Genomic DNA, 56,814 nt, shown 5'->3' on the forward strand with positions numbered 1-56,814 from the left:
AGGATCAAGGACGCTTGGTAGAGGCCGCGGCCGAACACTGCGACGTTCTCGCCATCCGCCGCCGCGTCCTCGGCGACAACCACCCCCACACCCTGATCAGCTTGGAAAATGTCGCTTCAGTCCTGCAGGCCCTGAGGCTCTCAGTCGAAGAACTCCGCGGCGACGACAGTGACCGCAACGCTCCAGAGTGCCGCGGTTGAGCACCATCCTCCGCGGAGAGGCATCCCCGACGGTGAGGTATCTCAGAATCTCTGTCTGGAATGTGGGTCCACGTTCGGGCTGAGCGTGCGCTGACACGAGTGCTCACAACCGGCTTGAACCAGGATGGACGATTCTGGTGCCCCGTCCCTCAGGAAAGCCATCGTCACCCCGGTTCAACCCGCAGTCCGGGGTCCTCGGCTGCTTTGCCACGACTCCGCCTCAGTACGGGTCCGCCCGCCTCACACCCGGGGGTGTGGGGCGGGCGCCGTCATGCCGAAATATGGGGATCCTCCCACCAAACCAGTACCTGGATGTTCATATCGGGCAATCTTGGTTAGGGATAGTGCGCATATCCGCTGGGCTTGACGCCCCCGTCCGGGGTACCGGGCGGTCGACTCCTGCCGCAACCGTGAGGAGTTGCCCATGATGCCAACGCGCACCCGCCAGTGGCTGTCCAACCGGATGAGTTCCCACCTCGAGTGGCCTGCCTCCCGCGTTGCCGACCTTAAAGGAGACACCACGGTCAGCGTCGTCTTGCCCGCTAAAGACGAACAGGAGACGGTGGGAACGATCGTCACCACCATCCGGGAATCCCTCGTGGAACAGATTCCGGTCGTCGACGAGATCGTCGTGATCGACTCGCGGTCAACCGACGAGACCGCGAAGGTGGCGGCGCGCGCAGGGGCCACGGTCTACGCCCAGGACGACATCCTGTCCGACCTGCCCGGACTGTGGGGCAAAGGCGAAGCACTATGGAAGTCGCTGGCTGTCACCAACGGGGACATTGTGGTCTTCGTCGACTCTGACATCCGCAACTTCGGGACGCATTTCGTCACCGGCCTGGTTGGCCCGCTGCTCGCCGACCCGTCCCTGGCCTACGTCAAAGGCTGCTACAGTCGCCCGCTCCGCCAAGCCAACTCGTACAGTCCCTTCGACGGGGGACGGGTCACGGAACTGCTGGCCCGTCCACTGCTCAACATGTGCTGGCCGGAACTGTCCGGATTCATCCAGCCTTTGGCCGGAGAGTACGCCGGGCGGCGCGACGTCCTCGAGTCAGTCCCGTTCGTCTGCGGCTACGGCGTCGAGTTCGCGCTGCTTGTGGACTTGGCTGAGCTGGTGGGGGTCGACCGGATGGCCCAAACCGACCTGGGCAGCCGGGAGCACTCCCACCAGTCCACCGCAGCCCTGGGCCGTATGGCGGGGCAGATCCTCGACACCGCGTGGTCGCGAATGCACCGGCAGGGCATCGTCGTGCCCAAGCATCCGTTTTCGCGGGGAATCACCCAGTTCGTGCAGACCGATTCCGGCTACGAGTCACTGGACTGGGACGTCCAAGTCAGTGAGCGCCCGCCGATGCGCCACGTGCTGGAGGAACGCGGGGTGCCCCGCCCGCGGCAGCCGTGAGCAGTTCCGCTCACCGGAACCAGTCGCTGCCCTGGGTGAAACGGCGCACCAGGTAGTCCCGCAGGGACACCACCACGAGCCTGCGCTCGTCGGTTTCGTGGTCCCAGGAGATGATGCCCGGCCCATAGCCCGTATGGACATAGGCGAACTGGGGCCCCATGTCGCTGTCCCCGAAGAACATCAGGTTGTCGAACGGCGCATACAGCTCCCGGTAGTCCGGTTCGGAACGCATGGCGAGGTTGTCTTCGATGATGCGTTCGGCTGACCACACCACGGCGTCGCCGTACTCGTTCCACACCCCGTTGGTCTCCCTCAGCAGCTCCACCAGTTCCCAAGGAACAGGCATGCCGAGTGCCTCCTCGATCCGCCAGAACAGCGCTTCCTTGGCCGGTTCGAGGAACTCCACCTCGGGGTACAGCTCACCGATCAGTAAACGCCACACGAGTGCATCATCACAGTTGTGCCCCGGTCAGCGGAAATCGGCGGGCGGATTCCCGGGGAGATCCCCGGAAACACGCCAGTTCACCCCGGGCGTAGCAGGCAGGGCTGCTATCCGTGGTGCCCGGAGCGGGGAAGGAGGTCATGTCAGCACGGGTTCGGCCACGCTGTCCACCGGCGGCCGCTCCGTGATAGCGGTCTCGCGCGGATACGGCACATAGGAGCCGTCCGCTGCTTCGTCGCGCACATACTGCACGAGCGTGGTGGCAACCTCGCCGGTCTCCACCACCCGCCCCGAACGCAGCAAGCGGCTGCGCGCGGTGTGGTGGATCTGCGCGGCCATCACCCCCAGGTCCGGGGTGCTCTGGTGGGTGTGCTCCCGCACCCCCAGGTCCACTTGGGCGAGCGCGTCCAGCCCTGCGGTTTCCAGCAGGTCGATGAGCAGCCCTAGCTCCACCCCGTAGTGGGAGACGAACGGGAGGCGGCGCAGCACGTCAGCCCGCCCGGCATACTCTCCCGCCAGCGGTTGGACGAACCCGGCGAGCTGCGGCCAGTACTGGTTGAGCAGCGGGCGGGCCACGAGCTCCGTGACCCGTCCCCCGTCGTAGGCGCTGCCTGGCGCGCCGGTGAGCGGCCGGTCATAGCAGGCTTTGACGTAGACCACGTCCGGGTCGGTGAGGAGCGGGCCGAGCAGCCCAGTCACGTAGTCGGGGGTGAAGCTCACCAGGTCAGCGTCGATAAAGACGAGAAGGTCCCCGTTCACCACGAACAGCGACTTCCACAGCGCCTCCCCTTTCCCTTCCCCGGGGGCCAGGTCGGGGCGGATCTCGTCTTGGTGGTAGACGGTAGCCCCTGCCTGGGCTGCGACCTCAGCGGTGTTGTCGGTGCTCCGCGAGTCGATCACCACGATCTCGTCCACGAGGGGGGTCTGCTCGCACAGGGCGGTGCGGATGCTGGACACGATCGTGCCGACCGTTGCGCTCTCGTTGCGTGCCGGGAGGACCACACTGATCCGCTGGCCTTGCTTGTTGCCGGCAAGGACGTCAGCGTCCCAATCCCGCATATGGCTGGTACGCCGCTCGAACCATGCCTCTACCTCTGGCAGCACGGTGCCTCCCCTGAGTCCACTCGGTTGATGCGACGTCCCCAGAATCCCGGCGGCTTCCTCGCGCCTGATGGTTCGGAGCCTGCGGCGGTACGGCCGCCGCCCAGGGCGGGACGACGCGCTGGTGCTCTACGAGTCACCGTGCCACGCGGTGCTGTTCCCCACGCAGGTGGGGTCGGTAGTCCTGGGCGCACGTCCCGGCACGACCGGGCACGGCCGTCCGCGGGTCTGCCGTCCGGATGTCCGGGGCAGGCCGGACGCCGGGTGGTCCAAGGAGCGCTCCGGGATACCTCGGTACAGGCGGGGCCGAAGACAGCAGGACGCCGGAGACGCTGGATACCGTGATGCGCGCGGTGCGGGCCGTGCGTCAGCCTGCCGCAGGCACCGGCTGGGACACGGCCCACACCGCCAACGTCTCCCGGCTCTGGTGCTCACCAGTGCTCTGCCCACTGCACCGGGCTGCGGGGTCCACCCGCCGGGCCCGCCCGCACGACCTGCCACAGCGGGTTACTGGTGTCCTTCCTCCTGGGACGACGGCGCATACAACGCTTCGATCTCCTCAGCGAACGCTCGCAGCACCGCGTCCCGGCGCAGCCGCCCGGAAGGCAGCAGCAGCCCGCTCGCCGGGGTGAACTCTTCCGGAAGCACATGGAAGGCGCGGATCGTCAACTCCGGCGGCATGCCCTGGTTGATCTCCTCCACCACCCGGCGGATCTCCTCTCCCACCTCCGGGGTCAAGGCGACCTGCTCCAACGGGGTGGTCAACGGCATGTTGTTCACCAGCCGCCAGTACTCCAGCTGGTCCCGTTTCAACGTGATCAGCGCGGTCGCATAAGGGCGGCCTTCGCCTAGCACGATCGCCTGGCTGATCAGCGGATGCTCCAACAGGCGCGCCTCCAGGACCGCGTAATCGGCGGCCACGACCTTGCCGACCGCGGGCGGCTCCTCCACCACGCTGCGGGAGGGAGTGTCTCCCTTCCGGCCCCACAGGGTCAGCCATCCCCGGTCGTCCAACTCCCCGCGCCAGCCCGTGGCCAGCCAGCCGTCTTGCGCTGCCTGGCCGCCGTCGTAGATCGCGTTGTGGTATCCGGTGAACACTCCTGGGCCGCGGACCAGGATCTCGTTGTCCTCAGCGATCTTCAGTTCCGTGCCCTCCAGCGGGGGGCCCACGGTGCCGGGACGGCATTCTCCCGGGACGGTCAGGGTGGCGAGCCCTCCGGCCTCCACCAGGCCGAAGCCTTCCAGCACAGAGATCCCCAGGCCCGAGTAGTAGTAGGCCACCTGTTCTTCCATCCCGCCCTGCGGGCAGACCACGGCGCGCAGTCGGCCGCCGAAAGCGTCCCGGACTCGGGCGAACGCCCAGTCGTATAGGGCCCGCGACACCCGCTGCCAGGGGCGCCGTTTCTTCCGGCCCAGGTCGACGGCCAACCGGGTAGCGGCTTCGAACCCTTGGGCGCCGTCCCAGCCGCCTTGCTGCTGGGCCCGCGAGCGTTCCACTTCGTAGACGCGGGTCAGGAATTCAGCGTCTGCCACGAGCAGGGTCGGCGCAAACGCCCGGACCTGGTGGGCGAAGACCTCGCCGGGTCGGGGGAAAGCGATCCGCACCCCGGCCAACGTCCCTGCCACGACTGCCAGGCAGGTGGCGAATCCTTGGAGTTGCGGGCCGAGCAGCGCTACAGCATCGGCGGGCCGCAGCTCCCGCAGCACCGGGGAGAGCCGTTCCATGAGGGCCGTGGCCGCGCCCAGCAGGTTGCGGTGGGACAGCACCGCGCCCCGCACCCGCCGCCGCGTGGTCGGCGTGTAGTAGATCAGTGCCGGGTCTTGAGCGTTGCCTTCTTCGACGCGGAACCGCACTGCGGTGCCGTCCATGTAGGCGCCAGGCTTGGCGATCGCGTCCAGCCCGCCCTCGTCCAACGCCCACACCCGTCCCAGGTCCACAATCTCGTGCTGCAGCGACGCCGCCACTCGCGCCTGCCGCTGGTTGCGCAGGACTGCGACCGCGGGACGGCTGTCCCGCAGCGCCCACTGCAGCAGCCCTGGCGAGCACCGGGACGGTACCCACGCCACCACTCCGCCTGCGGCCCACACCGCAAAAGTCAGCAGTGTCCGCTCGTAGCCGTCGGGGGCCGCAACAAGTACCCGGTCGCCACGTACGACGCCCGCGGCGATGAGTCCTTTCGCCAGTTTGGTGACCGAGGTCAGGAACTCGGTGGCGCCCACGTCTCGCCACCCATCCGCGTCAGGACATTGCAGGACCGCGTTGTCGCCGTCACGCTCGGCGCACAGGTACACCAACTCGCCCAGCACGTTCACGCGTGGCAGCGGTGAATCTGAGGTCCGTGACTGGCGCATGACCTTCCCACTCCCTCACAGCAAGGCCGGAGGACCTCCCCCCGTTGTCCCCGGTCATCCGAACGTGCCCTACTGTGCACTGAATCGTTACTTTCCGGCAAGCTCACGGTCTGTCAACAGCTCGCAGGGGTGGGCCGCGGCCGCAGCGAAGCGGGGCGCGCCGGTATTCGACCCGCATCCCCCGCACTACCGGGGAGTAATCAGAAGAAAACACAAGGTAAAAGTCGGACCACTCCGCTGCCTGCCTCGCGCGGAGCCGAAGCGCGGGCAGCATCCGCCCCCGAAACACCGGAAGGGCCGGCACTGCACTACAGTGCCGGCCCTGAGCCACCACCGTGGAAAGCCCGCGCCATTCTCCTGGTCAAACAGCAAACACGGGTGGGGCCGGGCCGCTACCCGCCCAGTTTCAGTGTTTTTGGTCACAATTGGCGCGGCGGTAAGGGTGTTCGCGGCCGCCACAGAATGCCTCCGTCACGGGAACGGGCAGCAGGAAAGCTGCGGGGTGGTGCCGGGATGCCGCCCCCTCGGAGCCAGGGCCGGGCCCTAACCGCGGGCGTGCAGCCGCCCGCGGGCAGCCTCCCCTATTGGACCCGGCCGCACAGACTCGCGGGGCGCTCGCAGCACAACGCCCGGCACAGAACCGCTTCCAGGATGCGGGGAAGAAGAAAACGCCCGCTCAGGCTACGGCGCGCCGTTCCAGCGCGGCGCTGAGCGCGAAAATCCCCAGGGCCAGCGCTCCCGTCACAGCCATCACCCAGACCATGCTCGCCAGGGACGCCTCGCCCCCGGCAGCGATTCCCGCCACCGCGGCCAGGATGCCGCCGAACACGAACCGGGCCGACCCCGCGAGAGCCGACGCGGTCCCCGCCACAGACGGCGGCTGCGACGACAGAGCCAGCGTGGTCGCGTTGGGGAACACCAGGCCCATACCGGCCATCATGACGGCCAGCGCCGCCGAGATCGTGACCAGCCCGGCTGTCCCCGTCACCTCCATGACCACCATGGCGGCCACTGCGCCCAGCCCTAGGACGAGTCCGCCCATGAGCCGTCGGACCATACTCACCCGGCCGATGAGCAGGCTGTTCACCTGGGTTCCTGTCACCATTCCCACCGCGTTGACCGAGAACAGCATGCCGAACATCTGCGGTGACGCGCCCAGCTCGTTCTGTGCCACGAACGAGAAGCAGGAGATGTAGGTGAACATCATCCCGAAGTTGAGGCCGAGCGCCAGCATGGGTCCGACGAACCTCGGATCCCGCAGTAGGCGCCCCACGGTGGCCAGCAGCGGCCGTATCCGCATGTGCTGGCGGTCGTGTCGCGGCAGGGTTTCGGGGAGGAAGAACAGCACGGCGAGGAACCCCACCCCGTTCATCAGGGCGAGGAGGGCGAAACTCAACGGCCACGGACCGACCAGCAGCAGCTGTCCGCCCAGCAGGGGGCCCAGGATCGGCGCCATCCCCGAGACGAGCATCAGCCGGGAGAAGAACCGGGCTGCTTCGTCTCCTTCGTACAAGTCGCGCACGACCGCGTGGGAGACGACGGCGCCCGCCGCTCCGGCCACTCCTTGCACAAACCGGATGGCGATGAACATCTCCACTGAGGTGACGAACATGCACAGCAGTGACGTCACCATGAACAGCGCGGTGCCGACGAGGAGCGGGGTGCGCCGTCCCCACGCGTCACTCATCGGTCCCACGGCGAGCTGTCCCAGGGCGAGGCCCAGCATGGACGAGGTCAAGGTCAACTGGACGCGGGCCTCGGTGGTGGCCAGGTCCTCGGCGATGGCCGGGAACGCGGGAAGGTACAGGTCGGTGGCGAGCGGACCGGCGGAGACCAGGACGCCCAGCACGACGGCGAGGAAGGCGGTGGACCGCCGTCTCGGTACGGGCGCGCTCGGCTCGGAGTCACTCTCCGGGCAGGGCGGAGGGTTTTCTTGGGAATTTCGGGATGGGGTTACTGGGGGGCAGGCTTCGCTGCGAGTCACTACACTCCTTCAGCGCGCAACAGTCCCACGGCAAGGGACACGGAGGGGTACCAACCGCTCTCAACACTCGACGGGGAGTAAAAAATCCACACCATCTCATCCGATGATGTGATCTTTATTACTCGAGGTGGTCTCCCCGTGGCATGCCCGCCCTGGACCGGCCTGCGGACCTGGGCTTCCGGTCACTGCTGGCGATCCAGGACGTCGGCTGCCCGGGCTTGCCGCAGCCCGGGCGCTCCCCCGACAAGCGGCCCCGCGGTGGACCGGACGGTGCGCTCAGCAGCAGTCGCAATCACAGCAGTTGCAGTCGCAGTCACACGACGTGCACCACGCGTCACGAGGCTCGCCCGTCCACGGCCCCGGGTAGGGGTCGCGGCAGCATATCTGGCCGGTACAGGTCATGAACAGCGCGACCGCGCAGCCCTCGAACCCGCCGCGACGTCGCGGCGGGTTACTGGCCTTGGGCGTAGTGCAGCACCAGGAGCCCTGGTCAGGAACCTTGCGGGACCGCGGGGACGAACGGTCAGCATGGTCACCGCCCGGATGGTCCACCGGCTGCGGGCCCCCAGGGTCCCGGTGGTGTCCCCCGCCGTAACCTGCTTGAGCAAAAACGCGTCGCACCGCACGCTCCAGCTCGTGCACGAGCAGAGCGTGGACGAGGCGGTCGTCGGTGAACTCGGCGTCGGCGAGAGCAAGCCGCACGCCCAGGACAGCATCGTCGCACAGCTCCCGTACCCGGGCGAGGTCCGTTTCGGTGGCGACGATCGGATTCCAGGTGCCGGAAGCACGGTCGGCTTCCAGGTCCTCCACCGCGTCCAACAGGTGGGCGATCCGGCCGAACAGCCGTCCTGCTTCACGCAGCGGAGCCTCATTGCCGGGCCGCCCGGCCAGGTGCGCGGTGGAGGCGAACACGTCCCCGGTCGCCTCCTCGGTGGGTGCGGTCACCTCCAGAAGGTCGCTTCCCGGCCCGACGCGCTCCTCTACCTCGCGCTGCCGGTCCAGCACGGTCAGCAGGAGCCCGCTGTCGAATCCCAGCCGCCGTCCAGTGTCGTGGGCGTCAGCCGCCCAGTGCCGGGACAGCCTGCTGGCTGCGCCGCGCACCAGCGCTTTCCCGTACACGCCGTCTCTGTCAGCGACGTGGTCCGCCACGGTGGTTGCGGCGAGGAGCAGGGAAACCGACGCTGCCAGGCGTGCTCCCGCGCCGACAGCAACCGGAGCGCGGCGCATGCCCCGCAGCGGGCACGGTCCGGCCAGGCGCGTCTGCCGGCCCGTGTCGGTCTGAGCGGCAACCAGGGCAGAGACCACCAGTCCGTCGTAGTTGGTGGCGAGCCGCGCTGCCTGGCCGTAGTCGTCACGCAGCGCTAGGCACAGTCCGCACAGGTGGGACAGCCACTGGGTGGCCAGATCGTGCGGCAGGGAATGCCGGCATGGTCTCAGGATTCCGAACACGTGCACCGTCGCTTTCGACCTGTCGAAAGTGGTTCGTCCTTACTGATTCGGTTCGGTGGTTTCTGGTTCCGGGCAGGTAAGGAACAATCCCCGCTACCTTTATGTCGTAGATCAGCAGGAGTTCCGAGGTGCGGCCCCTCCGGCGCGGTGAACCAGGTGGAGGCCCGGTAAGCCCGGCGGGTATCCTCCACGCGGCGCCGTGCGCGTATGCCGTTGCACCGCACCGACGGCACGGAGGGAGGGACGGCGTTTCACACGTCCGCATCTGACCGAGGGGAACGCCACCGATGACCTTGTGGACCGCGCGAGCTGCACACCGGGCCTGGCTGGACGCCGAGGCGCGCCGCCTGGTGGACTTTGCCGCTGCTGCCGACCACCCCGAGCACGGTTTCGCCTGGCTTGACGGGAGCGGCGCACCGCTCCCCGAGCAGGGAGTGCACACCTGGATCACCTGCCGGGTCACCCACGTGGCCGCACTCGCCCACCTGGAAGGGATTCCCGGGGCGAGCGCACTCGCCGACCACGGGCTGCGGGCCCTGGCGGGGCCGCTGCGCGACCCGGAGCACGACGGCTGGTTCACCGCCCTGGACTCCCGCGGCACGGTCGCCGACTCGCGCAAAGAGGCCTACCAGCACGCGTTCGTGCTCCTCGCAGCGGCAAGCGCTACCGTGGCCGGACGGCCCGGCGCGCGGGAACTCCTCGACGCCGCCGCGGCAGTGATCGAACAGCGGTTCTGGGAGGAAGAGACAGGCCGCTGCCGGGAGAGCTGGGATGCCGCGTGGCACGCCGACGAGCCCTACCGGGGCGCTAACAGCAACATGCACCTGGTAGAAGCGTTCCTCGCGGTGTTCGACGCCACCGGGGACCGGGTGTGGGCGGAGCGTGCGCTGCGGATCGCCCACTTCTTCGTCCACGAGGTGGCCGCGCCCCGCGACTGGCGGCTCCCCGAGCATTTCACCCCCGACTGGCAGGTCGTGGCCGACTACAACACCGACGACCGCGCCCACCCGTTCCGCCCCTACGGGGTCACCGTCGGCCACGTCCTGGAATGGGCCCGGCTCCTGGTGCACGTGGAGGCGGCGCTGCCTGACCCGCCGTCGTGGCTGCTCGCCGACGCGGAGGCGATGTTCGCCGCCGCCGTGGCACGCGGCTGGTCGGTGGACGGAACGGAAGGCTTCGTCTACACCCTCGACTACGACGACACTCCGGTGGTGCGCTCCCGGATGCACTGGGTGGTGGCCGAGGCGATCTCCGCTGCGGCGGTACTGGGGCAGCGTACTGGCGACGAGCGCTACGAGCACTGGTACCGGACGTGGTGGGACCATGCCGCCACGTATTTCGTGGACACCGTGCAGGGCAGTTGGCACCACGAGCTCGACCCGACGCTCGCTCCCCCGCCCGGCGGCACGTGGAGCGGCAAACCTGACGTTTACCACGCCTACCAGGCGACCCGGCTGCCGCTGCTGCCGCTGGCGCCCAGCCTGGCGGGGGCGCTCGCCACGGTGGGCTGACCGCCAGGGGAAGAGCCGCGCGCCCGGCCGGGGCAGGCCGGGAATGGTACGAGGTGGGCGGACCGCACCTGCCCGGGTCTGTGGTCCGCCGCCCGGGCAGGGCAGCGGGCTCGGCCCGCGTCCGCACCCGGTCCGAGTCCGCTTCCTTGTCCCGGGCTTTCTGTGCTTCTCCGCGGCCCTCAGGTGGGAGAGAATGAGGGCGGTCCGGCCTGTCCGGGCCTGGAGTGGACGATTCTGAGCCGGAGAAGGGCCCGAGCATGTCACGCGCGCCGCAGGAAGACCCCCGTCAGGACACGCCCGCGATCAGCGCTCCGACCCGGTCGGCCGCGGGTATCCCGGCGGTCATCAACAGCCTGCGGGTGGTCAGCCGCCAGTCCGGTGCCGCGCGCGGCCTGGCAACCTTGCGTGACGTCAACCAGAAGACAGGCTTCGACTGCCCGGGATGCGCCTGGCCGGAGGGGGAGCGCCGCCACCTCGCGGAGTTCTGCGAAAACGGCGCCAAAGCGGTGGCGGAAGAAGCGACACGCCGCGCAGTGACCCCCGAGTTCTTCGCCCGCTACTCGGTGGCGGAACTGGCCACCCGCTCCGGCTACTGGCTGGGCCAGCAGGGACGGCTCACCCACCCGGTCTTCCTGGACAAGGGCGCCACCCACTACGTGCCGGTGTCCTGGGAGCGCGCTTTCTCCCTGATCGCTGAGGAGCTAGCCGCACTGGACTCCCCGGACGAGGCCGTGTTCTACACCTCGGGCCGGACCAGTAACGAAGCAGCGTTCCTCTACCAGCTTTTCGCCCGCAAGTTCGGCACCAACAACCTGCCGGACTGTTCCAACATGTGCCACGAGTCCTCCGGGGTGGCGCTCACCGAGACGCTCGGCGTCGGCAAAGGCAGCGTGCTGCTGGAGGACCTCTACCAGGCGGATCTGATCATTGTGGCCGGGCAGAACCCGGGCACCAACCACCCGCGGATGCTCAGCGCCTTGGAGAAGGCCAAACGCGGCGGCACCCGCATCATCACGGTCAACCCCCTGCCCGAAGTGGGGCTGATGCGGTTCAAGAACCCGCAGAAGGCGCGCGGCATTGTCGGGGGCGGCACCCGGCTCACCGACCTGTTCCTGCAGATCCGCCTGGGCGGGGACTTGGCGCTCTTCCGCGCCTGGAACCGGATGCTTGTCGAAGCGGACCGGGACAACTCCGGCTCAGTGCTGGATCGGGAGTTCATTGCCGAGCACACCCACGGCTTCGACGCTTTTGTCGACGAACTGTGCGCCGACAGCGACGAGAAGTTCTGGGCCGACGTCGACACCGCCACGGGCCTGCCGCGGGAGCAGATCACCGAAGCACTGGAGATGATCCAGGCCAGCAAGCGGATCGTCGTGTGCTGGGCGATGGGGCTGACCCAGCACAAGCATTCGGTGCCCACGATCCGCGAGGTCGTCAACTTCCTGCTGCTGCGCGGCAACGTGGGCCGCCCCGGAGCAGGCGTGTGCCCGGTCCGCGGGCACAGCAACGTGCAAGGCGACCGCACTGTCGGCATCGTGGAGAAGCCGAAAGAGGAGTTTCTCGACGCGCTCGGCGCAGAATTCGGGTTCGAGCCGCCGCGCCACCACGGCTATGACACGGTGCGAGCAATTCGTGCCATGCGGGACGGCAAGGTGGGGGTGTTCTTCGCGATGGGCGGCAACTTCGTGTCCGCCTCCCCCGACACGCTTGTCACCGAGGACGCGATGCGGCGGTGCCGGCTGACCGTGCACGTGTCCACCAAGCTTAACCGTTCCCACGTGGTCACCGGGGCTCGGGCGCTCATCCTCCCCGCCCTAGCCCGCACCGACCGCGACCTGTCGGGCGGCAAGGAGCAGTTTGTCACGGTGGAAAACTCGATGGGGATGGTGCACTCGTCCCGCGGGTCGGTGCGGCCGCTCTCTGACCAGATGCGGTCGGAAGTGTCGATCGTGGCGGGCCTGGCCCGGCGGGTGTTCGGCCCGGACGACCCGGTGCCGTGGGAGGACTTCGCCCGCGACTACGACCTGATCCGCGACCGGATCGAGCGGGTCATCCCCGGTTTTGCGAACTACAACGAGCGGGCGCGCCGCCCCGGCGGGTTCCTGCTGCCGCATGCGCCGCGCGACAGCCGCCGCTTCCCCACCGCCACGGGGAAAGCCAACTTCACGGTCAACCGGATGACTCCGCTGACTGTGCCGGAAGGACGTCTGCTGCTGCAGACCCTGCGCTCGCACGACCAGTACAACACGACGGTCTACGGGCTCGACGACCGATACCGGGGGGTACGCGGCGGCCGACGGGTGGTCCTCGTCAACCCGGAGGATGCGCAGCGGCTCGGCCTGGCTGACGGCTCGTACACCGACATTGTCAGCGAATGGCCGGACGGTGTGGAGCGGCGGGCCGCCCACTACCTGGTCGTGTACTATCCGACGGCTCCGGGCTGTGCCGCCGCCTACTATCCGGAGACCAACGTGCTTGTGCCGTTGGACTCGACCGCGGAAGGGTCGAACACGCCCACGTCGAAGTCGATCGTGGTGCGGTTCGAACCGGACAGCGGTCCGGTGGAGACTGGTTGAGCGCTTCCGCGTCCAGGTTTTCTCCCTGCTCTCCGGTTGGGAAAGCGGTCCCTGGGTAACCGCGAAAGCAGACGCCGGACAACGCCACGGTTGGCCGGTCCCGGCCACGATGCGTCTTTGCGGCGCTTCTGGTGCATCACACCTAGAGAGGCGCCAACGGGGCGTCACACCCAGCAGGAAGGACAATGATGTCCACGACCGCTTCGCAGCCCGTTCGGCTCAACGCCCTGGAAATCGGCATCATCGCGCTCGTCAGCGACTCCCACGCCCTTGCCCGGTGCGGTCGCCCTATGGCTCTGTCTGTGGCCGGGCACGATCACCACATCGTGTCCGTGCAGCCTGTGGACGCGCCCTTGTGGACGCCGCTGATCAGCCGGGACGCGGCGCTGGCTGCACTTCCGGGGCGTGATGCCTCCGCAGACGAGGTGTTGGCCGCCGTGGCGGCATTGGCTAGGCGAATCGCCCCGCCCGGGCATCTGGTGGATGTGGGGGCGCGCGGGGTGTTTGTGGACGCCGCCGCCAAGACGCGCATCCCCGCACCCGTGGTCATCACGCCGCAGGAAGAGTGGGGTGCGGTCCGCGCCGTCGTGTCCCGCTGGGCCGCGTGAGCGGTCTGCGTCGACGGCCTCGCCAAACATTCACGGTGAAGATGCCCTGAACTGGGAAGTTCCCCTGGCAGCGGCGTGCTCGGCGACCAGCGTCAGCGAGGTGAGGCATGGACAGCGACAGCACTTTCCAGGGAACCTCCTACGATCCGGTTCCCGGTGGGAGCATGGCCTCTGCCACGGTTGACGTGCACGGCACTGTGGTGGCGTGGAGCTTGGGGGCCCAGTGGCTGTTTGGCTACCTCCCTTCAGAGGCGGTGGGTCGTCCGATCACCGAAGTGTTCGGGCTCGGCGGTCCCGCACCGATCGACTTCGCGTCGTATCCCGCGGCGTGGGTCGGCGAGGTGAACGCGCATGCCCGGGACGGTACTCCGCTGCCGTTGCAGTTGTATGCGCACCCGCTGCACGGCCCGCAAGGGATTGTCCACTGGTATCTGACCATCTTGGACCGGTCTGCGTCTCAGGAGAACCAGCCGCCGGTGGAGGACCCGGATCTGGCACACCTGCGCGAGTGGACGCTGGCCCAATCGCCGCTGCCAGTGGCGATCTTCAACCACAAGGGGCAGCTCGCCGAGATGAACGATTCGATGGCCCGCCTCTCCGGGATTCCCGTGCAAGAAGCCTTGGGGAAGCGGCTACGGGAGCTCACCCCGCTGCCGATCTTCACCGAATTCGACGACCTTGTGGCACGGACCCTGCGGGAAGGGAAGCTGATCCGCCACGAGGTGCGCAGCCAGTTGCGCGAGGACTCCCCGGAACGTGCCTGGACGCTGTTCTTTGCGCCGCTGAAGGACCCTGCCGGGCACAACCGGGGCGCCGCCTGCACGGTGTTCGACACCTCTGAGCAGTACTGGGCGCGCCGCCGCTTGGCCGTGCTGAACGACGCCAGCATGCGGATCGGCACCACGTTGGATATGACCCGTACCGCAGAAGAGACCGCGGAGGTGCTGGTCCCCCAGTTCGCCGACTCGGCTTTCGTGCTGCTGCTGGAGTCGGTCTTCAAGGGCGCGGAACCGACGTTCGCTCCGCTCCACGACCCGGTTTCCCTGCGGTGCCTGGTCCGCCGCTCCACTTTGCGGGAACCCCTCCATATCGAGGGGATCCCTGAACCGGGCAAGGTGGCGCGCTTCCCGTTGAACTCGCCGCTGGGCCGGTGCCTGTCGGAGCAGCGCTCGGTACGGTTCCGGGTGGACTCCGCGGAGCTCGAGGAATGGCTGGAACGGTACCCCGCCTACCGGGAGATCATCCAGGCGGCCGGGGTGCGGTCGTTCATGATGCTGCCGCTGCTGGTTGGTGGCCGCCCGTTCGGTCTCATCCTGCTCACCCGGCGCCACGGCTTGGCGCCGTTCAGCAAGGACGACCTGCTGTTGGCGCAGGACATTGCCACCCGGGCCGCGGCGCGGATCGACAACGCCCGCCGCTATTCGCGGGAGCGCAGCGCTGCGCTGACTCTCCAGCGGAGCCTGCTGCCGCAGCGGCTGCCGCACAATTCCGCGGTGGAGGTCGCCACCCGCTACATGCCTGCCGGTTTCCGGTTCGGGGTGGGCGGCGACTGGTATGACGTGATCTCGCTGTCGGGGGCGCGGGTGGCGCTCGTGGTGGGGGACGTCACCGGGCACGGGCTGCACGCTTCCGCCACCATGGGGCAGTTGCGCACGGCGGTGCGCGCCCTCTCGGATGTGGACTTGGTGCCGGAAGAGCTCCTCACCTACCTGGACGATCTGGTGATCCGACTCAACACGGAGGAGGCGACCTACTCTTCCGCCGAGGAAAGCCCTCGGCCGGACACCATGCCCGAGATCGGCGCGACCTGCCTGTATGCGATCTACGATCCGGTGTCGCGACGCTGCTCTATGGCGCGGGCCGGGCATCCTCCGCCTGCCGTGGTCCACCCGGACGGGTCGGTCGAGTTCGTGGCCATGCCCGCGGGGCCTCCGCTGGGGGTGGGCGGGGTGCCGTTCGAGTCGGTGGAATTCGAGGTGTCACCCAGCAGTCTGCTGGTGCTCTACACCGACGGCCTGGTGGAGTCGCGGACCACGGGCATGGACCAGGGGTTGGAGCAGTTGCGCGCGGTCTTGTCGCAGTCTTCCTCGTCGCTGGAGGGAGTCTGCGATTCGGTGGTGCGCACCCTGCTGCCGGCTGGTGCGATCGACGATGCAGCGCTGCTGGTGGCCCGCACCCGCGCCTTGGATTCCCGCAAGGTGGCCACGTGGGACCTGCCTGCGGACCCCGCAGTGGTGGGGGAGGTCCGCGCGTGGACGACACGGCAGTTGGCCGCGTGGGGGTTGGAGGAGTTGGCGTTCACCACCGAACTGGTGGTCAGCGAACTGGTGACCAACGCGATCCGCTATGCCAGCGCCCCCATCCAGTTGCGGCTGATCCAGGATGGGACGCTGATCTGCGAGGTCTCCGATGCCAGCAACACTGCGCCGCATCTGCGGCGGGCGCGGACCTTTGACGAGGGGGGACGCGGCCTGTTCCTGGTGGCGCAGCTCAGTCGCCGCTGGGGGACGCGACACCGCACCAACGGCAAGACGATCTGGGCGGAGCAGGCCCTGCCGTAAAGCGGTCCGAGCAGCTGAGCGGCTTCCGGTTCAGGCGAGGGCGCGCCGGGCAGCGTCCCGGAGGGTAGCGGCCATCGCGGCGACGGGCTCGGGCAGGCGCGGCCGGTAGACGAGGAAGATGGTGCGGGCCAGGTCGGTCCCGGAGAGCTGGTGGGCGTGCCACTGGTGTTCGGGGTGGGTCCGGAGGATGGTGGCGGGGACGAGGCCGATACCCACGCCGGCACGGATCAGCGCGAGGGTGACCTCGTAGTCGCGGGTCTCGTAGGCGACGGTCACTTCCACGCCGGCTTCGGCAGCCGCGGTCTCCAAGGCGATTCGGTTGTGGATGCCGGGTGCACCGCAGATCCACTCTTCATCGGCGAGGTCGGCCAGGGTGATCCGGGGCTTGTCGATGGCTGGGTGCCCGTCAGGCAGGACGAGCATCAGGGGGTCGGTTAGGAGGCGTTCCCGGCGGAGGCCGGTGGCGGACGGCAGCTCGGTCCCGGGATAGCAGTGGGTGATGAGCAGGTCGAGGTCGCCGGAGGTGACGAGCCCGTAGCCGTCAGGGGGTTCCACGTCGCTGAGGGCGAGCCGCACGTGGGGGTGGGCGCGGCGGAATTCCGCGAGGGCGCTCGGCAGGAGGGTGGTGCCTGCGCTGGCGAAGGCGCCCAGGCTGAGGGTGGACGGGTGCTGGCCGAGGGTGGCGCGCACGGCCCGTTCCGCTTCGCGGAGTTCCCCGAGGACGCGTTCCCCGTGGTCGAGCAGGACCCGCCCGGCCTCGGTGAGCCGCACCCCGTTGCGGCCGCGTTCGAGGAGTGCGCAGCCAAGTTCCCGTTCGAGTTTGGCGAGCTGTTGGGAGAGCGCGGGCGGGGTGAAGGACAGGCGTTCCGCGGCCGCGGTAATGGACCCCGCGCGTGCCACTTCCACGAGGACTCGCAGTCGGTTCGCGTCGAGCACCACACCCCCATGCGGCAAGAGATTCTTAATCTTCTTTAGAAAGAGTAACTTTAACTTAATTCCTCTGGTGGGCAGAGTGGAACCATGACGTCACGCATCACTGTGTCCCGTCAGGTCCCCACGACCTTCGACGTGCACCTCGCTGTCCAACGCACCGCTCCCTATCTGCGTCGCACCCCGCTCCTGCGCACTCGTCTGCGGGGCCGCCCCCTGCTGCTGAAGCTGGAGCATTTGCAGCTCACCGGTGCGTTTAAACTACGCGGCGCCTTGAATGCGCTACTCACCGGGGACAGGGGTGAACGGGTGGTTACCGCCTCGGGTGGCAACCACGGCCTCGGAGTGGCCACCGCCGCGCACCTGCTCGGCGGTACGGCCACCGTGTACGTACCCGAGACCGTTCCCGCGGTCAAGGAGCGGCGGTTGCGGGACGCCGGTGCCGACGTGGTTCGGGCCGGCACCGAGTACGCGGCAGCGGAAGCCGCAGCCCGCGCCTACGCGGACACCGAAGGGCTCCGCTACATCCACGCCTACAACGACCCGGACGTGGTCGCAGGCCAAGGCACGCTCGGCCACGAGATCGTCGCCGACGCACCCGACTGCGATGCAGTCGCCGTGGCCGTAGGCGGCGGCGGTCTCGCCGCAGGCGTGAGCCTGGGCATCGGCGACGAACGGCTCACCGTCGCGGTAGAGCCGCGCGGCTGCGCCAGCCTGCACGCCGCATTCGCCGCCGGCGAGCCCGTGGACACCCCGGTCGATTCAGTAGCGGCCTCGGCCTTGGGCGCCTCCCGGGTGGGCGACATCCCGTTCGCGGTACTGCGCGACCGCAACGTGACCTCCACCCTCGTCTCGGACCCCGAGATCCTTGCCGCCCGCGACCTGCTGTGGGAGGAATTCCGGATCGCGGTGGAGCCCGCCGCGGCTACTCCCATGGCTGCCTGGCTGGCCGGGCACGTCCCCGGCGAACTGCCGTGCGTGGTGATCTGCGGCGCCAACGCCGACTGGCGTCCCCTGGACTGACCGGTGACGCGGCCACCGGTCAGGGGATAGGCCGCGACCCCGGTGCCGCCCCGCGGGAGAACAAACGGCGCAGCGACAGCCTCCCCTGCTCCGGGGCATAGGCGCGCAGCAGCAGCCCCACCAGCGGGAAGAGCACGACCAGCCCAGCCAACGTCAACATCCGCGCCCCCGCGGCCGCCCGGCGCTGCCCGTGCAGCGCGTAGGTGCGGTCCCAGGTGCGCAGATAGCGGTAGAGGTCGCGGAGCGGCCCCCCGATGCGGCGGGCGGAGACCGGGGCGCGCAGCCGGTCGCTGTAGCGCACCGTACGTCCCAACCGGTGCAGGTGGATCGCCAAGTCCAGGTCTTCGAAAATGTCCGGCCCGGGACAGGCGTGGTCGCGGAGCTCCCGCCAGCATTCCTTGGTCACCGCCATGTTGGACCCCCACAGCATGGGGTGGCCGGAGAGCACCCGGTTGACCCGGTGGCACAGCAGCCGCTGGGCGGCCAGCCCGGTGCGGCGCAGCGGCGCATCGTAGAACCAGGACGGTCCGGTCGCGGCCGCCACGTCCGGATCAGCGAACGCTTCCGCGAGCCGCTGCGACCAGTCCGGTTCCACCACGGTGTCGGCGTCGATCCGCCCCAGAATGTCTCCGGTGGCTTCGTCGAATCCGCGATTGCGCGCTGGGATCAGCCCTTGGACGGTTTCACGGATGACCCGGACCCCGTACTCGCGGTACTTCTCGGCGATCTCCGCGGTGCGGTCAGTGGAGTTGTTGTCGACGACGAGGATCTCGTCCACCGGCACGATCTGGTTCACTAACGCATTCAGACAGCGTTCGATCACCGCCTCCTCGTTGTAGGCGGGCACGACCACCGAGATCTTCATCGTCTCCCCACCGTCCAGGCCTGGGTCAGTTGACTAAGACCGGCCGGCGGGACGGGCCGCGTCACCCAACCGGCTCCGCGTCCCACCGGCCGCTGCACCGCACTGCGCGGATCATCCTGTTGCTTCGACTGCCGGAGTGACCGCACCCGATTCTCCATCGGACGCATCCGCACACTAGTGAAACCGCGGGTGATGTCTCCATTCACCGCTAGCCCCACAGCATTCCGGACAGGCCCGCACCGAGGAAAGCCCGGGACGCGGGCGCGCCGGGCGGCGCGGCGGTCAGCAGCGGGGGACGAGCGCCGTGTAGCGGCCGCTCTCGTCCCGTTCGAGGTCGAGCAGTGCCACCACCGCAGAGCGGTCGATCGGGCCGTAGACGTGCCGGAACACCACCCCGTCTTCGAATCCGGGCGGTGCGGGGACGACCCGCTCGTCACGGACTTCCACCCCTTCGGCGAGTCCAGCCTCGTCGATGACGAGGGCGATCACCGGGCTGGGCGGATTGCGGAAGAAGGCGTTGGCGACCCGCAGTGTCATCTCTTCGTCGGCCACGCCGTGGATGAATCCATCCCGCTGCAGTGACGCGGGAGCATACGGGCGATCAGGGTTGGCCCGCCATCTCTCAATCGGTGCCACGTGGTAGATCACTGAACATTTCTACCGCGATTTTCGCCTTCTTCGTCACGTTCTTCCGCGGATCACGCGTTCTCCGACTTGAAATCCCAGGACAAGTTGAGTGAGAAGTTTGTCTCCCTAGAGGCAGGGTCGGGCTTCTGCTAGAAAATTGTCTATTTTCTGTTTGTTTGCAGCGGAGATTCCCCACCGCTTCTCCGCGGATGTTCCCAAAAACGCACGGGGCGCCCCGGCAGGCCAAGCGTGCTGCCGGGGCGCCCCGTGCGGGTGGCGAACGTCAACCGCTCTTATGAGGAGCGGGGCAGGAGTTCCGCCATCCACGCTTCGACGTCCGCGGAAGTGCGCGGCAGGGCCGCGGACAGGTTGCGGTTACCCTCCGGGGTGACGAGGATGTCGTCTTCGATGCGCACCCCGATCCCGCGCAGTTCCTCGGGCACGGTCAGGTCGTCGGGCTGGAAGTACAGGCCCGGCTCCACGGTGAGCACCATGCCGGGCTGCAGGATGCCGTCCACATAGGCTTCGGTGCGCGCCACCGCGCAGTCGTGCACGTCCAAGCCGAGCATGTGCCCAGTGCCGTGCAGGGTGTAGCGGCGCTGCAGGCCGAGTTCCAGCACGCGTTCCACGGACCCTTCCAGCAGCCCCCATTCGATGAGCCCTTCGGCGAGGACCCGCTGCGCGGTGTCGTGGTAGGCGCGGAACGGACGGCCGGGACGCACTTCGGCGATACCCGCCTCTTGGGCGGCGTAGACCAGGTCGTAGACGCGGCGCTGCACGTCGGTGAACCGGCCGCTGACCGGAAGAGTCCGGGTGACGTCCGCGGTGTAGAGCGTGGTGGTCTCCACACCCGCGTCGAGCAGCAGCAGGTCACCGGGGCGCACCGGTCCGTCGTTGCGCACCCAGTGCAGCGTGGTGGCGTTCGGCCCGGACGCAGCGATCGTGCCGTAGCCGACATCGTTGCCTTCCACGCGGGCCCGCAGGAAGAAGGTGCCTTCAACGTAGCGTTCCGAGGTGGCCTGGGCCTGCGGCAGCGCCCGGACGACGTCTTCGAAGCCGCGGACCGTGGAGTCGACGGCCCGCTGGAGCTGGGCGATCTCCCAGTCGTCTTTGACGAGACGCGTGTCGTGCAGGAAGATCGCGAGCTCTTCGTCGCGCTTCTTGTCCTCTTCCGCGGTAGTGCCTTCCGAGGAGCGGCGCAGCGTGACCACCGCTTCCAGGGTCGAATCGTGGCCCCGCAGGATCCGGGTGGGTGCCTCAGGGGCTTCGCGCAGCACCTCAGGCAGGGTGCGCACGTCGCGGGTGGGCAGCCCGTAGAGGGTGGCTGCCTCAGCGAGGCTGTTGCGGCGGCCCACCCACAGCTCCCCGTAGGCGTCGAGCCAGAATTCGCCGTTCTCCCGGCTGGAGCGGGGCCGCAGGTAGAGCACGACGTCGTGACCGCCGTCCTCCCGCGGCTCGAACACCAGGCAGCCGTCCTCGGACTGGTCACCGGTCAGGTACACGTAGTCGCTGGCCGCCCGGAAGGGATAGTCGGTGTCATTGGACCGGGTCTTCAGGTTTCCGGCGGGGATCACTAGCCGTTCACCGGGGAACCGGGCGCTCACCGTGGCGCGCCGCTTCGCGGTGTAGGCGGCTTGTTCGATGGGCTCCAGGTCGCGCCGTTCGGTATCAGCCCAGCCGGTGCGCATCCAGGCGGCAAGCTCAGGGGAGACGTCTTTATAAGGACCGTTCTTGCGCCCCTTGAACTGCGGTTGCGCGTCCTTCTTCGCGCCGCGGTCCTGCTGGGTTCCGGGGTACTGCTGCTCGGTCACGGCTGCCCTCCTCATCGCGTGTCCCACCCGGTCCAACCCCGTGAAGGGTGGTTCTGTTTCCCATGCTAGGAGGAGGCAGTCGTGAAAGGCCTTTCCGGTCATCGGGACGCAACGGAACGGTGAAAGTTTCATCTCACCAGGCCGCCAGCGGGGTATGCCCCGAAGAGAGGCGCGGCAGCCTTAAGCCGTCGCGGGCCCTGGAACACGCCCCGCACGCTCGGGGATCGACCTCCCCCGTCCAGGTGAAGGCTGCCGAGCCTCCCCCATCTGCGGCCCGGGTGCGAACAATCTGACCGTCGAACGCGGCCGCGCCCCGCCCTGTCGGGTGTCCCGACTGCGGCTGCCCCCAGCGGCGAGGAACGCCTGTCACTCGACAGCGGGGAACGCCAGATACCTCCGCTCGGGATGCTGAGCATCCCGCACCGCCGCACCAGGAGCAGGGAGAGGAGCTGCTTCGACGCAGCGGGGTTCCGGGCGGCTGCAGCTGCTCTTACGGAACACCGGTCCGTGATTCATTCGCTGCTTCTCAATCTTTCAGGATCATTGAGATGATTTCAGCGGCGTGCGCTGCATTCACTATCGCTCTCCGCAATATCCCCAAAAGCGGCGATCGACTGCTGCACGTCTTTGGGCCGTTCCAAGCAGAGCGTTTCCACGCACACGATGGTGGGGCCGAGAAGTCGGAAGAACCCCAGAGTAGTGAACGAGGCAGTCAGCGCGGTGTGGGCACCACAGCGAGAAAAATCTGCACATCAATGAGTGCATTTCGCCCTATGCGGTAGGTAACGCCGTTTCCATTCACCTCGCGGCCAACGAGGAGCAGACGCAGCAGGGCCGGCTCATCGAGGAAAGCCCGCGCCGGTGTCGAGGACGCGTGAGCGGCCCGGTCCGCTCACCGCAGTTGCGTAGCCCCTCCCCGCTCCCCGGCAGGGCATGCGGGGGTCAGCGCGAGGCGTTCGGGCCGTACCTCGCGTCGTGGTTCTTCGGGTCCCGCGGATCGGCGATGTTGCCGAGGATCACCGCAACCGGCGGGATTGCCGCGGCCACCACGCACATCACGATCCCCCAGTCCGCTCCGGCCAGGGCGCCCACCGGAGCGGCCAAGGCAAACAAGAGCAGGCAGACCGTCATCAGCACGACATAGCGTTGCTTACGGCGCGGCTGGGTCTGCCAGCGCCGCCGCAAGGCACCCCGGTGCTTGGGCTTGGGCACGGCTCGCAGCCCGTCCGCGGTCAGCCCTGCACCGGGCGCGGCGCCGACGCCAAGTGGGTGACGAACCAGTCGCGGGCCAGCTCCGCCACTGTCTCCAATGCGCCTGGCTCCTCGAACAGGTGGCCTGCCCCCGGGACGATGGTGAGCCGGTGTTCGCTGCGCAGCCGCACCTGGGCCTGCCGGTTCACGTCGAGGACGTGCACGTCGTTGCCGCCCACAATGAGCAGGGTGGCGGCACGTACCGACTCCAACGCCTCCCCAGCCAAATCCGGGCGGCCGCCGCGGGACACCACGGCCTGCACATCACTGTCCGGTGAGGCCGCCGCCACCAGTGCCGCCGCGGCCCCCGTACTCGCCCCGAAATAGCCGATCGGCAGGTGTGCGGTCTCCGGGCGCTCCCGGATCCACTCGGCTGCCACGGCGAGCCGCCCCGCCAACAGCTCGATGTCGAACACGTTCTCCCGGTCCTGAGCTTCGGCTTCGCTGAGCAGGTCGAACAGCAGCGTGCCCAAGCCGCCCCGCTGGAGTTCCGCGGCGACGTAGCGGTTGCGCGGCGAATGCCGTCCACTGCCGCTTCCGTGGGCGAACACCACCATGCCCACGGCCCGTTCCGGCACGGTCACATGCCCGGGAAGGCGGATCGGTCCGGCCTGGATCTCCACTTCTTCGTCCACCCTGCCCGGTGCGGGCGTCTGCTCCACCCGCGGACGGGCGGCCGCGCGCGCCAGCAGCTCGGTGACTTCCCTATCCGGTGTCTGGGTGAAGTCGGTGTACCACTGGCCGATCGCGGAGAAGATCTCCGGCACCAGGGGGCAGATCACCTCGTCGGCTTCCTCTTCCAAGCGCGCCACTGCGTCCGGCGCGCCCACTGGGATCGCCACCACGACGCGGCTCGCCCCCAGATGTCGAGCGACCTGGCAGGCGGCGCGCGCCGTGGAACCGGTGGCAACCCCGTCGTCGACGATCACGGCGGTTCGTCCCCGCAGCGGGATGCGCGGCCGGTCTCCGCGGAACTGGCGGATCCGGCGTTCCAGTTCCCGGCGTTCGCGTTCCTCTACCTCCGCGAAAGCTTGCTCGCTCACCCCGGCCATGGTCATGGCTCGCTGGTGAACGATGCGGGCCCCGTCCTCACCGATCGCACCCATGGCCCACTCGGGGTGGAACGGCACGCCGATCTTGCGGACCACGATCACATCCAGCGGGGCGGAGAGCGCGGTAGCGATCTCGAACGCTACGGGGACGCCGCCGCGCGGCAGGCCGAGCACGACGACGTCCTGGCCGGCGAGCCGCCGCGCCACCTCTCCGGCGAGCCGCCGTCCCGCATCTGTCCGGTTGATGTACGACATCTGGGTCCTCCCCGGCACAACTCCCGTGGGGCAGGCGCTACCCGCGAGGTCTCTTCTAATGCGGAAAGACCACCGTCCCTCCGGACATCACCTTGTTTCCACGGTTTTGCCCCTGTAAGGGGACTACTGCCCCGCTATCCCCATGAGGGGCATGACATTCGACCAGAAATCTGTTCATGATCTTGAATTGTGAACATGATCCTGTCTTTCATGTGCCTGTTGTCTCGACTCCAGGGCGGTGGTCAGTGACCCATCCGCTTTACCCTGTGGGCAACTCCGACACACCTCACGATCGCAACGCGGGTTCGTCCGAGGGCTGCCCGGTGTCGCTCGACGACCGCGAAGCGCTGCACCGTCTCGCGGTACCGGTCTACGGGGAACTCGATGCGGACCTGCCCGACGTACTGGAACGGCTGCGGAAGCAGTTCGGGCGGATCGCTCCTGTGGAGGTCGCGCCCGGAGTAGCCGCGTGGATCCTGCTGGGCTACGACGTCAACCGGCGGGTGCTGCAGGACTCTGCCGAGTTCGCCCGGGACCCGCGCCGGTGGCGGGAAGCTCGTGAAGGGCGCGCCACTCCGGAGAAGGTGCCGGGACCGTTCTGGTACTTCCGGAACGCGCTCGCCTCCGATGATCCCGACCACAGCCGCTACCGTCCGGTGATCGTGGACGCGCTCAGCGGGATCACCGCTGACGGCACACGGCTGGCGGTGCGGCGGATCGCCACTGAGCTGCTCGCTCCCGTGGCGCTCACCGGGAAAGCAGACCTGGTTGCCGACTTCGCGTTCCGGGTGCCGCTGCTGGTCCTCAACCGCTACTTCGGCCTGTCCGCAGAGGAAGGCCTCGAGCTGGTCGAGCTGATGCGGCAGGTGTGGGACGGCGGTGAGGAAGCGGAGAAAGCACGGCTGGGCCTCTTCGCCTACGCCCAGTCGGTGACCGCGCGCCGGCGCGAGAATCCGGGAAGCGACATCGTCTCCCGGATGGTCCGCCACCCCAACGCATTGGACGACGAAGAGATCGCGCACCAGCTCATCCTGCTTATTTCAGCGGCACACGACCCGCTGATGAACCTCATCGCCAACACCGCGCACACCCTCCTCACCGACGAGGAGGTCCGCTACGACCTGGCCGGCGCCCACCTGCGGGTCGAAGAGGTCGTGGACACGGTGCTGTGGCGGTCTCCGCCGATCACGCTGCTGCCGGGGCGCTACCCGGTGCGCGACACCCTGCTGGAAGGCGCGTACGTGCAGGAAGGCGACTGCTTGATCATCGGCTACGGTCCGGCACACGCCGACCCGGCGGTTGCCCCGTACATCGACCCGCTCAGCCCGTCCGGGATCCGCGGCCACCTGGCGTGGGGGACCGGGCCCCACGCGTGCCCGGCGCAGCGGATCTCCCGGCAGATCGCGGTCGACGCGGTGAGTGCGCTGCTGGACCTGTTGCCGGACGTGCGTCTCGCGGTTCCCCCCGAGTCGCTGGAGCGGCGCCGTTCCCTGTTCGCCCACGGACTCAAGGCGCTTCCTGTCACCTTCACCCCCGTCGACATCACCCCACCAACGGAGGCACCATGGCAGCAGTCCCAGAACCCATCGTCCTCGTCCCAGGAAAATCCCGCGAGCAAGCCCTCCAGCTCCGTGAAGCGGGGCCGCTTGCCCGAGTGGTGGTCGAAGGTCTGGAAGTTTGGGCGCTGACCCACGACCGGGAGCTGCGGGAAGCACTCATCGACCCCCGGTTCCGCCGCAACTGGCGTACCTGGCGTGCGCTCAACGAAGGCGAAGTGGCCACCGACCACCCGGTGGCGGCGATGGTGTACCTGGACAACATGCTCACCGTGGACGGTGAAGCCCACCGGAGGATGCGGAGCCCGGTGGCACAGGCGTTCACCCCGCGGCGGGTCGAACTGCTGCGTCCGCGGGTCACCGAGATCGTCAATGCCCTGCTGGACCAGCTTGCGGAGCGGGACGGTACTGTCGACTTCAAAACCGAGTTCGCCTATCCGCTGTCCATGCGCGTGTTCAGCGCGCTGTTCGGAATCCCCGAGCGCGACCACGGCCGCATGCAGCAGATGGTCAACACGGCGTTCTCCCCGTCCTCGCCGGAGGAAGTGCGTGCCATGCGGGAGGAGTTGGACGCCTTCCTCGACGAACTGATTGAGGACAAGCGCCGCTCCCCTGGCGAGGACCTCACCTCTGCCCTCGTCACAGCCACGGACGAGGAGCACAAGCTCAGCGACGCGGAGCTGCGCGACACCCTGTGGCTCCTGGTCACTGCCGGGTTTGAGACCACGTCCTCTGCGCTTGCCAATGCGGTGCAGACGCTGCTGACGCGCCCCGATCAGTTGGCGCACCTGCGGTCCGGATCGATCGCGTGGGAGGATGCGATCGAAGAGGTGTTGCGCCAGTCCAGCAGCGTGGCGACGCTGCCGTTCCTGTTCGCAGCCGAGGACGTACAGATCGGCGACCGCACGATCCGCGCCGGGGAACCGGTGCTGCTCGCCTACTTGGCGGCCAACCTCGACGTTGAGCGGTACGGCGAGGATGCGGCCGAGTTCGACGCCACCCAGTCGCGGCCCCGGCACTTGGCGTTCGGCCACGGACCGCACACCTGCCTGGGCGCGGCCCTGGCCCGCCTGGAGATGGAGGTGGCGCTGACGACGCTGTTCACCGAGTTCCCGGAGGTCAGCCTCGCTGAGGGGGAGACGCCCCGTCTGGAGTCGGTGTTCATCCACGCCCCTGCCGCGCTGCCGATCCGGCTGGGTCCCCGCCGGACTGCCGCATAGCAGCGGGATGTAACAAGTCACGTGCCGTCCACTGTGCGACTGCCGTCACGGCACTGGGCCGCGCGGTAGTCCCAGTGGACGGTCCGTACGTTATGGCGCGGGATCGCCGACCTGGTCCGGCTGCTTCTCCCACGGCCGGGGCAGCAGTCCGAGGAAGTGGCCGGGAATCCGCATACCGTCGCAGATCTGGAGGATCTTGTCGTAAGTGGTGACTGCTCCGTCACCCCGGGCCAGCCGTCCCACCCGCTCGGGTTTGATACCGCAGGAAGCGGCGATCTTGCTGTAGCTGATGCCCGCCCACTTCCGGGTGAGGTAGAAGAGCTTCCCAAAGTCCCTCTGGGCTAGCGCCTCCTGGACGTCGGGCCGTTGCAGAACGTGCTCGGGGAGTGCAGCCGGGGGAATGTAGTCGCTCATCGGTTGTCTCGCAGGCACCGCCAATCATCAGCCGCGTCGTCCACGGCGTTTACTCGCGGACGGTCTGGAATGCAAAAAATCCGACCTTTATTTCGCGATGATCATAGCGTCTGTCAGAAAGCTTCGTCTGGCAACCCTTTCTTATCCCAGATCCTGCTTCCTTTAGTCTGCCCGCCGCGCCAATGCGCATCGCGAGCCAGGTTAGGCGCTGGACCGGTGTCAAACCCGCGGGCGCGGGTCTGCGATCCTGGTTCTGCACCTCCGCGAGGCTGCGGTGCCGCCGCACCGATGGCTGGCAGCCCTCTCGGGTGTGTGAATCGGTGTGACCGGCTGGGCTGCCGGGGAGCTGCCCGCACAGCGGAACATCAAGGGCGGTGCCGCCGTTCGCGCTTAATGCACAGCGTTATCGCTGATCAGACACCCCCAAGGGGTGCCAATCCGAGGCTGTGCCTGTAAAGTTTTATTAACGTGCTCGCCGCCCGTCCCCCAAGTTCACACTAGGCGTCCGAGCACTTCCGCAGCACCACAATCCACCGCGCTCGACGTGCAGCTTGCTCCTTGGAGACTTCCATGACCACGGGCTCCATCGGCCTGTTTACTCCCCACCCACAGCGCCCCCGTTTGGGAAGTATCGCGCTTGCCTCTGGGGCGGCCTGGGTCCTGGCTGGCAACGACACCGGAACCATGGTGACGGCCTCGCCGCGTCTCTACCCGCACATGTGGAGCTGGGATTCGGCGTTCATCATGGTCGGCCTGGCCCAGTTGGATGTGGACCGCGCCTGCCGGGAAATGGAAACCCTGCTGAGCGGACAGTGGGAGGACGGCATGATCCCCCACATCGTGTTCAGCGACGAAGACGGCTACTTTCCCGGTCCCGACCGTTGGCAGACGGCGGTGGTGTGCGAGCACGCTCCCGCTCGCCCGCACACTTCCGGTATCTGCCAGCCTCCGGTCCACGCCATCGCGCTGCGCAAGATCGTCGATGCGGGACGGCGACGCTCCGGCGCGGACCGCCGCCGCGCCGAGGCGCTGCTGCGGTCCACCTGGCCCCGGCTGTTCGCGTGGCAGCGGTGGCTGGCCACCTACCGGGACCCGCTCGGCACCGGACTGATCGCGGTCACCCACGGCTGGGAGTCTGGGATGGACAACTCGCCCCGCTGGGACTCCCCCTACGCGGCGGTGCAGCCCGGGGACGACCTTCCCCCCTATGTGCGCCAGGACCTGGACAAGGTGTGCGAGGCGGACGAGCGTCCCACCGACGAAGAGTACGACCGCTACCTGTGGCTCATCGAAGAGATGCGCCGCGTCGGTTACCGGGCCGACGAGGTGGTGCGGATCGGCAGTTTCCTGGTGGGCGACGTGTTCTTGACCGCGCTGTTCGCGCTCTCCTGCGACGTCTTGGCCGACCTGGGGGAAGAATCCGGCCAGGACCCCGAGAAGATCGCCCAGTTGCGCCGGTGGGCTGCGCGTTCCCGGACGGCGGTGCTCGACACTCGCGACCCGGAGACCGGACTGGCCCGCGACTACGACATGCGCGCCCACAAGTGGATTGCTGCGCCCACCATCGCCGGATTCGCGCCGCTGCTGAGCGGCGGACTTGCACCGCAGGACCAGGCGGCGCTGCTCGCTACGCTGGAAGGCCCCGACTGGATGGGCCACCCGGACTTGGTCGCTGCAACCCCGCCCACGGTGTCCCCTTCCTCCCCCCAGTTCATGCCCAAACAGTACTGGCGAGGGCCGCAGTGGCCAGTGATTAGTTGGCTGTTCAGTTGGGCGATGCGCCGCAACGGCTTGCACGACACTGCGGCCCGCATCCGGGAAGAGACGCTGCGGCTCGTGTCGGACGGCACCTTCGCCGAGTACTACCACCCACTGACCGGTGCACCCCTGGGCAGCCGCAGCCAGTCATGGACTGCCGCGGTCGTGCTGGACTGGCTCTACGAAGACTAATCCGGCGGTTTCCGCTGCAGCATCGCCCCTTCTGCTCCCGCCCAAGGGTGCTCGGGTTTTTTCTTTCTCTTTCCCGTCATAACACGCCCGGTTTGGGATATATAGCGTTGAATGCAACGGTCAATCCGTTATTCGGGGCTGCTGCTACCCGTTTCTCCTTCGGGCGTGACTCCAAGATCACTAAGGGGTAAGATCACATCCCATTTCCGGGTAACTGTACTTTCTGTCCAGCCAGCAATTCCGGCGAGCATGCAAGGGGCGATAACGCTATGACTGGCGAAGCGCAGGACACCACCGGTACCGAGACGTGGCGAGACCGAGCAGCGAGCCTCGCCGCAGCGTTTGACAATATCGGCGACAACTACGACGAAGCCTTCCCCCATAAGGAAGGCCAGATTGAGTCCGTGCAACGGCTCTCCAGCCGGCTCCCCCAAGGAGCTCGTGTTCTTGACCTGGGCTGCGGTACCGGACTGCCCACCAGTCGCCAGCTCGTGGACGCGGGATTCCAGGTGGTCGGCACCGACATCTCCCCCACCATGGTGGAACTGGCCCGCCGCAACGTGCCCGAGGCGGAATTCCGGGTCGCCGACATCATGGACCTCTCCGAAGAGCAGGCCTACGACGCCGTGGTCGCGTTCTTCTCCCTGCTCGTGCTGCCGCGTAAACGCATTCCGGAAGCTTTGAAAGCCATCCACCGGGCTTTGGTGCCCGGCGGCTGGCTCTGCCTGTCCATGGTCGAAGCAGACCTCGACGACGTGCCCATCCAATTCCTCGGCCAGCAGGTGCGGGTGAGCTGCTACCCCCGTGACGAGCTGCGCACCGTCGTGCAAGACGCAGGTTTCTCCATCGAAGACGAAACCGCCTTCTCTTACGCCCCGGCCAGCACCCAGGCCTATCCCGAAGTTCAGCTTTTCCTCATCTGCAACCGCGTCGGCTGAGACATTCCTCCTGGTCGCAAAGTCGGGGAAACGGGGCAGAATCCCTGGTGGTGGGGTGCCGCTGTGTCGTTTCCCCGACACGCAATCCCCCACCGTCCCAGGCCTCGTTCATCGAACGCGGAGAACCCACACCCATGGATTCCAGATCCCGGAGGCACACCGCCTCCCCCACCACGTCCCGCACATTCGGAGTAGACGACCGCACCGCATCGTCTCCTGACGCTTCCCGACAATGCACCCTGCTCCGAGACCGCCTGGGGTTCCTCAACGACGCCACGATGGCGATCGGCGCCAGCCTCGACCCGGAGAAAACCGCGTGGGGCCTCGCGGACGCGCTGGTGCCGACCTTGGCGGACTTCGCCGTGGTGTACCTGGCTGACGCGCTGCGCCTGCCCCACGACCTGGACGCCAACCCGCCGGAACTGTTCTCCTCGTCGCGGCACCTGTGGCAGGCCGCGGTCACCCACGACAACCATCCGCGCTGGGAGGCCCTGACCGTTAAAGACGACACGTGGTCGCCTGAGCCCACCCACCCGGTATACCGGGCAATGGCCAGCGGAGACCCGGTCACCTTCAGCGTCGACGCGGACATTGCCGCTGTCCTCGACAGCAGCTCAAGGCACGACCTGGTGGGCTGCTCCCTGCTCGTCGTCCCGCTGAGCGTGCGCGGCCGGAAACTCGGGTCCGCCGTCGTCGCCCGGCACCCGGGCAGTCCCGGGTTCAGCGAGGTCGACATCCTCACCGTGCGCCAACTCGCCGCGCAGACCAGCCTCGGAGTCGACAACGGCTACCTGTACCGGGCCCGGTCCCGGGTCGGCGACTGGTTGCAGCGCAGCATGCTGCCGCAACTTCCGGAACGCCTGTCCAGCGTGGACATCGCCTACCGGTATGTCAGCAGCAGCCACACCGCCCAGGTCGGCGGCGACTGGTTCGATGCGATCCCGCTGCCTGGCAACCGGGTGGCGCTCGTCGTCGGCGACGTCATGGGCCACGGCGTACGGTCCGCTGCGGTCATGGGCCAGTTCCGGACCGCTATGCAGACTTTGGCAGCCATGGATCTGCCGCCCGACCACGTCCTGCGCCACCTCGACGACCTTGCCCACCAGCTCGGTGACAGCTACCTTGCCACCTGCCTGTACGCGGTCTACGACCCGGTCATCCACCGCTGCACTATCGCAAGCGCCGGGCATGTGCCACCGGTCCTGCTGCGCCAGGACGGCACCACGGAGATCCTGCGGACACCCACGGGAGCACCGATCGGCCTGGGCGGGGTCGCGTTCGAATCCTTCGAGTTCACGGTGGCCGACGGGGACGTGCTCGTGCTGTGCACCGACGGGCTGGTCGAAACCCGCACCCGCGACGTGGAATCCGGGTTGGAGGTGCTCCGCTCCCACCTCACCGACCCGCAGCGGCCCGTGGAAGAACAGTGCCGCACCCTCCTGCAGGCGTTGAGCACACCCGATCAGGAAGACGACGTGGCGCTGCTGGTGGCCCGCCTGCGCGGGATTCCCAGCGGCGATTTCGCACAGTGGATGCTGCAGCCGCGGCCCACCACTCCCGGGCTTGCCCGCCGCCTGCTACGCACCACCCTCGCCGAGTGGGGGTTGGAAGAAATGACGGACCTCGTGGAATTGCTCGCCACCGAAGTCATCACCAACGCGGTCCGCTACGCGTCCCGGCCGATCGACCTGCGACTGCTGCGCACCGACATCCTGCTGTGCGAGGTCACCGACGACGACCAGCACCGCCCCGTGCTGCGCCAGGCGTCCGCCACCGACGAGAATGGGCGGGGCCTGCAACTGGTCAGCCACCTGTCCCGGCGGTGGGGTGCCAGCGCGAAAACCACCGGGAAAGTCGTCTGGTTCGAACTGGACCTGCCTGAAGGCGCCCGGCGGGGCACCGCAGACTGATCACCGCTGCAGCCGGTAGTCCAATGCGGTATGGCGGCGCCCCGAGGACGCGTTCCGGATCGCCTGGGCGATAGCACGCCGCGACCCGACCAAAACCACGAGTTTCTTCGCGCGTGTCACCGCGGTGTACAGCAGGTTGCGTTGCAGCATCATCCACGCACTTGTCGTCACTGGCACCACCACGCACGGGTATTCACTGCCCTGGGAGCGGTGCACGGTCAACGCATAAGCGTGGGTGAGCTCGTCAAGCTCCGTGAACTCGTAGCCGACCTCTTCGTTTTCGTCGGTGAGGACGGTCAGCGTCTGGTCGTCCAGGTCGATCGCGGTCACCGTGCCGAGGGTGCCGTTGAACACGCCGTTGGCGCCCTTGTCGTAATTGTTGCGGATCTGCACGACCTTGTCGCCGACCCGGAAGACCCGGCTGCCAACCCGCCGTTCCGCCACGCCTGGACGGGCCGGGGTGAGTGCTTCTTGGAGCAGCATGTTCAAGTTCCCGGCCCCGGCGGGGCCCCGGTGCATCGGGGTGAGTACTTGGATGTCGCGGCGCGGGTCCAGCCCGAACCGGCGGGGGATACGGCGGGCGACCACGTCCACGGTCAGTTCCGCGGCCGCTTCGGTGTCCTCGCAGGGGAAGAGGTAGAAGTCCGTCATGCCCTCCAACAGGAGGGGCTTGCCGGTGTTGATGCGGTGCGCGTTGGTGACCACCCCGGACTGGGCGGCCTGTCGGAACACGTGGGTGAGGCGGACACTGGGCACCGGTGAACCGTCGGCGAGCAGGTCGCGGAGCACTTGGCCTGCACCGACTGAGGGAAGCTGGTCGACGTCGCCGACAAGGAGCAGGTGGGCGCCGGGCGGCACCGCTTTGACCAGCTTGTTGGCGAGCAGCAGGTCAAGCATGGACGCTTCGTCGACGACGAGCAGGTCGCAGTCAAGCGGGTTGTCGCGGTCGTACGCGGCCTCGCCGCCGGGTTTGAGCTCCAGCAGCCGGTGCACGGTCGACGCGTCATACCCGGTCAGTTCAGTGAGCCGTTTTGCGGCGCGTCCCGTAGGCGCGGCCAGCATGATCTTGGCGCGTTTGGCTGCGGCCAGTTTGATGATGGAGGCCACGGTAAAGGACTTGCCGCACCCCGGCCCGCCGGTGAGTACGGCGACCTTGTTGGTCAGCGCGAGTTTGACGGCTTTTTCCTGGGCGGGGGCCAGCTCGGCGCCGGTCTGGCTCCGCAGCCACGCCAAGGCCCGGTCCCAGTCCACGGTGGCGAAAGACGCCAGCCGGTCGTGTTCGGTGTGCAGCAGCGCGCGCACCTGGTTGGCGAGGGCGGTCTCCGCACGGTAGAAGGGGAGCAGGTAGATAGCGGTCACTGATTCGCCGTCCCGGTCAGGGACTTTTTCGCGGACCACTCTCTCCTCAGCGACCAGCTCCGCCAGACAGTCGATGACGAGCGCCGAATCCACCTGGAGGATTTTCACGGCCTCGTTGATCAAAGTGTCCTCAGGCAGATAGCAGTGCCCGTCGTTGGTGAACTCGGAAAGGGTGAACTGGATTCCGGCTTTGACCCGCTGCGGACTGTCGTGGGGAATACCGACGGCTTGGGCGATTGAGTCCGCGGTTTTGAACCCGATCCCCCACACATCCGCGGCGAGCGAGTAAGGCTCCTCCCGCACCACGCGAATAGCGTCGTCGCCGTACTGCTTGTAAATACGCACGGCCAGGGAGGTGGACACTTTCACGGTTTGCAGGAAGACCATCACCTCTTTGATGGCTTTCTGCTCCTCCCAGGCCTCGGTGATGATTTTCGTGCGTTTCGGGCCGAGTTTCGGCACTTCCAGGAGCCGCTCCGGGGAGTTTTCGATAACGTCGAGCGCTGCCGCCCCGAAATGGTTGACGATGTGTTCTGCCAAGCGGGGGCCTATCCCTTTGACGAGCCCGGACCCCAGATAGCGGCGGATCCCCTGGACGGTGGCGGGCAGGACCGTGGTGTAGTTCTCCACCTGGAACTGCCGCCCGTACTGGGGGTGGGAGGTCCACCGGCCTTCCATGCGCAGCGATTCGCCGGGATGGGCGCCGAGCAGGGCGCCGACGACGGTGACCAGGTCACTGCCGCGTCCCGTGTCGACGCGGGCCACGGTGTAGCCGGTCTCCTCGTTGACGTATGTGATGCGTTCCAGCACTCCTTCCAGCACCGCCGGGCGGAAGGGTTCACCGGACGCCATCGAGGTACCTCCCAAGTGGTCTGAGGGGACAGCGGGGTTACCGCTGACGGTACCTGACGGCGCCGACCGGCGGCGGGGAAGTTCCGCGTCGCTTCTGGACACCCCGGTGCCGCGGTTGCCTCGCGGCATGCTGCGGCCCGCGGCCGCCAAGCCCCACTCGCGTCGCGGAACGCTTCGAGCTGGTAGGCCCGCCCTGCTGGCAGGGCGCTCCGGTGCGGGGTGGCCGTCGTGCCGCGGGCCGGTTGGGCATGCCCGGGCCCGGCACAGCCGGGCAGTCAGACCGGGCGGTCCCCTTTGGGGCGGCCCGGCTGAGCAGGGTCCCCGTGTGGTGGCGGACTACTGGGCGGGCTCTGCCCTGCTTCACTGACCGGAGACCCGCCCCGTGGTGCTGGCGGAGCCTCCGGGGTGAACGTCTGGTCCCCGGTTGAGGGCTGCGCCCCTTCTTCCAGGCTTTTGAGCCGCTGCTGCATCACTTCCAGGACCGGAACCCGCCGGGCGTGCGCCTCCTCGTAGGCGATGAGGTCCCGCAACTGTTCCTGCGACAGTGCGCGGATGCGGTGCTGCAACGTCCCCAAAGGCAGGTGCTCGTAGTCCGGGATCACCAGATCGTCACGGCGGAGTTGTGGCATGGGATCTCCTCGTCGTCGGTGTGGCCCGGCAGGTCACACAGTGGTGAGCGCCACCTTGGTCCAGCCCGGTTTGTGCTGGCCGAAAGCTTCATAGGCGCGCAGCACGTCCCCGGTGATCGGTTCTTCCTGGGTGAGCACCGACGTGATGTCGAGCTGCTGGGAGGTGATCATGTCCAGCAGTTTCGGGATGTACTTGCGGTGGTGGCAGCTTCCCGCGTTCAGCGTCAAGTTCTTGTTCATGGCCAAGCCGATCGGGAAGATGCGGGCGTTCAACGGGTAGTTTCCGATGATCGCCAGCGTGCCGGCTTTAGCGACCGCTTCCACGGCCCACTGCAGCACTTGGGCCCGCTCGTCGCTGAGGATTTGTGCGGTCTCCCCGGGGCGGGCGCTCGGCACTGTGGCGGCGTGCTCCTTCTCCAAGCGGTGCACGTCGTCTTCCGCGGCCACCGCGGGGCCGCTCTCCGGACGCTGCGCGTCTACTCCGACCGCGTCAATGACCCGGTCCGGGCCGATTCCGCCGGTCAGTTCCACCAGGGCGGCCACGGGGTCTTCCACGTTGTAGTTGATCACTTCGGCGTGCAGGCCGCGTGCCTGTTCGAGGCGGCTCTCCACCCCGTCGACGGCCAGGACCCGGCCTGCGCCTTGCTGCCAAGCGCTGAGGATGGTGAAAAGTCCCACGGGGCCGCAGCCGAACACCGCCACCGTATCGCCGGGGGTGACTTCGGCGAGCCGGGCACCGAACCATCCGGTGGGGAACATGTCGGCCAGCAGAATGCCTTCCTCGTCACTGACCCGCTCCGGCAAACCGATCAAGCCCACGTTGGCGTAGGGCACGCGGACGCGTTCCGCCTGGGTGCCGTGGAAGGCGCCGTTGGCTTCCGGTCCGCCGAGGAACGCGGTCCCGGACCGACGCCCGGCAGGGTTGGCGTTGTCGCATTGGGAGAAGTAGCCGGCACGGCAGTAGCTGCACGCGCCGCAGCCGATCGTCGGGGAAATCACGACGCGGTCCCCGGGGCGGAAGTTACGCACCCCGGGGCCGACTTCGGTAACAACCCCCACCCCTTCATGGCCCATGATGGTGCCCGGCCGCATGCCCGGGATAGTGCCGCGCAGCAGGTGCAGGTCGGTGCCGCAGATTGCGCTGGTGGTGAGCTGAACGATCGCGTCCTGGGGATCTTGAATGGTCGGTTCGTCGACGTCCTCGACCCGGATGTCCCCTACTCCGTGCCATACCACGGCTCTCATGTCGTCTCCTCCTCGCATCAGTGCGGACCCCCGCGACGGCACAGCCCAGCGGCCGTGTGCGGTGTGCCGCCGCTGTCTCGCAGCTCCCCGGACGCGTGTGACATCTATCCAGGGGCACCGCTCTCAACCCCCGATTTGCGAGAAACCAGGGGCGACGCTGCGGCAGCCGGGGCATCCCCGGCAGCAGGCGGGAGGAAGAACACCCGCGGGATAGGCAGGCCGTTGACCTGCGAGGGCCGTGGACGCGATCGGGTTGCGCTAGGCAGCTGGGCTGTGAGGAGGACACTCGCGAGCCGGGATCCGCTACGGCGTCCGAGAAACGCGAGGTGAGAGCGGTCATCCTTTGCCGGATGCGCTCTGGCCGCCCCGGAGTGTGGAAGACCGTCTACCGATGCGCGGCCCCGTCTAGCCGAAGAACCCGAAGTACCACAGTGCGCAGTTCGTGCCCACAGCGGCGGCCAGGGCGAGCATCACCCCGGTCACCGACCCGGAGCGCAGGCAGCGGACCAGGTACTCCAGCGACACCACGTTGTTGAGCAGGAAGTACCCCAGGTAGAGCGCTTGGAAGAAACCGTCGATGGTGAGCAGTCCAGGGTAGTACCAGCCGTCACCGGTGTACAGCTCGGTGGTGGCGAACCACTCCCAGGCGATTGATGCGCCCCAGCCGAGGGGAATCTGGATGATCGGGATGATCAGCAGGGGGAGCAGTTTCACGAAGCTCCACAGGCTCGGCTGCTCGGCGTAGCGGGCGCGTTCGGCGCGCCGCCGGGCTCGGGCGAGCTCCTCCTCGTAGCGGCGCCGCTCTTCGTAGCGCTGCCGTTCTATTTCTTGGGCGCGGCGGCGCTGCTCTTCATAGCGTTGCCGTTCCCGTTCCTCGGCGCGGCGGCGCAACTCCTCCTGTTCCCGGCGTCGCCGTTCTGCTGCGGGCGAGTCCCGGTACAGGTCGGCGTAGGCGGCGTCGCGGGACGGCGGGGTGGGCGGGGTCGCAGGCGGCATTGCCGCGGTCGGCGGGGTCTGCCCGCCCGTGTTCTGTCCGTACACCGCGGTCGGCGGAGTCTGTCCCCCGGTGTTCTGCCCGTACACCGCGGTCGGCGGAGTCTGTCCCCCGGTGTTCTGCCCGTACACCGCGGTCGGCGGAGTCTGTCCCCCGGTGTTCTGTCCGTACACCGCGGTCGGCGGGGTCTGTCCCCCGGTGTTCTGTCCGTACACCGCCGTAGGCGGAGTCCCGCCTCCCGGCCCGGTTCCCGTGTTGAGCACCGACGTCGGCTGGTGGGGGTCGGCCCCCGGGGGAGTAGCGATCGCCCGCGTCGCCTGGTGATCCCCCAGCACTTCGGTAGCGGCATACCCCCCGCTCTGCGTCCCCAGCACGGCGGTCGCATCCCCCTCAGTGGCGGGTGCCCCGCTGAGCGCCGCGTTCATCCGGGCAACCTGGTCCTGGATGCCGCGCATGAAGACCGGAGGCAGCCACGACGAACCGACCGGCACGTCGCCGAGCGCGTCCAGCACGTCCCCCGGGCTGGGGCGATTCCGCTCGTCCTTGGCCAGACAGGCTGCAACCAGGCCGCGCAGGCTCTCCGGCACCCCCGACAGGTCCGGTTCGTGCTGCAAAACCCGCATCACCATGGTGGGCATCGCGCCCTCACCGAACGGGCCCACGCCGCTAGCCGCGTACACCAGTACCGCGCCGTAGGCGAACATGTCGCTCTTCGGGGTGAGCGGAGCGCCCTGGACCTGCTCGGGCGACATGAACCCGGGGGTTCCGATGATCGACTGGGTGGCAGCAGTGCCTTCAGTGGCCCGAGCGATACCGAAGTCGATCACCCGCGGCCCGTCCTCCGCCAACAGCACGTTGCCGGGTTTCAGGTCGCGGTGGATCAGTCCGACACGGTGGATCTCGGTGAGCGCTTCGGCCAAGCCGGCCGCCAGCACGCGCAAGCTCGGCTCCGGCAGCGGGCCGTGCTCCCGCACTGCCCGGTCCAACGGCAGCGACGGGACATAGGCGGTGACCAGCCAGGGCACCTCACCGTCAGGATCGGCGTCGATCACCGGGGCGGTGAACGCTCCGCTGACCCGGCGCGCAGCCGTGACCTCGCGAGCGAACCGCTCCCGGAACGACTGGTCGGCGGCCATATGCGGGTGGATCCGTTTCACAGCCACCGGTCGCCCTGCCGCAGAGCGACCGAAGTACACCTGACCCATACCCCCGGCACCCAGTCGCCCGATCAGCCTGTAGCGGCCGATCCGTTCCGGGTCGCCGTTCTCCAAGGGGCCCACATTGACCTCCGCTGTGCACCATGCCATCCCGACTTCTGCGATAGTAACGAAACCGGGAGCCTGCTCTGGGCGAGCCGAACGCGGCCCTCCCCGGCACCTGCCGGGCTGTTCCGCGTCCGGCTCGGTTCTCCTCGCGGTCTTACCGACTCGCGGTCTCAATATCGGTACACAGCCAACGGTAGTCGGCGTGGATCACCCGAAGCGCCAGCGCGTGGCGCCGCTCCCCGTAACGGACAACCCCGTTGATCTCGGTGACTCCCGGCTCGTAGGCCTCCATCCACACGTGGCGCAGCCGTGGCCGCTGCCGCATCGCGAAACAGCCGGCTTGCCCCTGCAAGCTCCGGTAGGCGTCCTCGGAAAGCCCCCACCGCAAGTGGTCAGGGTTGCGGTGGCCGGCGAGCACTTCGGCGACGAGCTGGGTGAAGTGCGGCCAGTCTTCCTCTGGCCGGATCCGGCGGCGGGCCGGGCACGGGGGGATGCGTCGAGTGTGGCGCACATAACGGTGGGCGTCCGCAGCGGTCGTCATAGCGCCTCCTTCGGAACGGCTGGATTTCCGGAATCCGTCACCCGTTCCAGAGTCGCTCCGCGGCCTTCTCGACCATCAGATCCGAGTTTTCCCGCGCACCTTTCCTGTTGGTCCGCATATCGACCAGTGCTTCACGATCTGCTGTTTTCTGTACCCCTCCTGTTATCCGGTGCTCGCCATACTGGTCGCGTGAGTGATGTGTACCTCGCCAGTCCCGTCCCCATCGGCCTCGCCCACCGGGGCGGCTGGCTTATTGATCAGCGCGGGCAGGTCCGTACCGATCTGGAGAACACCGCGGCCGCGTTCGAACACGCGGTGCGCTTGGGATACCGCTATCTGGAAACCGATGTGCGGGCGACTGCTGACGGGGTCCTCGTGGCTTTCCACGACCCCGTGCTGGACCGGGTCACGGATCGTTCCGGCGCGATCGCCACACTGCCCTACGCTGAAGTAGCCCGGGCGCGGGTCGGCGGCAGCGAACCGATCCCGCTGCTGGAAGACCTGCTGGGCTCACTGCCTGATGCCCGGTTCAACATCGACGTCAAAGCCGACTCGGCCGTCGAACCGCTGCGCCAGGCCCTGCGCCGCACCAACGCCTGGCACCGGGTGTGCGTGGGCTCCTTCAGCCAGGCGCGGCTCGAACGGGTGCGCCGCACCTTCGACCGGCGGGTAGCCCTGTCCAGCGGTCCGGTGGACGTGCTGCGGCTGCGGGCCGCCTCCCTCCTGCCGCTGCTGCTGCCGCTGGCCCGCCGCGACGTTTCCTGCGTGCAGATCCCCGTGCACTACCAGGGGTTTCCTCTGGTCACCCGGGACCTGGTCGCAGCCGCACACCGTCTCGGCATCCACGTCCACGTGTGGACCATCAACGATCCTTTTCTGATGGAACGCCTCCTGGACGCGGGAGTGGATGGCATTATCACTGACAACGTCACCGCCCTGCGGCGCATCCTCGTCGACCGCGGGCTGTGGCCCGCGACATCCACTTCCTGACTTCGGCGGCCTGGTGGCCGCTGGTGTTGTGACCCCATCCCCCACACGAGAGAAGCATCGCCGTGTCTACTTCCCTCCCGGCGTCCGTGCCCACCCCTTCCAGTTCCGACGCTGAAGCCAGGCTGCTCCGTAAAGAACGGCGGGCCTGGTACATGTACGACTGGGCGCAGTCGGTGTTCAACACCACTGTGATCACGGTCTTCCTCGGCCCTTACCTGACTGCGCTCGCCTCCGGGGCTGCCGGTCCTGACGGCAAGATCAGCGTGTTCGGCTGGATGATCACGCCCGCTTCCCTCTACCCCTATGCCACGTCCCTGTCCGTGCTGATCCAACTGGTGCTGCTGCCCGTGCTCGGCGCGGTGGTCGACACCAGCGGACGCAAACGGGAACTGCTGGGTGTGACCGCCTACCTCGGTGCGTTCGCCACCATGGGCCTGTACTTCGCGGCGGACGACCGCTACCTGCTCGGTGCAGCCCTGTTCGTCGTGGCCAATGTCGCGTTCGGGGCTTCTATCGTGGTCGCCAACTCGTTCCTGCCCGACATCGCCTCGGAAGAGGAGCGCGACACTGTCTCCTCCCGAGGCTGGGCGATGGGCTACCTGGGCGGGGCCCTGCTGCTCACCCTGAACCTGGCCCTCTTCCTCAGCCATGAGAGCTTCGGCTTGGAAGAAGGCCACGCGGTGCGGATCTGCATGATGTCGGCGGGCGTATGGTGGGCGATCTTCACCATCATTCCGGTGGCACGGCTCCGCAACCGGCGCGCCGGGTCGCTGGAGGTCCCGGCACAGCGGATCGCTGTGGGCCGCAGCTTCGCGCAACTGTGGCACACCATCACCAGTCTGCGCGCCTACCCCCGCACCCTGCTGTTCCTGGTCGCCTACATCATGTTCAACGACGGGATCCAGACCGTCATCGCCTTCTCGGCGACCTTCGCCGACCAGGCGTTGAAACTGGACCAGAGCGTGCAGATCGGCACCATTCTCATGGTGCAGTTCGTCGCATTCGGCGGAGCGCTGCTGCTCGGCGCGATCGCCCGACGGGTCGGCACGAAGAAGACCATCCTGGGCAGCCTCGTGGTGTGGACCGCGGTGGTCGCGGTGGCTCCCCTGCTGCAGGAAGGCGCGGCCGTGCAGTTCTTCGCGCTGGGCTTCTTCATTGCGATCGTGCTGGGCGGCACCCAGGCGCTGTCGCGGTCCCTGTTCTCCCTGCTCATTCCCAAGGGCAAGGAGGCGGAGTACTTCGGCCTCTATGAGATCAGCGACAAAGGCTCGGCGTTCCTGGGGGCGCTCGTGCTCGGTGTGGTGTTGGACACCACGGGAGGCGACTACCGGCTGGCGATCCTGTCGCTCATCGTGTTCTTCGCGCTCGGTTTCGTGCTGCTGCTGGCCGTCAACCTTCCCCAGGCGATCCGTGCCGTGGGGAACCGGGTCCCCGAAAAACTCTGAGCGGGTCTCAGCTGCGCGGCGCGTCTGCCGCGCCCGGGGAGGAAGGCGGGCCGTGGGCTCGCCTTCTCCCCTCGCCGCAGTCCGGACGCTTGTCCGGGGTGCCGTGCTCCCCGGTCTGGAGGCCGGGATTCAGCCTGCGCGGTAGGCGCACCACTTGGGTCGTTTCCTGTTTCGCCCGGTCCGGTCCGCTGGAGGCGGGGGCCTTCCCCGCCCGTCCAGCGGTGAGGAGGGTATGCGCGGCGTGGCTGAGCGCCGCCGAGCACCCGGCGGGCGAACCTGGGTGGCGGGTACGGAAGATCCGCCTAACGCGGACGCAGCCGGTCCGCTTTTCAGGACACCATGCTCAAGGGCTGCAATCCTGGTGTGCCTGGGCTGCACGCCCAGCAACCGGGTCCGGTCCAGCGGGCTCCCGGGTCCTGATGCTGCGTCTGCGCGTCCCGCTGCCCGGAACATCCCGCGCAAAGTTTCCCTAAAGCTCCTTTGAGCTGGGCAGATTCCGTGTCCGTGCCGCAAGGGCGGGCGTCCACAATGCGGAGGTCAGCGGTCCCGGCTGTGGGGCTGCTGTGAAGGCGGGGCATTGTCGCACGGTTGGGTACTCACCGTCCGGGGAATCTTGAGACCGACCACTGCGTTCATACCCATGAGACCGCAAGAGCGCCTGGAGGCACCCATACGATGGCCGAGCGAGCACTTCGCGGAACCCGACTTGGGGCGATTAGCTACGAAAACGACCGCAATACCGACCTGGCTCCGCGCCAGGAGGTCACCTACACCTGCCCTCGGGGCCATCGCTTCGCCGTCACTTTTGCCTCGGAAGCGGAAGTCCCGGTGACCTGGGAGTGCCGCTTCTGCGGTGAGAACGCTCTAGTGGTCAACGGCGAGAAGAAACCGGCAGAAGAGAAGAAGACCAAACCTGCACGGACCCACTGGGACATGCTGCTGGAGCGGCGCAGCCTGGAAGACCTGGAAGAGGTCTTGGCGGAGCGGCTGGAAGTACTCCGCGCTCGGCGCCGCGAAGAGCAGAAGCAGATGCGTTCTCTGTCTCAGGAGCGGCGAAGCGCCTGAGGGCAGACGAAGGGCGGTCCAGGAGCGTCCTGGACCGCCTTTTGTCATTTCCGCGGTGCTCAGTCAGCGGAAGTCGGCGTGGTGAACGGATCGTGGCTGCGGCCCACCAGTTCGGCGATCGACCCGAAGACGGCGGTGGGGCGGTAGGGGAAGCGCTCTGCGGTGGACGCGTCGGAGATCCCCGTCAAGACGAGGATGGTCTTCATTCCTGCTTCCAGTCCGGAGCGCACGTCGGTGTCCATTCGGTCACCGATCATCACCGTGTTCTCCGAGTGCGCTCCCAGGGTGCGCAGCGCCGAGCGCATCATCAGCGGGTTGGGCTTGCCCACGTAGTAGGGCGAGCGCCCGGTGGCCTTCTCGATGAGTGCGGCCACTGCCCCGGTCGCCGGAAGCGACCCTTCACGGCTGGGACCCTTCTCGTCCGGGTTGGTGGCGATGAACCGGGCACCGTTCTCCACCAGCCGGATGGCGCGGGTGATCGCTTCGAAGCTGTAGGTGCGGGTCTCCCCCAGCACCACGTAGTCGGGGTCGCTGTCGGTGAGGACGTATCCGGCGTTGTGCAACGCGGTGGTCAGTCCTGACTCCCCGATCACGTACGCGGAGCCGCCGGGCCGCTGCTCCTGCAGGAAGCGGGCCGTGGCCAGCGCCGAGGTCCAGATGGACTCCTCGGGGATGTCCAGTCCGCTGCGCAGCAGCCGCGCCCGCAAATCCCGAGGAGTGTAGATGGAATTGTTGGTCAACACCATGAAGCGGGTGCCGTTGGCGCGCAGTTCCGCGACGAACTGGTCAGCCCCGGGGACAAGGTGCTCTTCCCGGACGAGCACCCCGTCCATGTCCATCAGATAGTTGTAACCGGATTCTTGCATCACGTACCGATTGTCCCATTGGTGGCCTGTACGGTGGGCCGCGCGACGCGGTGGCGGCGTCCGGTGAACCGTGGCTGGTGCCGTTTGCAGCAGGCCGGTTCCCTCTCTGGTGGCCCCGCTCCAGGTGTCCCGGCGCCGGACCGGTATCGCGGATCGTGTCCAAGAGGTCACGAGGGCGGCCCGCGACCGGAGTCTATGCGTCTTTGGCGGGGGGAGACAGGGGATCGCGGCAGGGTTTCGCCGTCTCGGCTTCCCGGGGTCCGGCAGAGTGCGACGGCGGCCCGCGGCCCTGGACGGGCGGAAGCGGGGGCTTAGCGGAGGGCGGGCGGGGCGCTGTCCCCCGGGCTGTTCCCCGGGTCGGGTTCGTCGTAGATGATGCGGCCCTGAATGATGCGGCCGGCACCGGGCCGCGGGTCACCGCCCGCGGGGGATGCGCCGGAGACGTAATCCTGCAAGGTGAGCAGGTCTGCTTCCATGCGGGCGCGCATCCGCTCCACGCGCCGCTGGAACCAGCGGTTGACGGCTCCGCGGAGCAGCGGGCGGGTCACGGGAAGGGCGAGGAGCGCACCCAGGATCCCGGTGAGGAACCCGGGGAGGATGAGAAGGGCGCCGCCAGCCAGCAGCATCAGAGTGTCCACCAGGTCAGCGCGGGGCGGCACCCCGGTGCGCAGCGCCTGCTGGGCGTCGAGGTAGGCGCCGCGTCCGGCTCGGCGCACCACCAGCACGCCGGTGAGACTCAACGCGCCCAGTGCCACGATCGTCCAGGCCACGCCGATCTGGCCGGCTACGAGGACGATCAGCCCGATCTCCACCAACGGCAGCGCCATGAGCGCGAGCACGGTCAACAGCGGCATAGTGCCCCATTCCACGCCGGATACCACTCTCTTCTTTTCAACGCGGCATTCCCGCGATGCGTTCCCCCTGCGGGGAATCCGCGCGGGAAGAACCCGCGCGGCAGGGCGGTCGGGCGGGACGCAGCAGGCCACCGTCCCGGCCTCCAGATCAGCCGGTGGGGGACGGTTCGGTCTTCTGCTGGTCCAGCTGCCCGGTCCGCAGCGCACTCCCCGCTGTGCGGCGGGCACGGACGAGGGCAGCGACGACCGCGCCCAGCCCGGCGAGGGTCAGCGCAAGCTCGGGAAGCGCGCCGAGCCGGGTTGCCGGGGTCAGTCCGCGCATCGCGGGAATCTCCGCGACGTGGACGGCGGGTTCCGCTTCGGGTGAGCGGTAGAGCACCTGTCCGCGGGCGTCGACCACGGCGCTGATCCCGCTCGTGGCGGCGATGACAGCGGGCCTGCCGTGCTCGACCGCACGCAGCCGGGTGATGGCCAGCTGCTGGTCGGACTGCCCGGTGAAGTTGTAGTTCGCGTTGTTGGTGGGCTCCACGATGATCTGCCCGCCTTCCGCGACGGCTTCGCGCACTGGGCGGTCGAAAGCGATATCGAAGCAGATGGCTACCGCGACCGTGGTGCCGTTCAGTTCCACCGCCCCCGGCTCGGTGCCGGGGACGGCGTCGCTGCTCACCTGTTCCAGGCGGGAGATGACGGTGGCGAACACGTCGCGGAAGGGCACATACTCCCCGAAAGGCACCAGGTAGCGCTTGGTGTAGTGGTCGCCGGGTCCGGTGTGCGGGTGCCACACCACGCTGCGGATCTCGCGTTCGGTGCCGTCGGGGCTGTAGCGGGTGATGCCGAACAGCAGCGGCGCCCCGATGTCCGCGGCGGCCTCGGAGATGAGGGAGGCGGCGTACGGGTCGGCGTAGGCGTCGATGTCGCTGGCGTTTTCCGGGAGGATGACCATCTCGGGCTGGGGCACTTCGCCTTCGCGGACCAGCCGTGCCAGTTCATGCACGCCGTCCACGTGGTTGCGCAGCACCTGCATCCGTTCGCCGAGGATGTTCATCTCGCCCACGTTGGGCACGTTGCCTTGGACGAGGGCGACGGTCACGGTGCGCTCCTCGTCCAGAGCGGTGGCGTGCAGGGCCAGGGTGCCTCCCAGAGGGAGGAGCACGATCGCGGTGAGTCCGCCGGTGAGGGCGAGCAGCGGTTGGCGTGCTCCCGGTTGGCAGTAGACCCCTTTCAAGGCGCGGGCTGCCGCGACGAGTGCCGCACCGGTCAGCGCGACCATGAAGGTGACCAGTGCGGAGGAGCCGAGGGCGGCATAGCCCGCGAACGGGCTGTCTGGCTGGCTGAACGCCAGCTTGCCCCAGGGGAAGCCGCCGAGCGGGAAGCGTGCGCGGACAAACTCCTGGACCACCCACAGTGCCGCGGTCCACAGCGGCCAGCCGGGCAGCCGCGCCACCAAGGCGATCCCCATCGCCATGGGGATGAAGTAGACGGTTTCCGCGGCGGCGATGACCAGCCAGACGTCGATGCCGAAGACTTTCTGCCAGTGGACGAGCGGGACCATGAGGGAGGCCCCGGACAGCGCGCCCAGCCAGGCAGCCCGCCGGAGGTCCACCCCGTAGACCGCGGCTAGCAGCAGTGCCGGGCTGAGAACCGCGAGAGGCCACAGGCCGTACGGTTCTAGGGCGGCCAGCTGGGCCAGCCCGGACAGTGCAGCAGCCAGTGCGCGAAGAAGCAGGGTCACGCGCCAAGCCTACGGGGTGGTGGCGGGCGAGGGGAACGCGCGGGACTGCGGGGGTGCGGAGAAAGGCCCGCCCACCCTTCGGACCGGTTCCGTCCCGTAGGCGGCGAGCTCGGAGACCGTTGTCTACTGGATGTTCGGGCCTTTTCCGGGTCCAACCCCCCGCCCGGCTGCGGTGTACTGGTCCTCCCACGCCGTGCGCCGAACCTGGTACATGGCGCGGCGTTTAACGCACGAGTGCCCAGGCCGCGAGCCGGTCCGTCCAGCGCTGGACTGGCCGCCAGCCTACCCAGACTCTCGCGCTGGTCCACCACCGCGTGCGTCCGTGTGTCGGCCGCACGAGGGCGGAAACAGCGCACGGCTGTGACGCCGTGGTCTGGTTGACGGCGCGTGTCAGGCTAACGCAATGCCGCTGCTGATGCCAGTCCTCACCGTCCCGAAAAAATCGATCAATTCGATCAGAGAATCGATCAATTTTTGCGGATAGGTAGACAAATCGATCACTCTGGTGTTCGATCTGAGTGACATACCGATCCGTCATCGGTCAGAGACGAAGGAGCTGTGCACTCATGGCCGAGATCGTCCTCAGCGGCGTCGACAAGGTCTACAGCGGCGGCGTCAAAGCCGTGGACAACCTCAACCTCGAGATCAAGGACGGCGAGTTCATGGTGCTCGTCGGTCCGTCCGGATGCGGCAAGTCGACCGCGCTGCGGATGATCGCCGGCCTGGAGGAGATCACCGCGGGCACCCTCACCATCGGCGGCAAGGTCGTCAACGACCTCCCGCCGAAGAGCCGCGACATCGCCATGGTCTTCCAGAACTACGCCCTCTACCCGCACATGACGGTGGAGCAGAACCTGGCGTTCGGTCTGAAGCTGCGCAAGACCCCCAAGGCTGAGATCGAGCGCCGGGTCAAGGAAGCCGCGGCCATGCTCGGTCTGGAGCCCTACCTCAAGCGCAAGCCGGCCGCGCTCTCCGGTGGTCAGCGCCAGCGTGTGGCGATGGGCCGGGCCATCGTCCGTGAACCGCAGGCGTTCCTCATGGACGAGCCGCTGTCCAACCTGGACGCCAAGCTGCGCGTGCAGATGCGCGCCTCCCTGCACCAGCTCCACGAGCGGCTGGGCGTCACCACCGTCTACGTCACCCACGACCAGGTCGAGGCGATGACCCTGGGCGACCGGGTGGCGGTCCTCAAGGACGGCAAGCTGCAGCAGGTCGACACGCCCAAGAACCTCTTCGACCACCCGGTCAACCTGTTCGTCGCCGGGTTCATCGGCTCGCCCGCGATGAACTTCGTCAACGCCCGCATCGAGGCGGAGAACGGCGGCGCCGCGCTGCGCTTCGCCGAGCACGTGCTGCACGTCAGCGAAGAGAGCCTGCGCGAGCACCCCGGCCTGGAGAAGTACTTCGGCCGCGAGATCATCCTGGGCATCCGCCCGTCCGACTTCGACGACGCCAACTTCGCTTCCCACCGCGGCAGCACCATCAACGTGACCGCCAACGTCACCGAGGAGCTCGGCACCGAGATCAACGTGATCTTCGCGGTGGACGCCCCGCCGGTGCAGCACGAAGCCACGGCCGCGCTGGCTGCCGGGGCCGCCGGCAACGGGGACAGCGACGACGCGGCGCTGCCGCTGGCCGGTGAGAACAAGACCTTCTTCACCGCCCGAGTCAACCCGCGCAGCTCGGTCCGCCCCGGCCACCCGATCTCCTTGACCGTGGACACCCGCCGCCTGCACTACTTCGACCCGTCCAGCGGTCTGGCCATCGGCCACCCCGCCAACACCGCGGCCGGCGTCTAGTCGACGGAGCGTTCATCGTCCACACTTCGGGGCGTCCCTTGCCGGGGCGCCCCGACTGCTTGCAGCCCGGTGCGGCCGCAGCTCAGTCCAGCAGCGCCAGCATTCGCTCCGCCGACGCCTGCCACGTCCACTCGGCCAGCACCCACTCCCGGCCGCGTTTACCCATCGTCTGCGCGGTCTCCGGGTCAGCCAGCAGAGCTGCGGCATGCTCGGCGACCGCCGCGGGATTCCGGCCGTCGACCACGAACCCGGTGTCGCCGTGCTGCACGGTGTCGGGCGCTCCCCCTGATGCGCCGACCAGCACCGGGAGTCCGCTCGCAGCAGCTTCCAGGTAGACGATGCCGAGCCCTTCCGCTTCCAAGCCGAACCGCCGGGTCCGCGAGGGCATAGCGAACACGTCGGCGGCAGCGAAGAACGCGGGCAGCTCCGCGTGCGGGCGGCCGCCCGTGAAGACGACGGCCTCGGCCACCCCCGCCCGTTCCGCGAGCGTGTGCAGACGCCGCTCATCCGGTCCTTTCCCCACGACCAGCAGCCGAGCGTCCGGAACCCGTTCCCGGATCTGCGGCAGCGCTCTGATCAGGGTGTCCACGCCTTTGCGCGGTACGAGACGCGCCACACACAACACGACCGGCGCGTCCCCCAGCCCGTAGCGGCCCCGCACCCCGGAGCCGTCCACGTCCGGGTGGAACAGGTCAGGGTCCACCCCGGGCACAAGCCGGACCAGTTTCTCCCGGTCCGCGGGGGCTAACGCGCGCTCCAACGCGGACCGGGTGAACCGGCCCAGGTAGGTGAGGGCATCGACATGCCGTCCGATACGGCGCAGCAGCGCCCGCGAACCCGGCAGCCGCGCCCACCACACTTCGTGTCCGTGCGTCATGGCGACAATCCGGCGGGCTCCGGCCGCGCGCAGGCGGCGGGCTGCTAAGCCCAGCGGGGCGGCCGCCCCGAACAGCACCCGGTCGCAGGCGTACTCCCGTAGCAGCGCGGCGGCCCGGGCAGCCACCCGCGGCGTGGGAAGCAGCGTGGTGGCGCGGTCCCGGACTACGGGAAAATCCAGCCGCGCGTCGAAATCGCCGTCCCCCGGCGACGTGGAGGTGTAGACGACCACGCCACCGTGGCAGGCCAGGCGGACGGCCAGTTCATAGCAGAACGTCTCGATTCCGCCCTGGCGCGGTGGAAAGTCGTTGGTCACCAAGAGTGTCCGCCCCGGCATCAGTTCAGGCCCCCGTCCTTTGTCGTTTCTGGTCCTGACCGTGGTTTTTAGTCGCCTCAGCCGCATATCCACAGCGAGACCCACCGGAGCCGGTCAAACGTTATACGGAAATCTCTCCCTTGCAGGGAGGACAGCATGAGGCATGCGCCGGCCCCTGCCCCTTCCTCTGCCCCCATCGCGCTGGAACGTGCAGACCTGGGGGGTTTCGCCGGTGACGCACGGCGCCAGGAAAAAGGCAACGGTCATACCCCACGGCGGCAGATGACCCGAAAAGCGGAGTCTGTCGCTGTGTTCCCGCAGCACCTGCCCGCTTGACCGCGCCCGGGCCGGTGTGGCGCCCCTTCCCGGCTGGTCGGCAGCACACCACGGGGATGCCGGAACCGGTGCACCGGCATCCCCCGTGGCTTAGAAGGACGGTCTGCGGCTCGGGATACTGCCCGCGGGCTGCCGCGGCAGTGGCGGTGTCAGCCCACCGAGGTGTAGGCGACCACGCCGCGCATCAGCTTGTCGGCGGCCTGCCGCGCCGTGGTGCGCACCCCGCTGTCCTCCGGCACGGCCTGGGCGATCTGCCCCAGCAGGTCGATGAGCTGCTTCGTGGAGCGTACGAAGTCGCCCGCCGGCATCCCCGCCTCGTTGAGGATGTGATCCAACTGGTCGCCGCGCGCCCACCGGTAGGTGGGCCAGACGAAGCCCAGATCCGGTTCCCGCAGGAAGGACACGCGGTGCCGGTGTTCGATATCGCTCAGCTCGCCCCACAGCCGCATCATGGCGTTCAGCGCCTCCTCGACAGGGCCGGACGGCACGCGGGCGAACACCTCGTCAGGCCGCCGCGACTCGTACACCAGCGCGGACACGCAGGCGGCCAGCTCCTCCGGCCCCAGCGCATCCCACACGCCGCGCCGCAGCGACTCGGCTGCCAGCAGGTCCAGCTCCGAGTAGATGCGGCTGAGCAGCCGCCCGTCCTCGGTGACGGTGTCGCCCTCCAAGTAGTCCAGTTCCTGCAGCACTCCGCAGACCCGGTCGAACGTGCGGGCGATGACGTGGGAGCGGCTTTCGATACGGCGCTCCAGTTCCTCGGTCTCCTTCTTCAACCGGAAGTAGCGTTCCGCCCAGCGGGCCCGGTCCTCCCGGCCTTCGCTGTGGTGGCAAGGGTGCTCTCGGATGCGAGCACGCAACTCCGCGATCTCCGGGTCCTCTGGGGCCCCGTCGCGCACCCGGTGCCGGATCGGAGCCGTGGGAAGAGTCTCCAGTTTGCTGCGGAGCGCTGACGCCAGGTCGCGGCGCGCCTGCGCGGAACGCGCAGAGAACGACTTCGGTATCCGCAGCCGCCCTGTCGGCTCCACCGGGATCGGGAAGTCGTTGGCGCTGACCCGTTTCACCTGGCGGTTCACGGTCAGCACGAGCGGGACAGGCAGCGGGCCCTTGTCCAGCCCTGGGTCCAGCACGACGGCGTAGCCGGCGTGGCGTCCCGACGGGATACGGATGATGTCGCCGGTGCGGAGCGCACGCAGGCTGCGTTCCGCTTCCTTGCGGCGTGCCGTGCGCCGGTTGCGTTGCGCGGCGCTCTCCAAGTCGGAGAGCCGGCGGCGCATCGCCGCGTACTCCATGAAGTCGCCGCGCGGGTCGTAGGCGGCTTTGGCGTAGCCTTCCAGCGCCTCCTGCTGGGCGCGGAGCTTCCGCACCAGACCCACCACGGAACGGTCCGCCTGGAATTGGGCGAAGGAGGACTCCAGCATGGCCCGGCCGCGTTCCCGACCGACCTGCGCGACCAGGTTGACCGCCATGTTGTAGGACGGCTGGAAGCTGGAGTTGAGCGGATAGGTGCGGGTGCCCGCCAGCCCGGCGACCATCTCCGGGTCGGTGCCTGGCTGCCACACCACGACCGCATGCCCCTCCACGTCGATGCCCCGGCGTCCCGCACGGCCGGTGAGCTGGGTGTACTCGCCAGGGGTGAGGGCGACGTGCGTCTCCCCGTTCCACTTGTCGAGCTTTTCGATGACGACAGTGCGGGCGGGCATGTTGATGCCCAGCGCCAGTGTCTCCGTGGCGAACACGGCGCGGATCAGGCCGCGGGAGAACAACACTTCCACCACTTCTTTGAAGGTGGGCAGCATCCCGGCGTGGTGGGCGGCGATCCCGCACTCCAATGCCTGCAGCCACTCGGAGTAGCCGAGCACGTTGAGATCCGCCGGAGGGATCTCGGCGCACTGCCGTTCCGCGTACTCGCGGATCTCTGCTGCTTCCTCCGGGGTGGTCAGCACCAGCCCGCTGGCCACGCACTGGCGCACCGCCTCATCGCAGCCCGCCCGGCTGAAGATGAACGTGATGGCGGGCAGCAGGCCTTCGCGGTCGAGCTGTTCGACGATCTGTGCCCGAGTGGGCGGCGCGAACCTGCTCCGCGGCCGGGGAGCACCGCCGCGGGCCCGCGCCTGCGGGTGGCGGCGCTGGTAGGCCAGTTGGGTGAGGCGGGCGTCCTCTTCGGCGAACCGGATGAGTTTCGGGTTGACGTGGAGCCGTTCCCCGCCGACCTCGATCTCCACGGTGCGCTGCCGGGCATGCCGGGACCGGCGGCGTTTCCGGGAGCCGCGTCCGTTCTTCTCCTCTTCCTGCCCGGTGTCGGTGCCCTCCGGTTCCACGAACAGGTCGTGGATGCGGGTGCCCACCATCATGTGCTGCCACAGCGGCACGGGGCGTTTCTCGTCCACGATCACCGACGTGTCGCCGCGCACCTGCTGGAGCCACTGGCCGAACTCCTCGGCGTTGCTGACCGTGGCGCTCAACGCCGCGATCTGCACGGATTCGGGCAGGTGAATGATGACTTCTTCCCACACCGCGCCGCGGAACCGGTCAGCCAGGTAGTGCACCTCGTCCATGACCACGTACGCCAGGCCCGACAGTGTGGCGGAGCCCGCGTACAGCATGTTGCGCAGCACCTCGGTGGTCATCACCACGACAGGCGCCTCACCGTTGATGCTGTTGTCCCCGGTGAGCAGCCCCACCTTGTCGGAGCCGTACCGGCGCACCAGGTCGGTGTACTTCTGGTTGGACAGCGCCTTGATCGGGGTGGTGTAGAAGCACTTGCGACCGTCACGCAGCGCCAGGTGGACAGCGAACTCTCCCACGACGGTCTTTCCGGAACCGGTGGGTGCGGCGACCAGCACCCCATGCCCCGTCTCCAAGGCTTTGCAGGCCCGGATCTGGAAGTCGTCGAAGTCGAACCCGTAGAGATTCTGGAACTCCTCGATGGTGGGGCTGGACTCCTTTTGTCGCCTGCGGAACTCGGCGTAGCGGGCGGCATAAGTGCTCATACTGGTCAGCCTAGAGGGTGGGAGGGGCAACGCGTCGTGTTCTTTTACTCACCGTGGCTGGCCGATGGCCATACCAGGCAAGACCGGTCTTATCGGTTCAGTGGTCGGTCACCATGCGCACCGAGCCGGGGCGGACCTCGCAGACCAGCGGGGGCGCGGCGAGACGTTCCCCGTCGGCGTGGGCGACGACGTCGCCGGCCACGCTGAGGGAGACATGTCGGCCCCGCAGCACGGTAACCTCGGGCAACTCCAGGTGGGATCCGGTGAAGACGCGAGGAAACAGGCGGAGGAAGCGGAGCCGGCCCACCTCGCGGACCACGATCACGTCGAGCAGCCCATCGTCGGGCCGGGCCTGGGGGCAGATCAGCATGCCGCCGCCGTAGCAGCGGGTGTTGGCCACTGCCACGAGCATTCCCGTGGTCTGTACGCGCTGCCCGTCGACGTCGACGGTGTAGTCGAGCGGGGTGAACGCGCCGAGCTCGGCGAGGACCCCGGCCACGTAGTCGAGACGGCCGAGGCTCCTCCGGAAACGGTTGACCCGCTCGTTGACGCGGGAGTCGAATCCGCAGGCGAGCACACTCAGATAGTGGCGGCCCGCCACATGTACCGTGTCCACCTGCCGTGTGTGCCCGGCCAGGATAGCCTGGGCGGCCGCATCAGGTGCGCGGGGCAGCCCCAGTTCGCGGGCGATATCGTTCCCAGTGCCCGCACCCACCACACCCAGCGGGATGTCGGTGCCGACCACGGCTTGCAACGCCAAGTGGACCAGGCCGTCCCCGCCGACGGTGACGAGCACGTCGGGGCGCTGCGCGACGAGCTGGTCGACGAGCCGGGCACTGTCCCCGGCTGACTCTCCCATGAGCAGGCGCACCTGGGCGCCCCGCGCACGCAGCCGCTCACGCAGCGCGGACGCGACGACGGCGGCTCGGCGGCGCCCGGAAGCGGGGTTGACCAGCAGGGTGACAGTCGGCACGGGGGATGGAGGGGGTTGCGGCGCAGGCCGGGCCTGGCCTAGTCGGACTCAGTGGATGGAGCGGTCTGCTTGTTCAGCGGGGAAGGCACCGCGGTCACCGGGACTTCGCCGCGCTGGATCGCGATCTCCTCGGGGGTCAGGTACTCCTCAGGGATGTCGAACTCGCCGTCCTTAGCGCCGAGCACGAACGCTTCCCACTCTTCAGGAGTGAAGAACAGGATGCCTTTGTCCGGGTTCTTCCCGTCGCGGATCGCCCGGTAGCCGTCGTCGAATTTCGCGACCTCCACGATCGCTTCGGAGTCGTCCCGCGACAGCGAGGACCGCATCCACACCACGTTGCTGGTGTCGTGCCATTTCTCGTTTCCGCGAGCCTCAGGCGGAAGGTCGCTGCGGGGCGTGGCGGAAGTGTGCTGTTCGTCCATGGGGCTCTCCCGTGAATGGTGTCCGGATCTCACGACCGGCGCGGGATGCTAGCGGTTCGACGTGCTTTCGGTCGTGCTGTCAAAGTCATTGAGCGGGGAGATCTCGTCGTCGTCAAGCTCTGCCAACGGATCACGGTTCCTGCTGCGGCGCCGGTCGTTGATGAAAGCGATCAGTTCCGCTGTTTCAAACAGCGCCACCATCGGAATTCCCAGGGCCAGCATAGTGAACGGGTCCCCACCGGGAGTAGCAACGGCGGCAAACAGGAAGATCAGGAAGATGATGATGGACCGCCACTTGCCGATGATGCGGTGGGACAGCACCCCCATGAAGTTGAGCAGCACCACGATGAGCGGCAGGACGAAGGCAGCGCCGAACACCGCCAACATCATGATCATGTAGTTGAGGTAGTTGTCGAGGGTGATCAGCGCGGTCGCACCCTCGGGGGCCAGGGAGAACATGATCTCCATGCCCTTGGCGGTGACGTAGTAGGCCAGCACCGTGCCCGAGAAGAACAGCGGGACCGCGAACCCCACGAACAGGTAGGTGTAGCGCTTCTCCTTGCCGCGTAGCGCGGGCGCGACGAACGCCCACAGTTGGTACAGCCACACCGGGCTGGAGACCAGCAGGCCGACGATGACAGCGACTTTGAAGCGCAGGTTGAACCCGTCGAAGATGCCGGTGAAGTTCAACCCGCAGTGGTCGCTGCCGCGCACCTCGGCGGAGAGCGAGCAGAAAGGCTGCTGCAGGAATTCCCACACCGGGTCGAAGACGAGAAAGCCGACCACGAGGCCGACGCCGATGGACAGCATCGATCTGAGCAGCCGGTCCCGCAGTTCACGCAGGTGCTCCATCAGCGGCATGCGCGCCTCAGGGTTCGCCTTCCGCTGCCGTCGTGTCCTCATCGCTGTACGTGTTCTCCGCCTCACCCGGTACCGACCGCGTGCCTCCCCCGTCCCCACGGGTGGTCACGCGACTTCGCTGGTTCGCCCCTCGCGGCTCAGGTCCCGTAGGGGCGCTGGATGCGTTCCCCGGAGTTGTCCACGATCCGCTGACCTGGCGGAAGCTGCGGGTAGCTGCCCGACTGCTGCTGGGTGCCGGGCTGCTCCGTGCGGGCCTCGGCCTGGTGGGTCTGGTCTGCGGTCTGCTGGGAAGTAGTGTCTTCCTCGCTCAGCCCTTTGGCTTCCGCGCGCAGGATGCGAGCGCTGCGGCCCAAGGAGCGCGCCAGCTCGGGCAGCCTCTTCGCGCCGAAGAGCAGCAGCGCGATTACCAGCAGGATGAGGATTTCTCTGGGCCCGATGCTCATGGTTGTGTCAGCCTCTCTGTCCGGCACTGCCTGCGCCACCGATGGTACGTCCTGGTCTGGCCACCCGTCCGGCGGGTGGGTGGTGGCTGGTCTCGCGGACCGCCGCGCGCAGCAGGTCCCATCGCTTCCCTACCGCCGCGTGAGCGACGCGGAGTTCGTTCGCTAACTCCTGGGCACCCGTGCACGATTGCACCGCGCACGCCCCTGCAGCGAGCGCCCCGGCCGCAACGATGAGCACGGCAACGGTCCACAGCACGTCTTGAGCCTACTCAATCCAGGGCGTAACACCACCCTCAGCGCTGGGGAACGTCGGGTCTTTCCTCCGCATACCGCTGCAGCGCCCGTTCAGCCAGCTCCCGGACCCGTGCCGCGAGCTCCCCGGGGGCGACCAGACGCCCGGTAGCGCCCAGCCGCAGCGCCAGCCGCACCGCCCAGCCGGGCTCCGGCGTGCGCAGTGTGGCGCGCACCCGTCCTCCGGGCAGTTCCTGCACCTCGGAGCAGACGTACTCTTCAGTGACCCAGCGCGCCGCAGGCTCCAGTTCGAATGTGACAAAAGCATCGTCGGCGGAGCGCTGCAGCACCCCGCTGCTCAGGTCGCGGCTGCGTACCCCGGCGGGCACTTCGGCAGCCACCGGCAGCACGTCCAGTTCGAGAATCCGGTCCAGGCGGAACAGCCGCACGTCGCGGCGGAGGCGACACCACCCTTCCAAAAAGTAGTGCCCGTCCTGCACGACCAGCCGCATCGGGTCGACTTCGCGTTCGCTGACCCGGTCGGCATAGCCGGACAGGTAGCGCAGGTGGACTCGGCTACCGGACTCCAAGGCTTTGCCGATGCGGTGCCGCAGCTCGGCGACCTCCGGGTTGTCGTCCACGCGCACGTCGACAGCGTCGGCGAGCTGGCCGGCAGCGCCCGCCACGTCGCGGAGCTTCTGCTCCACCCGGGCGAGCGCGACACTGTCCACGCCGGGCAGGTCACGGAGCAGGCGCAGCCCGACGACGAGGCTGGCTGCCTCGTCCGCGGTCAGCCGCAGGGGGGCGGCTAGGGTGTCCGCGTTGGAGATGATGATCTCCCCGGTTTCGGCGGCAGCCTCCACGTCCACGTCGATGAGATCGCCAGGGGTGTAGCCGGGTAGCCCGCACATCCACAGCAGGCTCAGGTCTTTGAGCACCTGTTTTTCGGTGAGTCCGAAGTGGGCGGCGACCTCGCTGACCCGCACGTCGTGGCTGAGGGCGTAGGGCACCAGCATGAGCAGGCGGCGCAACTGCTCAGTGGAGGTTCCGGCTCGACGCGACGCGGGGGGACGCGGCGTGCCAGGGAGTGGCGCGGGCGGGTCTTCGTCTGTCGCGGCCGCGACGGGTGCAGCTACGACGGCGCGCAGGTGGGCGACCACGGCTTTCCGGGCCTGTTCCGGTTCGCGTACCACCACGTGCTCGCCGTATTCGGCGACCCGCGCAGCCAAGTCGGCTTCGTCGACGTACGGGTACTCCACCACGTCCCATCCGGTGCCGCCGGTGCGCTCCCCCGCGACGATGCGCCGGGCGGCGCGGCGCAGCGCGTGGGCGGCGTCGGTGCGCGCCTCCAGCACTGCTACCTGCTCGGGTTCGGGCGGGCGCGCGTTGATCAGGGAACGCACGTCCACATCCTTCGGCACTTGCACCGGGGGAGCGCTGGTGTGGATCTGCACGTCGCCGACGATCCGGCTGAGACGGAAGACGCGGCGGGCACGGCGGTCCCGGTCGTAGCCGGCGACATACCAGTGTCCGGCGACGTTGGCGACCCCCCACGGTTCAAGCTCCCGGCGTTGTGGCGTGTCCTCTCCGGGTTTGCGGTAGTCGAAGCTGATGGGGCGGCGGTCCCGAACCGCCTGCCACACCGAGGGGAACGCGGGCTCGTCGGCGCCGAGAACCGAGGTGACCGCGGGCAGTGCCGCAGCGTCCACAGGCACTCCGACGCTGCGCAGTTTGAG

General features: G+C 68.2%; 44 protein-coding genes. 16 read left to right on the plus strand and 28 right to left on the minus strand.

Features of this window, described 5'->3' with window-relative positions:
• Together TF1_RS04955 and TF1_RS04960 are read left to right on the plus strand one after the other, a co-directional pair.
• The coding region (locus tag TF1_RS04955) for a tetratricopeptide repeat protein (protein WP_169803307.1) at positions 1 to 200 on the plus strand (200 nt) is incomplete at its 5' end.
• A gap of 424 nt (positions 201 to 624) precedes the next feature.
• The gene (locus tag TF1_RS04960; RefSeq protein WP_011292156.1) at positions 625 to 1,605 is read left to right on the plus strand and encodes a glucosyl-3-phosphoglycerate synthase; all 981 of its coding nucleotides are present in this window, start codon (positions 625 to 627) and stop codon (positions 1,603 to 1,605) included.
• Between the two features lie 10 nt (positions 1,606 to 1,615).
• Here TF1_RS04960 and TF1_RS04965 read toward each other — a convergent pair whose 3' ends face one another.
• The 5 genes from TF1_RS04965 to TF1_RS04985 form a co-directional block, all read right to left on the minus strand.
• Positions 1,616 to 2,047 carry an SMI1/KNR4 family protein gene (locus TF1_RS04965; RefSeq protein WP_011292157.1) on the minus strand — a complete coding sequence of 144 codons (432 nt, stop codon included), beginning with the start codon at positions 2,045 to 2,047 and terminating at the stop codon, positions 1,616 to 1,618.
• Between the two features lie 138 nt (positions 2,048 to 2,185).
• Positions 2,186 to 3,151, minus strand: coding sequence for a glucosyl-3-phosphoglycerate synthase (locus tag TF1_RS04970; RefSeq protein ID WP_011292158.1), 966 nt, complete (start codon positions 3,149 to 3,151; stop codon positions 2,186 to 2,188).
• Positions 3,152 to 3,655: 504 nt separating this feature from the next.
• On the minus strand, positions 3,656 to 5,500 hold the full coding sequence (locus TF1_RS04975; protein ID WP_011292159.1) for an AMP-dependent synthetase/ligase: 1,845 nt from the start codon (positions 5,498 to 5,500) through the stop codon (positions 3,656 to 3,658).
• Between the two features lie 676 nt (positions 5,501 to 6,176).
• A complete protein-coding gene (locus TF1_RS04980) occupies positions 6,177 to 7,484 on the minus strand; it encodes a multidrug effflux MFS transporter (RefSeq protein ID WP_061783686.1) in 1,308 nt (435 codons plus the stop codon).
• A 276-nt stretch (positions 7,485 to 7,760) separates the two neighbouring features.
• Positions 7,761 to 8,933 (minus strand): DUF5685 family protein, encoded by a 1,173-nt coding sequence (locus TF1_RS04985; RefSeq protein ID WP_227481040.1) that lies wholly within the window; start codon positions 8,931 to 8,933, stop codon positions 7,761 to 7,763.
• A 287-nt stretch (positions 8,934 to 9,220) separates the two neighbouring features.
• Between TF1_RS04985 and TF1_RS04990 the strand changes: the two genes are divergently transcribed.
• The 4 genes from TF1_RS04990 (at position 9,221) to TF1_RS05005 (ending at position 16,189) form a co-directional block, all read left to right on the plus strand.
• Positions 9,221 to 10,444: an AGE family epimerase/isomerase gene (locus tag TF1_RS04990; protein ID WP_061783687.1), complete on the plus strand. Its 1,224-nt coding sequence runs from the start codon at positions 9,221 to 9,223 to the stop codon at positions 10,442 to 10,444.
• Positions 10,445 to 10,701: 257 nt separating this feature from the next.
• On the plus strand, positions 10,702 to 13,020 hold the full coding sequence (locus TF1_RS04995; RefSeq protein ID WP_061783688.1) for an FdhF/YdeP family oxidoreductase: 2,319 nt from the start codon (positions 10,702 to 10,704) through the stop codon (positions 13,018 to 13,020).
• Positions 13,021 to 13,205: 185 nt separating this feature from the next.
• Positions 13,206 to 13,628, plus strand: coding sequence for a hypothetical protein (locus tag TF1_RS05000; RefSeq protein WP_011292164.1), 423 nt, complete (start codon positions 13,206 to 13,208; stop codon positions 13,626 to 13,628).
• Positions 13,629 to 13,735: 107 nt separating this feature from the next.
• Entirely contained in the window at positions 13,736 to 16,189 is a 2,454-nt protein-coding gene (locus TF1_RS05005; RefSeq protein WP_061783689.1) for a SpoIIE family protein phosphatase, read from the plus strand.
• A gap of 30 nt (positions 16,190 to 16,219) precedes the next feature.
• Here the strand turns inward: TF1_RS05005 and TF1_RS05010 are convergent, their stop codons facing one another.
• Entirely contained in the window at positions 16,220 to 17,125 is a 906-nt protein-coding gene (locus TF1_RS05010; RefSeq protein WP_011292166.1) for a LysR family transcriptional regulator, read from the minus strand.
• An 84-nt stretch (positions 17,126 to 17,209) separates the two neighbouring features.
• Between TF1_RS05010 and TF1_RS05015 the strand changes: the two genes are divergently transcribed.
• Positions 17,210 to 18,142, plus strand: coding sequence for a threonine/serine dehydratase (locus tag TF1_RS05015; protein WP_011292167.1), 933 nt, complete (start codon positions 17,210 to 17,212; stop codon positions 18,140 to 18,142).
• Between the two features lie 19 nt (positions 18,143 to 18,161).
• On the opposite strand, the gene TF1_RS05020 is transcribed toward TF1_RS05015, so the two are convergent.
• The 6 genes from TF1_RS05020 to TF1_RS05040 all read right to left on the minus strand — a co-directional run bounded on the left by TF1_RS05020 (position 18,162) and on the right by TF1_RS05040 (position 24,003).
• A complete protein-coding gene (locus TF1_RS05020; protein WP_011292168.1) occupies positions 18,162 to 19,007 on the minus strand; it encodes a glycosyltransferase in 846 nt (281 codons plus the stop codon).
• A gap of 282 nt (positions 19,008 to 19,289) precedes the next feature.
• Positions 19,290 to 19,655: a DUF952 domain-containing protein gene (locus TF1_RS05025; RefSeq protein WP_016188804.1), complete on the minus strand. Its 366-nt coding sequence runs from the start codon at positions 19,653 to 19,655 to the stop codon at positions 19,290 to 19,292.
• Positions 19,656 to 19,927: 272 nt separating this feature from the next.
• Positions 19,928 to 21,460 (minus strand): aminopeptidase P family protein, encoded by a 1,533-nt coding sequence (locus TF1_RS05030; RefSeq protein WP_156482486.1) that lies wholly within the window; start codon positions 21,458 to 21,460, stop codon positions 19,928 to 19,930.
• Positions 21,461 to 21,811: 351 nt separating this feature from the next.
• A complete protein-coding gene (locus TF1_RS15775) occupies positions 21,812 to 21,961 on the minus strand; it encodes a DUF397 domain-containing protein (protein ID WP_081430414.1) in 150 nt (49 codons plus the stop codon).
• Positions 21,962 to 22,387: 426 nt separating this feature from the next.
• Positions 22,388 to 22,657, minus strand: coding sequence for a DUF3099 domain-containing protein (locus tag TF1_RS05035; RefSeq protein ID WP_227480880.1), 270 nt, complete (start codon positions 22,655 to 22,657; stop codon positions 22,388 to 22,390).
• A gap of 20 nt (positions 22,658 to 22,677) precedes the next feature.
• On the minus strand, positions 22,678 to 24,003 hold the full coding sequence (locus TF1_RS05040; protein WP_011292172.1) for a phosphoribosyltransferase: 1,326 nt from the start codon (positions 24,001 to 24,003) through the stop codon (positions 22,678 to 22,680).
• A gap of 323 nt (positions 24,004 to 24,326) precedes the next feature.
• Between TF1_RS05040 and TF1_RS05045 the strand changes: the two genes are divergently transcribed.
• On the plus strand, positions 24,327 to 25,691 hold the full coding sequence (locus TF1_RS05045) for a cytochrome P450 (RefSeq protein ID WP_011292173.1): 1,365 nt from the start codon (positions 24,327 to 24,329) through the stop codon (positions 25,689 to 25,691).
• Complete coding sequence (locus tag TF1_RS05050; RefSeq protein ID WP_061783696.1) at positions 25,661 to 26,779, plus strand: cytochrome P450 family protein; 1,119 nt, start codon at positions 25,661 to 25,663, stop codon at positions 26,777 to 26,779. Before TF1_RS05045 ends, TF1_RS05050 begins: the two co-directional genes overlap by 31 nt.
• Before the next feature lie 90 nt (positions 26,780 to 26,869).
• Here TF1_RS05050 and TF1_RS05055 read toward each other — a convergent pair whose 3' ends face one another.
• Positions 26,870 to 27,193 carry a helix-turn-helix transcriptional regulator gene (locus TF1_RS05055; RefSeq protein WP_011292175.1) on the minus strand — a complete coding sequence of 108 codons (324 nt, stop codon included), beginning with the start codon at positions 27,191 to 27,193 and terminating at the stop codon, positions 26,870 to 26,872.
• A 570-nt stretch (positions 27,194 to 27,763) separates the two neighbouring features.
• Between TF1_RS05055 and ggh the strand changes: the two genes are divergently transcribed.
• The 3 genes from ggh (at position 27,764) to TF1_RS05070 (ending at position 31,991) form a co-directional block, all read left to right on the plus strand.
• Positions 27,764 to 29,143: a glucosylglycerate hydrolase gene (gene ggh / locus TF1_RS05060; protein ID WP_016188809.1), complete on the plus strand. Its 1,380-nt coding sequence runs from the start codon at positions 27,764 to 27,766 to the stop codon at positions 29,141 to 29,143.
• 269 nt (positions 29,144 to 29,412) lie between these two features.
• A complete protein-coding gene (locus tag TF1_RS05065) occupies positions 29,413 to 30,081 on the plus strand; it encodes a class I SAM-dependent DNA methyltransferase (protein ID WP_061783691.1) in 669 nt (222 codons plus the stop codon).
• Between the two features lie 134 nt (positions 30,082 to 30,215).
• Positions 30,216 to 31,991 carry an ATP-binding SpoIIE family protein phosphatase gene (locus tag TF1_RS05070; RefSeq protein ID WP_011292178.1) on the plus strand — a complete coding sequence of 592 codons (1,776 nt, stop codon included), beginning with the start codon at positions 30,216 to 30,218 and terminating at the stop codon, positions 31,989 to 31,991.
• On the opposite strand, the gene recD2 is transcribed toward TF1_RS05070, so the two are convergent.
• From recD2 to TF1_RS05095, 5 genes are all read right to left on the minus strand, one after another.
• Complete coding sequence (gene recD2, locus TF1_RS05075) at positions 31,992 to 34,202, minus strand: SF1B family DNA helicase RecD2 (protein WP_011292179.1); 2,211 nt, start codon at positions 34,200 to 34,202, stop codon at positions 31,992 to 31,994.
• Between the two features lie 275 nt (positions 34,203 to 34,477).
• Positions 34,478 to 34,831 (minus strand): hypothetical protein, encoded by a 354-nt coding sequence (locus TF1_RS05080; protein WP_011292180.1) that lies wholly within the window; start codon positions 34,829 to 34,831, stop codon positions 34,478 to 34,480.
• Positions 34,832 to 34,864: 33 nt separating this feature from the next.
• Positions 34,865 to 36,076, minus strand: a complete 1,212-nt coding sequence (locus TF1_RS05085) for a zinc-dependent alcohol dehydrogenase (protein WP_011292181.1) — start codon at positions 36,074 to 36,076, stop codon at positions 34,865 to 34,867.
• A gap of 405 nt (positions 36,077 to 36,481) precedes the next feature.
• Positions 36,482 to 38,377: a serine/threonine protein kinase gene (locus TF1_RS05090; RefSeq protein WP_255266143.1), complete on the minus strand. Its 1,896-nt coding sequence runs from the start codon at positions 38,375 to 38,377 to the stop codon at positions 36,482 to 36,484.
• Positions 38,378 to 38,489: 112 nt separating this feature from the next.
• Positions 38,490 to 38,876: an Rv3235 family protein gene (locus tag TF1_RS05095; RefSeq protein ID WP_049754951.1), complete on the minus strand. Its 387-nt coding sequence runs from the start codon at positions 38,874 to 38,876 to the stop codon at positions 38,490 to 38,492.
• 198 nt (positions 38,877 to 39,074) lie between these two features.
• On the opposite strand from TF1_RS05095, the gene TF1_RS05100 reads away from it, so the two are divergent.
• The 3 genes from TF1_RS05100 (at position 39,075) to TF1_RS05110 (ending at position 42,376) form a co-directional block, all read left to right on the plus strand.
• Positions 39,075 to 39,866 (plus strand): glycerophosphodiester phosphodiesterase, encoded by a 792-nt coding sequence (locus TF1_RS05100; protein WP_011292183.1) that lies wholly within the window; start codon positions 39,075 to 39,077, stop codon positions 39,864 to 39,866.
• Between the two features lie 62 nt (positions 39,867 to 39,928).
• On the plus strand, positions 39,929 to 41,311 hold the full coding sequence (locus tag TF1_RS05105; protein WP_061783693.1) for an MFS transporter: 1,383 nt from the start codon (positions 39,929 to 39,931) through the stop codon (positions 41,309 to 41,311).
• A gap of 675 nt (positions 41,312 to 41,986) precedes the next feature.
• Complete coding sequence (locus TF1_RS05110; RefSeq protein ID WP_011292185.1) at positions 41,987 to 42,376, plus strand: RNA polymerase-binding protein RbpA; 390 nt, start codon at positions 41,987 to 41,989, stop codon at positions 42,374 to 42,376.
• Positions 42,377 to 42,435: 59 nt separating this feature from the next.
• Here TF1_RS05110 and TF1_RS05115 read toward each other — a convergent pair whose 3' ends face one another.
• The 3 genes from TF1_RS05115 to lnt form a co-directional block, all read right to left on the minus strand.
• Positions 42,436 to 43,215: an HAD-IIA family hydrolase gene (locus TF1_RS05115; protein WP_038043809.1), complete on the minus strand. Its 780-nt coding sequence runs from the start codon at positions 43,213 to 43,215 to the stop codon at positions 42,436 to 42,438.
• Between the two features lie 338 nt (positions 43,216 to 43,553).
• Positions 43,554 to 44,096, minus strand: a complete 543-nt coding sequence (locus TF1_RS05120; RefSeq protein ID WP_016188816.1) for an FxsA family protein — start codon at positions 44,094 to 44,096, stop codon at positions 43,554 to 43,556.
• 148 nt (positions 44,097 to 44,244) lie between these two features.
• Positions 44,245 to 45,828 carry an apolipoprotein N-acyltransferase gene (lnt, locus tag TF1_RS05125; protein WP_011292188.1) on the minus strand — a complete coding sequence of 528 codons (1,584 nt, stop codon included), beginning with the start codon at positions 45,826 to 45,828 and terminating at the stop codon, positions 44,245 to 44,247.
• A gap of 566 nt (positions 45,829 to 46,394) precedes the next feature.
• On the opposite strand from lnt, the gene TF1_RS05130 reads away from it, so the two are divergent.
• On the plus strand, positions 46,395 to 47,627 hold the full coding sequence (locus TF1_RS05130) for an ABC transporter ATP-binding protein (RefSeq protein WP_011292189.1): 1,233 nt from the start codon (positions 46,395 to 46,397) through the stop codon (positions 47,625 to 47,627).
• Positions 47,628 to 47,709: 82 nt separating this feature from the next.
• Here the strand turns inward: TF1_RS05130 and TF1_RS05135 are convergent, their stop codons facing one another.
• From TF1_RS05135 to TF1_RS05165, 7 genes are all read right to left on the minus strand, one after another.
• Positions 47,710 to 48,840 carry a glycosyltransferase family 4 protein gene (locus tag TF1_RS05135; RefSeq protein WP_041428078.1) on the minus strand — a complete coding sequence of 377 codons (1,131 nt, stop codon included), beginning with the start codon at positions 48,838 to 48,840 and terminating at the stop codon, positions 47,710 to 47,712.
• Positions 48,841 to 49,304: 464 nt separating this feature from the next.
• Complete coding sequence (locus TF1_RS05140) at positions 49,305 to 52,148, minus strand: DEAD/DEAH box helicase (RefSeq protein ID WP_061783694.1); 2,844 nt, start codon at positions 52,146 to 52,148, stop codon at positions 49,305 to 49,307.
• 97 nt (positions 52,149 to 52,245) lie between these two features.
• Positions 52,246 to 53,121: a diacylglycerol/lipid kinase family protein gene (locus TF1_RS05145; RefSeq protein ID WP_011292192.1), complete on the minus strand. Its 876-nt coding sequence runs from the start codon at positions 53,119 to 53,121 to the stop codon at positions 52,246 to 52,248.
• A 38-nt stretch (positions 53,122 to 53,159) separates the two neighbouring features.
• On the minus strand, positions 53,160 to 53,543 hold the full coding sequence (locus TF1_RS05150; protein ID WP_061783695.1) for a DUF397 domain-containing protein: 384 nt from the start codon (positions 53,541 to 53,543) through the stop codon (positions 53,160 to 53,162).
• Positions 53,544 to 53,591: 48 nt separating this feature from the next.
• Positions 53,592 to 54,404 carry a twin-arginine translocase subunit TatC gene (gene tatC, locus TF1_RS05155; protein WP_016188819.1) on the minus strand — a complete coding sequence of 271 codons (813 nt, stop codon included), beginning with the start codon at positions 54,402 to 54,404 and terminating at the stop codon, positions 53,592 to 53,594.
• 137 nt (positions 54,405 to 54,541) lie between these two features.
• Positions 54,542 to 54,847: a Sec-independent protein translocase subunit TatA gene (tatA, locus tag TF1_RS05160; protein WP_011292195.1), complete on the minus strand. Its 306-nt coding sequence runs from the start codon at positions 54,845 to 54,847 to the stop codon at positions 54,542 to 54,544.
• Positions 54,848 to 55,140: 293 nt separating this feature from the next.
• The coding region (locus TF1_RS05165) for a helix-turn-helix transcriptional regulator (protein ID WP_061783697.1) at positions 55,141 to 56,814 on the minus strand (1,674 nt) is incomplete at its 5' end.

The organism is Thermobifida fusca NBRC 14071 = JCM 3263, from assembly GCF_001592045.1.
GTDB lineage: Bacteria > Actinomycetota > Actinomycetes > Streptosporangiales > Streptosporangiaceae > Thermobifida > Thermobifida fusca.

Coding starts and splice junctions, on each gene's coding strand:
- TF1_RS05040 (WP_011292172.1), bottom strand. CDS start 24,003: ATGTCGTACATCAACCGGACAGATGCGGGACGGCGGCTCGCCGGAGAG.
- ggh (WP_016188809.1), top strand. CDS start 27,764: ATGACCACGGGCTCCATCGGCCTGTTTACTCCCCACCCACAGCGCCCC.
- TF1_RS05120 (WP_016188816.1), bottom strand. CDS start 44,096: ATGCCGCTGTTGACCGTGCTCGCGCTCATGGCGCTGCCGTTGGTGGAG.
- TF1_RS05015 (WP_011292167.1), top strand. CDS start 17,210: ATGACGTCACGCATCACTGTGTCCCGTCAGGTCCCCACGACCTTCGAC.
- recD2 (WP_011292179.1), bottom strand. CDS start 34,202: ATGGCGTCCGGTGAACCCTTCCGCCCGGCGGTGCTGGAAGGAGTGCTG.
- TF1_RS05130 (WP_011292189.1), top strand. CDS start 46,395: ATGGCCGAGATCGTCCTCAGCGGCGTCGACAAGGTCTACAGCGGCGGC.
- TF1_RS05065 (WP_061783691.1), top strand. CDS start 29,413: ATGACTGGCGAAGCGCAGGACACCACCGGTACCGAGACGTGGCGAGAC.
- TF1_RS05020 (WP_011292168.1), bottom strand. CDS start 19,007: ATGAAGATCTCGGTGGTCGTGCCCGCCTACAACGAGGAGGCGGTGATC.
- TF1_RS05115 (WP_038043809.1), bottom strand. CDS start 43,215: ATGGACATGGACGGGGTGCTCGTCCGGGAAGAGCACCTTGTCCCCGGG.
- TF1_RS05150 (WP_061783695.1), bottom strand. CDS start 53,543: ATGGACGAACAGCACACTTCCGCCACGCCCCGCAGCGACCTTCCGCCT.
- TF1_RS05055 (WP_011292175.1), bottom strand. CDS start 27,193: ATGAGCGACTACATTCCCCCGGCTGCACTCCCCGAGCACGTTCTGCAA.
- TF1_RS05090 (WP_255266143.1), bottom strand. CDS start 38,377: ATGGCATGGTGCACAGCGGAGGTCAATGTGGGCCCCTTGGAGAACGGC.
- TF1_RS15775 (WP_081430414.1), bottom strand. CDS start 21,961: ATGAATCACGGACCGGTGTTCCGTAAGAGCAGCTGCAGCCGCCCGGAA.
- TF1_RS05110 (WP_011292185.1), top strand. CDS start 41,987: ATGGCCGAGCGAGCACTTCGCGGAACCCGACTTGGGGCGATTAGCTAC.
- TF1_RS05030 (WP_156482486.1), bottom strand. CDS start 21,460: ATGAGGAGGGCAGCCGTGACCGAGCAGCAGTACCCCGGAACCCAGCAG.
- TF1_RS05080 (WP_011292180.1), bottom strand. CDS start 34,831: ATGCCACAACTCCGCCGTGACGATCTGGTGATCCCGGACTACGAGCAC.
- TF1_RS05070 (WP_011292178.1), top strand. CDS start 30,216: ATGGATTCCAGATCCCGGAGGCACACCGCCTCCCCCACCACGTCCCGC.
- TF1_RS05135 (WP_041428078.1), bottom strand. CDS start 48,840: ATGCCGGGGCGGACACTCTTGGTGACCAACGACTTTCCACCGCGCCAG.
- TF1_RS05085 (WP_011292181.1), bottom strand. CDS start 36,076: ATGAGAGCCGTGGTATGGCACGGAGTAGGGGACATCCGGGTCGAGGAC.
- tatA (WP_011292195.1), bottom strand. CDS start 54,847: ATGAGCATCGGGCCCAGAGAAATCCTCATCCTGCTGGTAATCGCGCTG.
- TF1_RS04975 (WP_011292159.1), bottom strand. CDS start 5,500: ATGCGCCAGTCACGGACCTCAGATTCACCGCTGCCACGCGTGAACGTG.
- TF1_RS05095 (WP_049754951.1), bottom strand. CDS start 38,876: ATGACGACCGCTGCGGACGCCCACCGTTATGTGCGCCACACTCGACGC.
- tatC (WP_016188819.1), bottom strand. CDS start 54,404: ATGCCGCTGATGGAGCACCTGCGTGAACTGCGGGACCGGCTGCTCAGA.
- TF1_RS04995 (WP_061783688.1), top strand. CDS start 10,702: ATGTCACGCGCGCCGCAGGAAGACCCCCGTCAGGACACGCCCGCGATC.
- TF1_RS05140 (WP_061783694.1), bottom strand. CDS start 52,148: ATGAGCACTTATGCCGCCCGCTACGCCGAGTTCCGCAGGCGACAAAAG.
- TF1_RS05005 (WP_061783689.1), top strand. CDS start 13,736: ATGGACAGCGACAGCACTTTCCAGGGAACCTCCTACGATCCGGTTCCC.
- TF1_RS04990 (WP_061783687.1), top strand. CDS start 9,221: ATGACCTTGTGGACCGCGCGAGCTGCACACCGGGCCTGGCTGGACGCC.
- TF1_RS05000 (WP_011292164.1), top strand. CDS start 13,206: ATGATGTCCACGACCGCTTCGCAGCCCGTTCGGCTCAACGCCCTGGAA.
- TF1_RS04960 (WP_011292156.1), top strand. CDS start 625: ATGATGCCAACGCGCACCCGCCAGTGGCTGTCCAACCGGATGAGTTCC.